The organism is Nocardioides sp. JCM 18998, from assembly GCF_055391535.1.
The window spans coordinates 3,507,321-3,564,488 of record NZ_AP043886.1; the positions used below are offsets into that span (position 1 = coordinate 3,507,321).

At 71.1% G+C, this 57,168-nt stretch carries 52 protein-coding genes and 1 riboswitch (2 of these 53 running past the window's edge); of the genes, 23 read left to right on the top strand and 29 right to left on the bottom strand.

Annotated elements, in window-relative coordinates; all coding sequences use genetic code 11:
* Positions 1-171: the start of a CocE/NonD family hydrolase gene (locus ACZ5L9_RS16525; RefSeq protein WP_464529595.1), read on the bottom strand. It extends 2,019 nt beyond the left edge of the window; only the first 171 of its 2,190 coding nucleotides appear in the window; the start codon lies at positions 169-171; the stop codon falls past the left edge of the window.
* 120 nt (positions 172-291) lie between these two features.
* Here ACZ5L9_RS16525 and ACZ5L9_RS16530 point away from each other — a divergent pair, with 120 nt between their 5' ends.
* Positions 292-1,521: a SulP family inorganic anion transporter gene (locus tag ACZ5L9_RS16530; RefSeq protein ID WP_464529597.1), complete on the top strand. Its 1,230-nt coding sequence runs from the start codon at positions 292-294 to the stop codon at positions 1,519-1,521.
* 28 nt (positions 1,522-1,549) lie between these two features.
* Here ACZ5L9_RS16530 and ACZ5L9_RS16535 read toward each other — a convergent pair whose 3' ends face one another.
* Positions 1,550-2,848: an MFS transporter gene (locus ACZ5L9_RS16535; RefSeq protein ID WP_464529599.1), complete on the bottom strand. Its 1,299-nt coding sequence runs from the start codon at positions 2,846-2,848 to the stop codon at positions 1,550-1,552.
* Positions 2,849-2,912: 64 nt separating this feature from the next.
* On the opposite strand from ACZ5L9_RS16535, the gene dtd reads away from it, so the two are divergent.
* The 4 genes from dtd (at position 2,913) to ACZ5L9_RS16555 (ending at position 5,328) form a co-directional block, all read left to right on the top strand.
* Complete coding sequence (dtd, locus tag ACZ5L9_RS16540; protein ID WP_464529601.1) at positions 2,913-3,347, top strand: D-aminoacyl-tRNA deacylase; 435 nt, start codon at positions 2,913-2,915, stop codon at positions 3,345-3,347.
* Positions 3,348-3,414: 67 nt separating this feature from the next.
* Positions 3,415-3,597, top strand: coding sequence for a DUF5302 domain-containing protein (locus ACZ5L9_RS16545; protein ID WP_464529603.1), 183 nt, complete (start codon positions 3,415-3,417; stop codon positions 3,595-3,597).
* A gap of 53 nt (positions 3,598-3,650) precedes the next feature.
* Entirely contained in the window at positions 3,651-4,145 is a 495-nt protein-coding gene (locus ACZ5L9_RS16550; RefSeq protein ID WP_464529605.1) for a GNAT family N-acetyltransferase, read from the top strand.
* 823 nt (positions 4,146-4,968) lie between these two features.
* Positions 4,969-5,328 carry a VOC family protein gene (locus ACZ5L9_RS16555; protein WP_464529607.1) on the top strand — a complete coding sequence of 120 codons (360 nt, stop codon included), beginning with the start codon at positions 4,969-4,971 and terminating at the stop codon, positions 5,326-5,328.
* Between the two features lie 32 nt (positions 5,329-5,360).
* Here the strand turns inward: ACZ5L9_RS16555 and ACZ5L9_RS16560 are convergent, their stop codons facing one another.
* A complete protein-coding gene (locus tag ACZ5L9_RS16560) occupies positions 5,361-5,972 on the bottom strand; it encodes a LysE family translocator (RefSeq protein ID WP_464529609.1) in 612 nt (203 codons plus the stop codon).
* A 90-nt stretch (positions 5,973-6,062) separates the two neighbouring features.
* Positions 6,063-6,128, top strand: a riboswitch (guanidine-III (ykkC-III) riboswitch).
* A 13-nt stretch (positions 6,129-6,141) separates the two neighbouring features.
* Between ACZ5L9_RS16560 and ACZ5L9_RS16565 the strand changes: the two genes are divergently transcribed.
* From ACZ5L9_RS16565 to ACZ5L9_RS16575, 3 genes are all read left to right on the top strand, one after another.
* The gene (locus ACZ5L9_RS16565; protein WP_464529611.1) at positions 6,142-6,393 is read left to right on the top strand and encodes a CBU_0592 family membrane protein; all 252 of its coding nucleotides are present in this window, start codon (positions 6,142-6,144) and stop codon (positions 6,391-6,393) included.
* 120 nt (positions 6,394-6,513) lie between these two features.
* Complete coding sequence (locus ACZ5L9_RS16570) at positions 6,514-6,690, top strand: DUF1059 domain-containing protein (RefSeq protein WP_464529613.1); 177 nt, start codon at positions 6,514-6,516, stop codon at positions 6,688-6,690.
* Complete coding sequence (locus ACZ5L9_RS16575; RefSeq protein WP_464529616.1) at positions 6,687-7,772, top strand: EAL domain-containing protein; 1,086 nt, start codon at positions 6,687-6,689, stop codon at positions 7,770-7,772. The genes ACZ5L9_RS16570 and ACZ5L9_RS16575 overlap by 4 nt, the downstream gene beginning before the upstream one ends.
* A 59-nt stretch (positions 7,773-7,831) precedes the next feature.
* On the opposite strand, the gene ACZ5L9_RS16580 is transcribed toward ACZ5L9_RS16575, so the two are convergent.
* A complete protein-coding gene (locus ACZ5L9_RS16580; RefSeq protein ID WP_464529618.1) occupies positions 7,832-8,158 on the bottom strand; it encodes a DUF4031 domain-containing protein in 327 nt (108 codons plus the stop codon).
* 32 nt (positions 8,159-8,190) lie between these two features.
* Positions 8,191-8,385, bottom strand: a complete 195-nt coding sequence (locus ACZ5L9_RS16585) for a hypothetical protein (RefSeq protein ID WP_464529621.1) — start codon at positions 8,383-8,385, stop codon at positions 8,191-8,193.
* Between the two features lie 120 nt (positions 8,386-8,505).
* Between ACZ5L9_RS16585 and ACZ5L9_RS16590 the strand changes: the two genes are divergently transcribed.
* Positions 8,506-8,769, top strand: coding sequence for a lipopolysaccharide assembly protein LapA domain-containing protein (locus ACZ5L9_RS16590; RefSeq protein ID WP_464529623.1), 264 nt, complete (start codon positions 8,506-8,508; stop codon positions 8,767-8,769).
* A gap of 57 nt (positions 8,770-8,826) precedes the next feature.
* Positions 8,827-9,846, top strand: coding sequence for a lysylphosphatidylglycerol synthase domain-containing protein (locus ACZ5L9_RS16595; RefSeq protein WP_464529625.1), 1,020 nt, complete (start codon positions 8,827-8,829; stop codon positions 9,844-9,846).
* 10 nt (positions 9,847-9,856) lie between these two features.
* Here the strand turns inward: ACZ5L9_RS16595 and ACZ5L9_RS16600 are convergent, their stop codons facing one another.
* Positions 9,857-10,468, bottom strand: a complete 612-nt coding sequence (locus ACZ5L9_RS16600) for a flavin reductase family protein (protein WP_464529627.1) — start codon at positions 10,466-10,468, stop codon at positions 9,857-9,859.
* A gap of 69 nt (positions 10,469-10,537) precedes the next feature.
* Between ACZ5L9_RS16600 and ACZ5L9_RS16605 the strand changes: the two genes are divergently transcribed.
* A complete protein-coding gene (locus tag ACZ5L9_RS16605; protein ID WP_464529629.1) occupies positions 10,538-12,247 on the top strand; it encodes an NAD(P)/FAD-dependent oxidoreductase in 1,710 nt (569 codons plus the stop codon).
* Between the two features lie 134 nt (positions 12,248-12,381).
* Positions 12,382-13,362, top strand: a complete 981-nt coding sequence (locus ACZ5L9_RS16610; protein WP_464529631.1) for a TerC family protein — start codon at positions 12,382-12,384, stop codon at positions 13,360-13,362.
* Here ACZ5L9_RS16610 and ACZ5L9_RS16615 read toward each other — a convergent pair.
* Together ACZ5L9_RS16615 and ACZ5L9_RS16620 are read right to left on the bottom strand one after the other, a co-directional pair.
* On the bottom strand, positions 13,325-15,667 hold the full coding sequence (locus ACZ5L9_RS16615) for an ATP-binding cassette domain-containing protein (protein WP_464529632.1): 2,343 nt from the start codon (positions 15,665-15,667) through the stop codon (positions 13,325-13,327). The two genes, ACZ5L9_RS16610 and ACZ5L9_RS16615, sit on opposite strands and share 38 nt — an antisense overlap.
* 40 nt (positions 15,668-15,707) lie before the next feature.
* Positions 15,708-16,727, bottom strand: a complete 1,020-nt coding sequence (locus ACZ5L9_RS16620) for an LLM class flavin-dependent oxidoreductase (RefSeq protein WP_464529634.1) — start codon at positions 16,725-16,727, stop codon at positions 15,708-15,710.
* A gap of 184 nt (positions 16,728-16,911) precedes the next feature.
* Here ACZ5L9_RS16620 and ACZ5L9_RS16625 point away from each other — a divergent pair, with 184 nt between their 5' ends.
* Both ACZ5L9_RS16625 and ACZ5L9_RS16630 read left to right on the top strand, forming a co-directional pair.
* Positions 16,912-19,002 (top strand): LamG-like jellyroll fold domain-containing protein, encoded by a 2,091-nt coding sequence (locus ACZ5L9_RS16625; protein ID WP_464529636.1) that lies wholly within the window; start codon positions 16,912-16,914, stop codon positions 19,000-19,002.
* A 19-nt stretch (positions 19,003-19,021) separates the two neighbouring features.
* Positions 19,022-20,164, top strand: a complete 1,143-nt coding sequence (locus tag ACZ5L9_RS16630; protein ID WP_464529640.1) for a cellulase family glycosylhydrolase — start codon at positions 19,022-19,024, stop codon at positions 20,162-20,164.
* Here the strand turns inward: ACZ5L9_RS16630 and ACZ5L9_RS16635 are convergent.
* The 6 genes from ACZ5L9_RS16635 to ACZ5L9_RS16660 are packed head-to-tail and all read right to left on the bottom strand — an operon-like array spanning position 20,143 to position 28,810.
* Positions 20,143-22,395, bottom strand: coding sequence for a glycosyltransferase family 4 protein (locus ACZ5L9_RS16635; protein ID WP_464529643.1), 2,253 nt, complete (start codon positions 22,393-22,395; stop codon positions 20,143-20,145). The two genes, ACZ5L9_RS16630 and ACZ5L9_RS16635, sit on opposite strands and share 22 nt — an antisense overlap.
* Positions 22,392-23,708, bottom strand: a complete 1,317-nt coding sequence (locus tag ACZ5L9_RS16640) for a lipopolysaccharide biosynthesis protein (RefSeq protein WP_464529645.1) — start codon at positions 23,706-23,708, stop codon at positions 22,392-22,394. The genes ACZ5L9_RS16635 and ACZ5L9_RS16640 overlap by 4 nt, the downstream gene beginning before the upstream one ends.
* Positions 23,705-26,056 carry a hypothetical protein gene (locus ACZ5L9_RS16645; protein ID WP_464529649.1) on the bottom strand — a complete coding sequence of 784 codons (2,352 nt, stop codon included), beginning with the start codon at positions 26,054-26,056 and terminating at the stop codon, positions 23,705-23,707. The genes ACZ5L9_RS16640 and ACZ5L9_RS16645 overlap by 4 nt, the downstream gene beginning before the upstream one ends.
* Positions 26,056-27,282 (bottom strand): hypothetical protein, encoded by a 1,227-nt coding sequence (locus tag ACZ5L9_RS16650; RefSeq protein ID WP_464529651.1) that lies wholly within the window; start codon positions 27,280-27,282, stop codon positions 26,056-26,058. The genes ACZ5L9_RS16645 and ACZ5L9_RS16650 overlap by 1 nt, the downstream gene beginning before the upstream one ends.
* Positions 27,279-27,731: a hypothetical protein gene (locus tag ACZ5L9_RS16655; RefSeq protein WP_464529653.1), complete on the bottom strand. Its 453-nt coding sequence runs from the start codon at positions 27,729-27,731 to the stop codon at positions 27,279-27,281. Before ACZ5L9_RS16655 ends, ACZ5L9_RS16650 begins: the two co-directional genes overlap by 4 nt.
* A complete protein-coding gene (locus ACZ5L9_RS16660; RefSeq protein ID WP_464529655.1) occupies positions 27,728-28,810 on the bottom strand; it encodes a glycosyltransferase in 1,083 nt (360 codons plus the stop codon). Before ACZ5L9_RS16660 ends, ACZ5L9_RS16655 begins: the two co-directional genes overlap by 4 nt.
* A 197-nt stretch (positions 28,811-29,007) precedes the next feature.
* On the opposite strand from ACZ5L9_RS16660, the gene ACZ5L9_RS16665 reads away from it, so the two are divergent.
* Both ACZ5L9_RS16665 and ACZ5L9_RS16670 read left to right on the top strand, forming a co-directional pair.
* Positions 29,008-30,075 carry an NAD-dependent epimerase/dehydratase family protein gene (locus tag ACZ5L9_RS16665; RefSeq protein ID WP_464529657.1) on the top strand — a complete coding sequence of 356 codons (1,068 nt, stop codon included), beginning with the start codon at positions 29,008-29,010 and terminating at the stop codon, positions 30,073-30,075.
* Between the two features lie 18 nt (positions 30,076-30,093).
* Positions 30,094-30,603, top strand: a complete 510-nt coding sequence (locus ACZ5L9_RS16670) for a gamma carbonic anhydrase family protein (RefSeq protein WP_464529660.1) — start codon at positions 30,094-30,096, stop codon at positions 30,601-30,603.
* 33 nt (positions 30,604-30,636) lie between these two features.
* Here the strand turns inward: ACZ5L9_RS16670 and ACZ5L9_RS16675 are convergent, their stop codons facing one another.
* Entirely contained in the window at positions 30,637-32,217 is a 1,581-nt protein-coding gene (locus ACZ5L9_RS16675; RefSeq protein WP_464529662.1) for a chitinase, read from the bottom strand.
* 118 nt (positions 32,218-32,335) lie between these two features.
* On the opposite strand from ACZ5L9_RS16675, the gene ACZ5L9_RS16680 reads away from it, so the two are divergent.
* The gene (locus tag ACZ5L9_RS16680; RefSeq protein WP_464529664.1) at positions 32,336-34,708 is read left to right on the top strand and encodes a glycosyltransferase family 2 protein; all 2,373 of its coding nucleotides are present in this window, start codon (positions 32,336-32,338) and stop codon (positions 34,706-34,708) included.
* Between the two features lie 38 nt (positions 34,709-34,746).
* Here the strand turns inward: ACZ5L9_RS16680 and ACZ5L9_RS16685 are convergent, their stop codons facing one another.
* Positions 34,747-35,769, bottom strand: coding sequence for a zinc-dependent alcohol dehydrogenase family protein (locus ACZ5L9_RS16685; RefSeq protein ID WP_464529668.1), 1,023 nt, complete (start codon positions 35,767-35,769; stop codon positions 34,747-34,749).
* A gap of 78 nt (positions 35,770-35,847) precedes the next feature.
* Between ACZ5L9_RS16685 and ACZ5L9_RS16690 the strand changes: the two genes are divergently transcribed.
* Both ACZ5L9_RS16690 and ACZ5L9_RS16695 read left to right on the top strand, forming a co-directional pair.
* A complete protein-coding gene (locus ACZ5L9_RS16690; protein WP_464529672.1) occupies positions 35,848-37,374 on the top strand; it encodes a helix-turn-helix domain-containing protein in 1,527 nt (508 codons plus the stop codon).
* 138 nt (positions 37,375-37,512) lie between these two features.
* The gene (locus ACZ5L9_RS16695) at positions 37,513-38,937 is read left to right on the top strand and encodes a phytoene desaturase family protein (RefSeq protein ID WP_464529676.1); all 1,425 of its coding nucleotides are present in this window, start codon (positions 37,513-37,515) and stop codon (positions 38,935-38,937) included.
* 15 nt (positions 38,938-38,952) lie between these two features.
* On the opposite strand, the gene ACZ5L9_RS16700 is transcribed toward ACZ5L9_RS16695, so the two are convergent.
* Positions 38,953-39,720: a hypothetical protein gene (locus ACZ5L9_RS16700; protein ID WP_464529679.1), complete on the bottom strand. Its 768-nt coding sequence runs from the start codon at positions 39,718-39,720 to the stop codon at positions 38,953-38,955.
* A 108-nt stretch (positions 39,721-39,828) separates the two neighbouring features.
* Here ACZ5L9_RS16700 and ACZ5L9_RS16705 point away from each other — a divergent pair, with 108 nt between their 5' ends.
* From ACZ5L9_RS16705 to ACZ5L9_RS16715, 3 genes are all read left to right on the top strand, one after another.
* Entirely contained in the window at positions 39,829-40,629 is an 801-nt protein-coding gene (locus ACZ5L9_RS16705; RefSeq protein WP_464529682.1) for a glycerophosphodiester phosphodiesterase, read from the top strand.
* Positions 40,626-42,017 carry an MFS transporter gene (locus ACZ5L9_RS16710; RefSeq protein ID WP_464529685.1) on the top strand — a complete coding sequence of 464 codons (1,392 nt, stop codon included), beginning with the start codon at positions 40,626-40,628 and terminating at the stop codon, positions 42,015-42,017. Before ACZ5L9_RS16705 ends, ACZ5L9_RS16710 begins: the two co-directional genes overlap by 4 nt.
* 179 nt (positions 42,018-42,196) lie before the next feature.
* Positions 42,197-42,577, top strand: coding sequence for an RNA polymerase-binding protein RbpA (locus ACZ5L9_RS16715; RefSeq protein WP_464529687.1), 381 nt, complete (start codon positions 42,197-42,199; stop codon positions 42,575-42,577).
* 8 nt (positions 42,578-42,585) lie between these two features.
* Here the strand turns inward: ACZ5L9_RS16715 and ACZ5L9_RS16720 are convergent, their stop codons facing one another.
* From ACZ5L9_RS16720 to lnt, 3 genes are read right to left on the bottom strand one after another with little or no spacing between them, the layout of a single operon-like run.
* A complete protein-coding gene (locus ACZ5L9_RS16720) occupies positions 42,586-43,074 on the bottom strand; it encodes an FxsA family protein (protein ID WP_464529689.1) in 489 nt (162 codons plus the stop codon).
* Positions 43,071-43,793 (bottom strand): polyprenol monophosphomannose synthase, encoded by a 723-nt coding sequence (locus ACZ5L9_RS16725; RefSeq protein WP_464536900.1) that lies wholly within the window; start codon positions 43,791-43,793, stop codon positions 43,071-43,073. Before ACZ5L9_RS16725 ends, ACZ5L9_RS16720 begins: the two co-directional genes overlap by 4 nt.
* A 25-nt stretch (positions 43,794-43,818) precedes the next feature.
* Positions 43,819-45,318, bottom strand: coding sequence for an apolipoprotein N-acyltransferase (gene lnt, locus ACZ5L9_RS16730; RefSeq protein ID WP_464529691.1), 1,500 nt, complete (start codon positions 45,316-45,318; stop codon positions 43,819-43,821).
* Between the two features lie 365 nt (positions 45,319-45,683).
* On the opposite strand from lnt, the gene ACZ5L9_RS16735 reads away from it, so the two are divergent.
* Positions 45,684-46,604: a 5'-3' exonuclease gene (locus tag ACZ5L9_RS16735; protein ID WP_464536902.1), complete on the top strand. Its 921-nt coding sequence runs from the start codon at positions 45,684-45,686 to the stop codon at positions 46,602-46,604.
* Positions 46,605-46,652: 48 nt separating this feature from the next.
* Here ACZ5L9_RS16735 and ACZ5L9_RS16740 read toward each other — a convergent pair whose 3' ends face one another.
* The 9 genes from ACZ5L9_RS16740 to pafA all read right to left on the bottom strand — a co-directional run.
* Positions 46,653-49,445, bottom strand: coding sequence for a DEAD/DEAH box helicase (locus ACZ5L9_RS16740; protein WP_464529694.1), 2,793 nt, complete (start codon positions 49,443-49,445; stop codon positions 46,653-46,655).
* 25 nt (positions 49,446-49,470) lie between these two features.
* The gene (locus tag ACZ5L9_RS16745; RefSeq protein WP_464529696.1) at positions 49,471-50,358 is read right to left on the bottom strand and encodes a diacylglycerol/lipid kinase family protein; all 888 of its coding nucleotides are present in this window, start codon (positions 50,356-50,358) and stop codon (positions 49,471-49,473) included.
* Positions 50,359-50,376: 18 nt separating this feature from the next.
* Positions 50,377-51,216, bottom strand: a complete 840-nt coding sequence (tatC, locus tag ACZ5L9_RS16750) for a twin-arginine translocase subunit TatC (protein ID WP_464529699.1) — start codon at positions 51,214-51,216, stop codon at positions 50,377-50,379.
* Between the two features lie 14 nt (positions 51,217-51,230).
* Complete coding sequence (gene tatA, locus ACZ5L9_RS16755; RefSeq protein ID WP_464529701.1) at positions 51,231-51,557, bottom strand: Sec-independent protein translocase subunit TatA; 327 nt, start codon at positions 51,555-51,557, stop codon at positions 51,231-51,233.
* A 67-nt stretch (positions 51,558-51,624) separates the two neighbouring features.
* Positions 51,625-52,629, bottom strand: a complete 1,005-nt coding sequence (locus tag ACZ5L9_RS16760; RefSeq protein WP_464529703.1) for a helix-turn-helix transcriptional regulator — start codon at positions 52,627-52,629, stop codon at positions 51,625-51,627.
* The gene (locus ACZ5L9_RS16765; RefSeq protein ID WP_464529706.1) at positions 52,626-53,594 is read right to left on the bottom strand and encodes a helix-turn-helix transcriptional regulator; all 969 of its coding nucleotides are present in this window, start codon (positions 53,592-53,594) and stop codon (positions 52,626-52,628) included. The genes ACZ5L9_RS16760 and ACZ5L9_RS16765 overlap by 4 nt, the downstream gene beginning before the upstream one ends.
* A 100-nt stretch (positions 53,595-53,694) precedes the next feature.
* Positions 53,695-54,675, bottom strand: a complete 981-nt coding sequence (locus ACZ5L9_RS16770) for an FKBP-type peptidyl-prolyl cis-trans isomerase (protein ID WP_464529710.1) — start codon at positions 54,673-54,675, stop codon at positions 53,695-53,697.
* A gap of 139 nt (positions 54,676-54,814) precedes the next feature.
* Positions 54,815-55,828: an FKBP-type peptidyl-prolyl cis-trans isomerase gene (locus tag ACZ5L9_RS16775; protein WP_464529713.1), complete on the bottom strand. Its 1,014-nt coding sequence runs from the start codon at positions 55,826-55,828 to the stop codon at positions 54,815-54,817.
* A 93-nt stretch (positions 55,829-55,921) separates the two neighbouring features.
* On the bottom strand, positions 55,922-57,168 hold the 3' portion of the coding sequence (gene pafA / locus ACZ5L9_RS16780) for a Pup--protein ligase (RefSeq protein WP_464529715.1). It continues 115 nt past the right edge of the window; only the last 1,247 of its 1,362 coding nucleotides appear in the window; the start codon falls outside the window, past its right edge; the stop codon is at positions 55,922-55,924.

Sequence of the window (57,168 nt, forward strand, 5' to 3'; positions counted from 1 at the left end):
GATCGGCAGGTCGGTGCGGGTGACCGTCTGGGCGTAGTCCGCGGGCCGCGGCGTCCAGGTATCGGAGGCGGTGGCCGTGGACGTGGAGGAGGCGGCGTGCGCCGCACCGCCCAGTGGGGCGGCGAGCAGACCGGTCGGCCCGGCGAGAAGGGCGAGGAGCAGGCTCAGCATGCGACGCATGTCACGTCAACGATCACGCGGCAAGGCGGTTACTGCCAGGTACGGCGAGGCGGTTCCGGGACCGGTCTCCGGTTAAGGTTCGGCGTCCGCGCCGATGATCTGGAGCCTCGCTTGTCCCTCGCCCTGCCCTCGCCGATCGACGTCCGTACGGCGCTGCGCTCACCCCGGCTGCTGCGCATCGAGGCGCTCGGCGGCCTGGTCGTCGCGCTCGCGTTGATCCCGGAGGCGATCTCGTTCTCGGTGATCGCCGGCGTCGACCCGCGGGTCGGGCTGTGGGCCTCGGTGACGATGGCGATCACGATCTCCATCGTCGGGGGACGTCCGGCGATGATCTCGGCGGCGACGGGCGCTGTCGCGCTCGTGGTCGCGCCGGTCGCGCGCGAGCACGGCCTCGACTACCTCGTGGCGACCGTGCTGCTCGGCGGCGCGATCCAGGTGGTGCTCGGGGTGCTCCGGATCGGGCGGCTGATGCGTTTCGTGCCGCGCGCGGTGATGATCGGCTTCGTCAACGCGCTCGGCATCCTGCTGGCCAAGGCGCAGTGGGAGAACCTGCACGACGTGCCGTGGCAGGTCTACCCGCTGGCGGCGGTCGCGATCGCGCTCATCGTGCTGGTGCCCCGCGCGACCAAGGTCGTGCCGGCGCCGCTGGTGGCGATCGTGGTGCTGACGGCGGTGGCGTGGGGGAGTGGTCTGGACGTCCCGACGGTCAGCGACAAGGGCGCCCTGCCGACCAGTCTGCCGCCGTTCGGCCTGCCAGACGTGCCGTGGACGTGGGAGACCCTGCGCATCATCGCGCCGTACGCGCTGGGCCTGGCGGCGGTCGGCCTGATGGAGTCCCTGATGACGGCCAGCTTCGTCGACGAGATCACCGGCACCACCTCCGACAAGGACCGCGAGTCGCGCGGCCAGGGGATCGCGAACCTCGTCACCGGCCTCTTCGGCGGGATGGGCGGCTGCGCGATGATCGGCCAGACCATGATCAACGTGCGCCAGTCGGGTGCACGGACCCGGATCTCAACGTTCCTCGCGGGCGCCTTCCTGCTCGTGCTGCTGGTGGCGCTGCGGGACGTCGTCGGCCGGATCCCGATGGCTGCCCTCGCCGCGGTGATGATCATGGTCGCGGTCGGCACCTTCGACTGGGTCAGCCTGCGCACCCTGCCGCGTACGCCCCGCCTCGAGGCGGTCGTGATGGTGGTGACGGTGGTCGTCGTGGTCGCCACCGGCAACCTCGCGATCGGCGTGGTGGTCGGCTCGGTCCTCTACGCACTGCTCGCGCGTGGCCGTCGCGACGACGACACGATCGTCGAGGACGACCCGCTCGCGGACGTTCTCCCCGTCTGACCCCGGCGCCGCGTGACGCGGCGGCCGTTCACACCAGCTCGGGCTCGGCGAGCGGGTGGTCGCCGGCGTGCACCGGCACCCAGCGGGTGGCGACCAGGGCGAGGCCGATGAGCAGCAGCGCGGCGGTGAGCCAGAACGGATAGGCGCGGTCGATCCCGGAGAGCCAGCCCGAGATCCACCCGAACGGCGCGGCCGCGAGCATGATCACCGTGCGCTGCACCGCCATCACCCGGGAGCGCTCGGCCTCGTCGACGTGGAGCGCGACCAGCGACTCCGAGAGCATGTAGAGGATGCCTGCGCCGAAGCTGTCGAGCACGAGGCAGATCCCCAGCGCGGCGTACGTCTCGGCGGTGGGGCCGCCGTGCACGACCGGGATCGCGACCAGCACGACCTGCCCGGCGAAGTAGACCCCGAAGCCCCACAGCGTGCCGTGCTTGAGGTCGACGCCGGTGCTGAGCCGCGGGATGAGGGTGAAGAGGAAGACCACCGACATCAGCGAGCGGGCCATCGGGAAGAACGGCAGGGCCGGGTCCGGTACGTGCAACCGCTGGCTGATCACGACCTGCCAGAAGGTGCTGTCGATCAGCGTCACCGCGGCGACCAGGCCGGCGATGACCAGCGCCAGCCGGGAGCCGGGGGAGCGGCCCAGGAGGGTGACCGCGTGTCGGTAGCCCTTGAGCAGCTGGACCACCGACTCGTGCTGGGTCTCCTCCATCCGGACACGGCCCTGGCGGGTCTCGGTGGACCAGAGATAGAGCCAGATCGTTTTCGCGGTCATCACGATGGCGGCGTTGACGAACAGGATCCGTACGGCCGGCTCGAGGCCGAGCTGGGAGACCAGGACCGCGGCGATCGGGGCGAAGAGCGCCGAGCAGTCGGCCGCGACCCGTACGAGCGCGTAGATCCGGGTGATCTGCCCGCGCTCCGCGTCCTCGACCATGAGGCAGTCCCAGGAGTTCTGGGTGATCTGGAGGGTGCCGTTGAGGATCGATCCGGCCAGGAAGACCCAGAAGTTCTGGGCCACCGCCCACAGGATGCACGGGATCACCCACGCGGTGATGTCGAACCACGCCGTCGTGGCGCGCCGGCCCATCCGGTCGGTGATGATGCCGCCGGCCAGGCCGAAGAAGACCTGGGAGACCATCCCGAGGCTGGCGATGAGGCCGATCTGGGCGTCGTGCACGCCGAGGGCGAGCATGAAGACCGACATGTACGGCAGCACCAGCGCCATCGACAGCCCCCACAGTGGCTCGGTCCACACGCAGGCGCGCGGGTTGCCACGCAGGTGGATCAGCGTGTGCCAGAGCAGGTTGGGGGTACGAGCCACCGGCGCATTCAACCAGCGCCCGGTGGGACCTGGCGAAGCCATATCGCTGCGTAGGCTGCGCCTCGTGCGTGCAGTCGTGACGAGGGTGTCATCGGCCTCGGTCGAGGTGGCGGGGGAGAAGGTCGGGGAGCTGCCCGGTGCGGGCCTGCTGGTGCTGCTCGGCGTCGGTCACGCCGACGCAGCGGCGGAGGTCGCGTGGATGGCCCGCAAGATCTGGGGTCTGCGGATCCTGGAGGGGGAGCAGTCGGCCTCCGACCTTGACGCCCCGATCCTGGTGATCTCGCAGTTCACGCTGTACGGCGATGCCCGCAAGGGCCGGCGCCCGTCCTGGACCGCCGCGGCGCCGGGAGGTGTCTCCGAGCCCCTCTACGAGGCGTTCTGCTCGGAGCTCGCCTCGCTGGGCGCCCACGTCGAGCGCGGCGTCTTCGGCGCCCACATGCACGTCGCCTCGGTCAACGATGGACCCGTCACGATCCTGCTGGACACCGACGCCGGCTGATCCCGCGTCCGGGAAGGCGGCCGAGAATCCACGTGACCTTTGCGGTGGAACGTGTTTCGCTGGTGGGGTGTCTGACAACGGTTCATCCCAGGATTCGCAGAACGACGACCTGAAGGCCCGGATGCGCGAGGCGCTGGATCGCAAGCAGCCTCACGACCAAGGCGTCGAGCACGGCGGCCACGACCGTGGCCACGCCGAGGCGCACGGCCCGGCGGGTGGGAAGCGGGTGCACCGCCGCAAGTCCGGCTGAGCCCTCGCGGGGCGGCCCGAGTCCCGGCGGATGTAGACGCTAGTTTTCGTGCCGTGAGCATTCGCCTGCGCCCGCTGACCGAGTCGGACCTGCCGCTGTTGACCGGCGCAGACGCGCCGCTGGACAGCTTCGGTCCCCGCCCGCCGCGCACCTCGGTCCCCGGCATCGACCTCAACCAGCCGGGTGGTCTCGGCATCGTGGACGCCTCCGGCGAACTGGTCGGCAACGTGAGCTGGATCTGGCAGCAGTGGGGCCCGAACGCGCCGTCGCGGAACCCGATGATCGGCATCTGGCTCGCCGCGGCTGCACGTGGTCGGGGTGTCGGCACGCAGGCGCAGCGCGAGCTGGTCGACCTGTTCTTCCGGCACACCGCGGTGAACCGGGTGGAGGCCTACACCGACGCAGAGAACCTGCCCGAGCAGCGTGCCCTCGAACGTGCCGGCTTCACCCGCGAGGGCACCATGCGCGGTGCGCAGTGGCGCGACGGCGCCTACCGCGACGGTCACCTCTACGCGATCCTGCGCGCCGACTGGGCACCGACCGCCTGAGACGGTGCCTCGTCCTCGGCGGAGCGATGCGCTTCGTCGGTGGAGTGGTCGGAGAGTGCACAGGCAGGGTCGCTCGACCCAGTAGGCCTTACAGAATGACATAATGTCGCTTATCGGCGGTTAGGCAGGACGAGTCGAGACAGCGTGCGCCCCGGGGTGGATCGGACGACACCGAGGACGATCCCAACGCACCACGGTAGATCGCCGAACCAATGGCCCGTTGCCAAGGTGCCGATAAGGACGGCCACGAGGGCCTGGGCGCGCGCGGCGGAATCCGTTTCAGTGGCTTGCTCCTTCACGGAGCCGAAACGTACCCGGCGCAAAACGATTCAGAGCCACCAGAGGACCCATTGCAGGAAGAACTCGACGCCCTCGGAGACTCGCTCCAGCAGCATCTGCCAACGAGGCAGGTCAGGCGTCGAGTCCATGCGGTGATGTTACGACCGGGTACGAGTAAGCCAACCTCTGTGGATCGGAGTCGGTCGCGGCTGGGCCGAGAAGTCGGACGTGCGCACGGGACCGGCGCCGTGAGGCTCGGGCCGTCACCCTTCGCGACCTCCTCGGCCTCAGCACGCCTGCGACCGATGCGGAGCGTCGCGAGGCGGTGCCGTGGTGGTGGATCGCCGTCGCGTTGGCGGTCGCATCGGTCGTCGAGCGCGTCACCTTGGCCCACGTCCACCACCATCGCGGCGCGGTAGGAGCCGGTGCCTTCGTGCTGGCCGGGGCGCTCGTCATTCCCGGCTGGCTTGTGGTGCTGCGTCTCCGAGGCGGGCGAAACGCCTAGGACGGACACGACCCGGGTCGGCCTCGCTACGCTTTCCACGTGCACATCCTGGGAACCTGCTTCGCCGGCACGTCCACGTCGGAGCGCGCTGACATGACGCGGTTTGTCGGTGATGTGCTCGGTCTGCCGCAGCGTCACGTCGACGGTGTCGAGTCGGATCTGTTCGACCTGCCTGACGGCAGCTCGTTCGCGGTGGCTTCGCCCGGTGGGATGGGTGTGACCACCAGGTCGCTGGGCTTCCTGGTGGCCGACCTGGACGCTGCCGTCGCCGAGCTGAGAGCGGCGGGCATCGTCGCCGGAGAGCCGGGCAGCAATGCGCGTGAGCGCTACGTCCACTTCACGGCACCGGACGGGCAGCTCTACGAGCTGGTCGAGCGTCGCGCGACCAGGCTGACATAACCGTCTCCCCCATGCCGGGACCCGTCGGCGTTCTACCGCGGCTCGACAGCCACCCGCGCGGCGAGGCCGGCGAAGCCGATCGCGAAGAACCTGCGCAGTCCCCGCATCACGGCGGTGCTGCCGAGCACACGGTCACGCAGCGCCGCCGCCGTCACGGCATACGCGGCGAAGACGGCGAAGGTCATGGCCATGAAGACGCCGCTGAGGAGCAGCATGCGTGGCAGGGCGTCTGCCGAGCCGGGCGGCACGAACTGCGGGAGGAACGCGAAGAAGAAGACCGTCAGCTTCGGGTTGAGAAGGTTCACGGTGACCCCGCTCGCCAGCACGCGGCCGACCGAGCGTCGGGCGTCCGAGGGCACCAGCCGCAGCACTCCGGTGTCTCGCCACGTGCCCCAGGCGAGGTAGAGCAGGTAGGCGACGCCCGCGTACCGGAGTGTCGCGAAGGCGACGCCGCTCGCCTGAAGCAGCGCGGCGAGACCGGTGATCGCTGCGAGGAGGTGAGGCACGATCCCGATCGTGCACGCCAGTGCCGCGAGGAGCCCCGCCCGTGTGCCTCTGCCCAAGGCGGCCGCGAGCGTGTAGATCGTTCCCGCCCCGGGAAGCAGGACGACGATGAGGGAGGTCAACAGGAATGTCGGGCCCACGCGAGCATCGTCTCACGCCCAGGGGCCACCCAGCCACGCTCGCAGGACGGGCGCCGATTGTCGGATCGCGACAGGTGTTGCGAGACTGGAGGCGACGTCCCTCCCGACGTCCCGGACGAGCAGCGACGTACCCGGTCAGCGACAAGACGCCGTGCTGAGGAGTCTCGTCATGTACGACGTCGTTCAGATCGCCGGCTCGCTGCTGATCCTGGCCGCCTTCATGGCCGCGCTCGGCGGCCGCCTGCCGCAGTCGTCCTATCTCTACCTCGCGGTCAACGCCATCGGCTCAGGTGCCCTCACCGTGACCGCAGTGGTCGGCCACGAGTGGGGCTTCATCCTGCTCGAGGGAGTGTGGGCGCTGGTCTCGCTCACCTCGATCCTCCGCAAGGCCTCCGGTCGTACGGTCGCCGCATCGCACTGATCGCAACGCGTTCATCGGGGCGCATTGATCGGACGTTTCGGCTCCGACCGTGCGCCCGTCGGCCGAAGAGTCAGAGCAGGAGCGCGAAAAGGGTCGCGCGCCCCAGGAAAGGGAATTCCGTTGAAGCAGTTCGCGTGTGGTGACGTCGTGCCGGGTTGTGACGCCGAGTTCGCCGGTGCCTCCGAAGACGACATCCTGGCCGCGGTCGCCGTCCACGCCGGTCGCGACCACAGCCTGACCTCGATCCCGCCGGAGCTCGTCTCCCAGGTGCGCGCGGCGATGCGCGAGGTGGCGTGAGTCCAGAGGATCTGGACTGGCTTCTGGCCCGCGGGGTCACCTCGCACCTGCAGCCCGTGGTCGACCTCGCTCGAGGCAACATCGTCGGGTACGAGGCACTGGCCCGGTTCCCCGGTGGACCGGGACCGTTCGAGGTGTTCGCCACCGCCCGCCAGTACGGGCGCGGCGTCGAGGCCGAGGCGGCCGCGCTGCGCTCGGCGCTGGCCAGACGCGAGTCGCTGCCGCCGAACACGTTCCTGACCGTCAACGTCGGGCCGGACGTGATCGACGCGCCGCCGGTGCGCGAGGTGTGGCAGACCTACCCGTCGCTGGCCGGTGTCGTCATCGAGCTCACCGAGCAGGTGCGGATCGAGTCGTACGCCGCTCTGGAGCCCGTCCTCGACGAGCTGCGCACGCGCGGCGCGATGTTCGCGGTGGACGACGCGGGCGCCGGGTACGCCGGGCTGCAGCACCTGCTCGCGCTGCGACCCCACTTCATCAAGCTCGACCGCGAGCTCGTCGCCGGTATCGACCGGGACGAGGCCAAGCGTGCGCTGGTCGAGGTGCTGGGCGGCTTCGCCGACCGGATCGACGCCTGGGTCATCGCCGAGGGCATCGAGACCAGCGCCGAGCTGGACGTGCTGCTCGACCTCCGGGTCCCGCTGGCACAGGGCTACCTCCTGGCCCGGCCCGCGCCGGGCACCCAGACGCTCGATCCCGATCTCGCGGTGCGGATCGCGGGGCGCTCCAGCCGTGACCCGCACGTCGGCACCCTGCGCAGCCTGCTCGAGCAGATGCCGGTGGTGAACCGCAGGAGCGCCGGCGACATCCACCGCCACCTGAACGAGGGTGAGATCGCCGTCGTCGTCGACGAGCACGGCCGCCCCGCGGCCACCGTGGACGCGGCCGGTACCGCACACGCGGTCCGGCGTTCGTCCCTGCGGATCAACCTCGACACCCCGACGGCCGAGGCCGCGCAGCGCGCGATCGTGCGGGATCCGGCCGTGCGGTTCCAGCCGTTGGTGTGCACCGACAGCGCGGGACGCTACGTCGGCGTCGTCCGGATGGAGCGGCTCATCGAGGCGCTCGCCCGTACGTCCTGACCCGTGCACGCGTCTGACCCGTACGTCCGGGCGGGCCGCTCCCCCGCGCCTGCTCGGCGTCACACCTGGTGGGCCGGTGCTCGCGGGTAGCGCCGTGGGCGCCGCTCCCCGCTGAACTGCTGGCGGGCCTCGTCCACGACGCGCTTCCACTCCTCGGAACGGCATCTGATCGGGATGGCGCCAAGTCGGATCGCCTCCGCGCGGATGTCGTCGGTGACGTCGAAGTGCACGCCGCTGATCTTGTCCTGCAGCCAGGCCGGCTTGAGGCCGAGGCGTTGCGCGAACTCCAGCAGCTCGTCGCGCGAGTCCGCCATCAGGTGCGACCAGTGCGCGCTGAGGTGGCCGACCTGAGCTTCGATCCGGTAGTCGTCGATATAGGCAGCCACCGGCCCATCCTCCCTGACTCCCGGCTCTCCGTTCACTCCGGGCGTTGCTCCGGCGTGCTCGTCTGGACCGACTCGGCCACCGTGCCATCGGGGTCGTTGGTCCGCTCCTCCGACTCCTGCAGGATCGCCTCGGCCTGCGCCTCGGGATCGTCGCTGCCGGCGTGACGCTCCTCGGCCAGCAGCTCAGCACGCGTATGGATGTGCTCTTCGCTCGGTGTCTCGCTCATCCGCGACCGGTACCCACGACGCGACATGCGTCGGTCCATGACGCCCCCGACCGGCGTCGCCGACCCAGCCGCGAGCCACAGCCGTAGCCAAACGGCGCAGCCGCGACCAAGATGAACCACATGAGCAGCCGGGGGCTGCGGAGATGGGGGTTCGAGATGTCGGGACAGGTGTCGGAGTCGAGGACGGTCAGCGTCCGGGTCGTCGTGGCAGGGGTCCTGGCGGTACTCGCCCTGGTGTTCGTCTTCCAGAACACCGCGTCGCGACAGGTCCACTTCCTGTTCTGGACGGTGTCGATGCCGAGCTGGATCTGGCTCCTCATCATCTTCCTGGCCGGCGCGGTCGTCGGGTCGATGTTCCCCTGGCTGCGCAAGAAGCGCGGCTGAGTTCGTTCGGCCGGCCGGTGAGGTGACGCCCTGAGCGGGCGGGGGCGCGCCTGGCTGGTGCGCGGAGTGCTGGTGGTGGTCGCCGTCGTCGTCACGGTGGTGGCGGTACGGCTGATCGGCCGGGTCGACTGGGGCGAGGTGTGGCGCGCCCTGACCCACCTCTCCTGGTGGCAGGTCCCGCTGCTGATCGGGCTGCTCCTGGTGCGGCAGGTCCTCAACGCGCTGCCGCTCTCGCTCTACATCGAGGGGGTCTCCCCCTACCTGGCGACGCTCAACGACCAGGTCGCGATCCTGATGTCGACGATCGCGCCGCCGCCGAGCGACCTGGCGCTGCGGACGGCGATGTTCGGCTCCTGGGGCGTCTCGATCGCCCGGGGCATGGCGGGCACCCTGATGAACACGCTGACCTTCTACATCGTCCGGTTCAGCGCGCCCGCCGTCGGGCTCCTGATCGTCGTGCTCAAGGGCGACGCGCTCGGGATCCGGCTGATCGACCTGGCCAGCATCGCCGTCGCGGCCGCGATCCTGGTCGTGCTCACGCTGGTGATGCGCAGCGAGGCGCTCGCGGCGACGATCGGGACGCGCGCGGGACAGGTGGCACGACGGTTCCGCGACGTCGACCCGGACGCCTGGTCGGCGGCCTGCACCCGCTTCCGCTCGGATGTGTCGGCCCGCTTCGACTACGGATTCCCGCGCTCGCTGATCGCGCTGAGCGGGATGCTGCTGGTCGACGTCAGCATGCTGATCCTCTGCCTGCGCTTCGTGGGACTGGGCGCCGGCGACGCCCCGGTCGTCGAGGTGCTCGCCGCCTACCTGATCGCCTACCCGCTGACGCTCTTCCCGTTCTCGGGACTCGGACTGGTCGACTCGGTCGTGCTCGCGGCCGTCTGCGCCGTCGGCGGACAGGAGATCGAGGCCACCGCGATCGCCGGACTCATCGTGTGGCGCGTCTTCATCGTCGGCGGACCGCTGGTCCTCGGGACCGCCTCCCTGCTGATCTGGCGCCGCACCACCGCCACCTCGACCGACCTCAAGAGCATCCTTCGCGGCGCCCGGGGCGGCCAGCACATCGGCTGAGGTGGCTGGCTCAGCTCGGTCGGCGCAGGTGGAACAGGTTCGCGGGGTCGATCGTGAAGTAGTCGGTCGGACCGCCGCCGCGCAGGACGGGCTCGGCGTCGGCCGTACGGTAGACGCCGTCGGTGACGAGGTGGGCCGCGATGTGCACGCCGACGACCTCGCCGAGGACGAGCCACGTCGCCAGCTCGGTGCCGCTCGCGGCGCGCAGGCGTACGACATCGCTCAACCGGCACTCGAACGACACCGGCGCCTCCTGCACGCGTGGGACGGAGACGATCCGCGCCTCCCCCGCCGTCAGACCGGCCAGGTCGAACTCGGAGACGTCGGACGCGACCGCCGCCGACGACGCGTTGGCCGCCTCGATCAGCGATCGGGTGGCGAGGTTCCAGCAGAACTCCCCCGTGGCCTCGACGTTGCGGACGGTGTCCTTGTAGCCCACCGACGCGAAGCCGATGATCGGCGGCACGTAGTTGAACGCGTTGAAGAAGCTGTACGGCGCCAGGTTGAGCACCCCTTCCGATGACCGCGATGAGATCCACCCGATGGGGCGTGGCCCGACGATCGAGCCGAACGGGTCGTGCGCCAGACCGTGGCCCTCGCGGGGCTCGTAGAAGTGCGTCATGGGGGAAAGCCTGGCCTGCGCCCGGTCGAGGGGCAGCATCGGATGCCCGGTGCGCGTCATGATGTCCTCATGCCCGAGGCCGACAACCGCCCTGTCATCGCCATCTGCGCACCGGAGCACGCCGACGTCCTGGAGCGTGAGTTCTTCCGATACACGGCCGACTACGACGTGCACCTGCACACCACCTCGGTCGCGATGACGGCTGACCTTGCCACCCTGGTCGCGCAGGAGCGCCCGATCGCGCTGCTCGTCACCGAGTCGGTGCTGCCGGGCGTGCCCTTCTTCGAGACCGCGGGGACGTGGCGCTCGATCGTCCCGACGGCACGGCGGGTGGTCTGCGCCCACGTCGATCACTTCCTGCGCCAGTCCCCCGAGTTCCGTCCCGGCCTGGCACTGGGCAAGTACGACGCGTTCCTGCTCACCCCGCGCGGCGCACGCGACGAGGAGTTCCACACCGCGATCACCGAGCTGCTCAGCGATTGGGGCTCGACCGTCGTCGACCCCGAGGTCGCCTCGGCCAAGATCATCACCGAGGGCAACGACCCGCTCGTGGTCGCGATCCGCGACTACCTCGAGCGGATGGGGATGCCTGCGCACACCTACTCCCCCGACTCCGAGGTCGGTCGCCACATCCTCGACCAGCTCGCCACCGATGGCGGCGACATCACGCTTCCGGTGGTGTGGTCGATGAACCGCCAGTCCGGCCCGGTGAGCAGCGTGCGCGAGGTCGCGACCCGCTTCTACGGTCGCCCCGAGCAGATCGCCGCCGACGGCGACGTGAAGGACCTCGTCGTGGTCGGCGCCGGCCCGGCCGGTCTCGCGGCCGCCGTCTACGGCTCCTCGGAGGGGCTCTCGACGGCGGTGATCGAGGCCGAGGCGATCGGCGGCCAGGCCGGTACCTCGTCCATGATCCGCAACTACCTCGGCTTCCCGCGCGGCATCTCCGGCATGCGGTTGGCGCAGCGCGCCCGCAACCAGGCGATCCGCTTCGGCACCCAGTTCGCCACCGGCTGGCCGGTCACCTCGCTGGTCCCGGGGCGGGACGGCGCACCGCACACGCTCGTCACCGACGGCGGCTCGATCCAGGCCCGCGCGCTCGTCATCGCCACCGGTGTCGAGTACCGACGGCTCGCGGTCGACTCGGTCGAGGAATGGGTCGGCAAGGGCGTCCACTACGGCGCGGCCGCCAGCTCGGCGCGGTCGATGGCCGGACGCGACGTGTACGTCGTCGGCGGGGGAAACTCCGCAGGTCAGGCCGCGATCCACCTGGCCCGGTTCGCCCGCTCGGTCACCATCCTCGTCCGCCGCAGGGGGCTCGAGGAGACGATGTCGGACTACCTGATCCGCGAGATGTCATACAGTCCGCGGATCACGGTCAGACCCTGCTCCGAGGTCGTCGGCGCCGGCGGTGACACCGCCCTCGAGACGATCTCGATCCGCGACGTCGAGACCGGAGCGGTGCAGGACGCCGGGTGCGCGGGGCTCTACCTCCTGCTCGGCGCCCAGCCCAACTGCGACTGGCTGCCCGACGAGATCTGTCTCGACGCCAGCGGCTTCGTGCAGACCGGACGTGACGTGCCGACGGAGTTCTGGTCCGCCGGGCTGCCGCCGGAGAGCCTGGCGACCTGCGTCGCGGGCATCTTCAGCGTCGGCGACATCCGGGCCGGGTCGATGAAGCGGGTCGCGTCGGCCTCCGGCGAGGGCGCCTCCGTCGTGCCCCTCGTCCACCAGTACCTCGCCTCGCTCGTACCGGCCGCCGCGGTTGGGGCGCCTCGCTAGGGTGAAACCGAGGGGAGTACCTCACCAAGCTCTTCCGGTCAGTACGGCGGCTCCACGGTCGCCTCGGAGGACGCCTCGCGACCAGCGCGCGAGGTGAGGAAGACCTCAGACGCATCCGTCTGAGGAGACCAACGATGATCACCAGCATCGCCTCCCCCACGCTGTGGGCGCTCACCATCGCCGGCGTGGTCGCCCTGCTCGCGCTCGACCTCGCCCTCACCCGCCGACCACACGAGGTCACCATGCGCGAGGCGATCGCGTGGTCGGCGTTCTACCTCGCCCTGCCGATCGCGTTCGGCGTCTGGCTCTGGATCAGCCACGGCCAACAGACCGGGACGGAGTTCTACGCCGGCTACCTCGTCGAGAAGTCGCTGAGCGTCGACAACCTCTTCGTCTTCATGCTGCTGCTGGGCGCCTTCGCCGTGCCGAGCGAGCAGCAGCAGAAGGTCCTGCTCTACGGCATCGCCGGCGCCCTGGTGCTGCGCGGTGTCTTCATCGCCGTCGGCGCGGCCGCGCTGGCGCGCTACGACGTGATCTTCCTGCTCTTCGGAGCGGTCCTGGTCGCGACCGGGCTCAAGCTGCTGCGCGACACCGTCCGCGGCGTCTCGCACACGCTCGATCCCGACCGGATGCGGATCGTCCGGCTGGCCCGCCGGATCGGGCTGACCCCGTTCGCTGTGGTCGTGGTCGCCGTCCTGGCGACCGACTTCGTGTTCGCCGTCGACTCGGTCCCCGCGGTCTACGGCATCACCGGCGACCCGTACCTCGTCTTCGTCACCAACGCCTTCGCGCTGCTCGGCCTGCGGGCGCTCTACTTCGTGCTCCGCGGCGCGCTCTCCCGACTCGCCCACCTCGGCTACGGGCTGGCGATGATCCTGATCCTCATCGGCGCCAAGCTCGCCCTGCACTGGGCGCACGGGCGCTGGCACGGTGTGCCGGAGATCCCCACCATGGCCTCGCTGGGCGTGATCGTCGCGATCCTGGCCGTCACGGTCGTGACGAGCCTGCTGGCCGGGCGCAACGCGGCTCCTGCGGATCCGGTCCACGCGCCGGAGCCGGTCGAGCCCGTCGAGGCGGTCAGGCCCCGACGTACTGCGCCAGGTGCTGACCGGTGAGCGTCGATCGCTCGGCGACCAGCTCCGCGGCTGTGCCCTCGAAGACGATCCGGCCGCCGTCGTGGCCGGCTCCGGGGCCGAGATCGATGATCCAGTCGGCGTGCGCCATCACCGCCTGGTGGTGCTCGATCACGATCACCGACCTCCCGTCGTCGACGAGCCGGTCGAGCAGGCCGAGAAGGTTGTCGACGTCGGCCAGGTGCAACCCGGTGGTCGGCTCGTCGAGCACGATCACCTCGGCGTCCGCGGAGCCGAGGTGGGCGGCGAGCTTGATCCGCTGGCGCTCCCCGCCGGACAGCGTGGTCAGCGGTTGACCCAGCTTGATGTAGCCGAGCCCCACGTCCACCAGGGTCGCCAGGATCTTCGACGCTGCGGGTGTCCTCGCCTCGCCGTCGGCGAAGAACGCCGCAGCGTCGGCGACCGAGAGGTCGAGCACCTCGGCGATGTTGAGCCCACCGAGCCGGTACTCCAGTACGGCGGCCTGGAAGCGCTTGCCGCCGCAGTCCTCGCACGGGCTGGCCACCGTCTCCATGAAGCCGAGCTCGGTGTAGATCATCCCGTTGCCGTTGCAGGTCGGGCAGGCGCCCTCGGAGTTGGCCGAGAAGAGCGCCGGCTTCACCCCGTTGGCCTTCGCGAACGCCTTGCGGATCGGCTCGAGCAGGCCGGTGTACGTGGCCGGGTTGGAGCGACGGGAGCCCTTGATCGCGCCCTGGTCCACCGTGATCACCGACCCGGTCGGCAGGTGGCCGTGGATGAGCGACGACTTGCCGGAGCCGGCGACGCCGGTGACGACGCAGAGCACACCCGTAGGGATGTCGACGTCGACCGCGCGCAGGTTGTGGGTGTCGGCGCCACGGATCTCGAGCCGTCCCGACGGCGTCCGTACGGCCTCCTTCAGCCGCGCCCGGTGATCGAGGTAGCGATCGGTCAGCGTCCCCGAGGACCGCAGCCCCTCGACGGTGCCCTCTAAGCAGACAGTGCCGCCCGCCGCGCCGGCTCCGGGACCGAGGTCGACGACCCGGTCGGCGATCGCGATCGTCTCCGGCTTGTGCTCGACGACGAGCACGGTGTTGCCCTTGTCGCGCAGGTCGAGCAGGAGCTTGTTCATCCGCTCGATGTCGTGCGGGTGCAGTCCGACGGAGGGCTCGTCGAAGACGTACGTCACGTCGGTCAGCGCCGAGCCGAGGTGGCGGACCATCTTGGTCCGCTGGGCCTCTCCCCCGCTCAGCGTCCCCGACGGGCGGTCCAGCGAGAGGTACCCGAGCCCGATCTCGGTGAAGGCGTCGAGGAGCCGCAGGATCGTCGCGACCAGCGGCGCCACGCCCGGATCGTCGACCGTGCGCAGCCAGTCGCCGGCGTCGGTGATCTGCATGGCGCAGACGTCGGCGATGGAGCGCCCGCCGATCAGCGAGGAGCGGGCCGGGTCGTTGAGCCGCGTCCCGTCGCACGAGGGACAGGTCTTGAACACCGCGGCCCGCTCGACGAACGCCCGGATGTGCGGCTGCAGCGCGTCGACGTCCTTGGCGAACATCGACTTGCGGATCTTCGGGATCAGGCCGTCGTAGGTGACGTTGATGCCCTTCGCCTTGATCTTCGTCGTCTGCTTGTAGAGCAGGTCGTGGCGCTCCTTGTCGGAGTAGTCGCGGATCGCCTTGTCCGGGTCGACGAAGCCGGACTCGATGAAGGTCGCCACCATCCAGCCGTCGGCGGTGTAGCCAGGGACCAGGATGGCCCCCTCGCGCAGCGACTTCGACTCGTCGATGATCACCGACAGATCGAGGTCGGAGATGGTGCCGCGACCCTCGCACTCGGCGCACATGCCGCCGAGGTAGACCGCGTCCTTGACGATCTTCTTCTCGCCGTTCGGTCCGGTCATCACCCCGCTGGCCCGCGTGGTGGGGATGTTGAACGAGAAGGCGGTCGGACCGCCGATGTACGGATCCCCGAGCCTGCTGAAGAGCGAGCGCAGCATGGCGTTCGCGTCGGTCACGGTGCCCAGCGTGGAGCGCGGGTTCGCGCCGAGCCGCTCCTGGTCGACGATGATCGCGGTGGTCAGGCCCTCGAGCGCGTCCACCTCAGGGCGGGGCAGATTCGGCATGAAGCCCTGCACGAACGTCGAGTACGTCTCGTCGATCAGCCGTCGTGACTCGGCCGCGATGGTGCCGAACACCAGCGACGACTTGCCCGACCCGGAGACACCGGTGAACACCGAGAGCCGCCGCTTCGGGATCTCGATGCTCAGATCCCTGAGGTTGTTCTCCCGCGCACCCTGCACCCGGATGACGTCATGGCTGTCGGCTCGCACGGGGCGAGCCTAGCCAGCCCTCCGGGTGCGGGGCGGGGCGTCAGCGCCAGCCGAGGGCGGGCGCGACGTGCTCGAGGATGTTGCCCAGCAGCTTGGCGTTGTAGTCGACGCCGAGCTGGTTGGGCACGGTCAGCAGCAGGGTGTCGGCAGCGGCGATCGCCTCGTCGTCCTTGAGCTGCTCGACGAGCTTGTCCGGCGAAGCCGCGTACGTGCGGCCGAAGACCGCCCGCATGTTGTCGAGCTGCCCGACCTGGTCGCGGCTCTCGCCCTCTCCGCCGAAGTACATGTCGTCGATGTCGTCGACGATCGGCATGATGGAGCGGCTCACCGAGACCCGGGGCGTCCCGACGTGCCCGGCCTCCGCCCAGGCCTCCCGGTAGCCCTCGATCTGCTTGCGCTGCTGGACGTGGAACGGCTCGCCGGACTCGTCCTCCTTGAGCGTCGAGGACTGGAGGTTCATGCCGAGTCTCCCGGCCCAGCGGGCGGTCGAGTCGGAGCCGGCGCCCCACCAGATCCGCTGGCGCAGCGTCTCCGAGTGCGGCTCGAGCCGCAGCAGGCCCGGCGGGTTGGCGAACATCGGGCGTGGGTTCGGCTGGGCGAACCCCTCCCCCGTGAGCATCTGCAGGAAGACCTCGGTGTGCCGGCGAGCCATGTCGGCATCCGTCTCGCCCTCGGCGGGCTGGTAGCCGAAGTAGCGGTAGCCGTCGATGACCTGCTCCGGGCTCCCCCGCGAGATGCCGAGCTGCAGCCGGTGCCCGGCGATCAGGTCAGCGGAGCTGGCGTCCTCGAGCATGTAGAGCGGGTTCTCGTAGCGCATGTCGATGACGCCGGTGCCGATCTCGATGCGCGAGGTCCTGGCCCCGATCGCGGCGAGCAGCGGGAACGGCGAGGAGAGCTGGCGGGCGAAGTGGTGCACCCGGAAGTACGCGCCGTCGGCGCCCACCTCCTCGGCCGCGACGGCCAGGTCGATCGACTGGAGCAGGACGTCGGAGGCCGACCGCGTCGCCGACTGCGGCGACGGCGACCAGTGCCCGAAGGAGAGGAAACCGATCTTCTTCACAACTGATTAAACCATCAACCATCCTGGGAATTCCCGGCCGATCATGCTTCATATCGCCGATATGGGGCATGACACAGAGAGGGACTCCGGGCGCGAAGGTCCCGGGACCCCTCAGATTTCCCGTCTCCAGGTCGATCCGACCGTCATCCGCAGATCGCCACCGAAGCACCAGCCGAGGCCCGTCATGCAGATCAACCGTCACCGCGACCGTGCGCTCGGCCGCCCCGTCGCGCTCCTCGCCGCCGCCGCGGTCGGCGTCAGCCTGACCGTTGCCGGCGCCGCTGCCGCGAGCGCGGCCGACGACCCGACCCTGGGCACGCAGACCGCCGTCGCGACGCCGGCTGTCGTCTCCGCCCAGCAGCTGATCGACTCGGTCGGCGTCAACGTGCACATGTCCTACGACGACACCAGCTATGCCGACCCGGGCCGGGTGCTGACCCTGCTGAGGAACCTCGGCGTACGGCACGTCCGCGACGGCCTGGTGGCGAACCGACCCGACCAGGTGACGGCGCTGCGACGGCTCGGTGCCGCGGGCATCGGCTCCGAGCTGATCCTCAGCGGCACCACCGGATCGGGCGGCCCCCAGGTCGACCCCGACCAGCTCTCCGAGCTCACCCAGCTCGCGACGAGCACCGAGGCGGTCGAGCCGACCAACGAGTACGACTGCTCCGGCGACTCGGCCTGGTCCGCCCACCTCCACACCTACGCCGGGCAGCTGCTCCAGGCGATGCGGTCGACGCCCGCCCTCTCCCCGCTCGGGCTGTTGGCCCCGGCCTTCTGCCGACCCGACTCGGTGGACCAGTACGGAGCCGCGACGAGCGCGGCCAGCGTCAGCAACGCGCACGAGTACCCCGGCGGGCAGACCCCCGAGCTCGCCGCCGAGGGCCGGCTCCCGGTCTGGTCCGCGACCCAGGGCCCGCGCATGCCGCAGGTGGTCACCGAGACCGGCTTCAGCGACATCCAGAACAGCGCCTACCCCGCCCTGTCGAGCCAGACCGCGATCGCCGACGACGTGGTCCGCTCCCTGCTCGAGAACAAGCGGCTCGGCGTGGCCCGCACCTATCTCTACGAGCTGCTCGACGAGAAGCCCGACCCCTCCCAGACCGACCCGGAGCAGCACTTCGGGCTGGTCGCGAACGACGGCACCCCGAAGCCCGCCTACACCGCGGTGCAGAGCCTGCTGCGCGACATCGGGCGTACGAGCGACGCCGACACGGTCGCACCGGGCAGCGGCACCGCGCCGTATGCCGTCTCGCTCGCCGGCGGCGGCAGCCTGCTGCGCTCGCTCGTCACCGTCGACCCGAACGGCGGCGGCCAGACCGTCGCGCTGTGGCTCGCCGCTCCGTCCGGCACCGCGGCCACCTCGGTCCGTGTCTCCCTCTCCGCGCCCGTGACCGCCACCGCCCAGCGTCCCTCACGCGGCAACACGGCGACACCGCTGGGCAGCGGCAGCAGCTTCGACGTGCCGGTCGACGGCGCCGTGACCCTCGTCCACGTCGGTCCTGGCACGAGTGGCACCGCGTCGACCTGCATGAGCAATGCCGGCTACGCCGCCACGGCAGCCACGCTGGGTGCCACCGTGGTGAGCCCGCTGAGCGCCTCGGCCTGGGCCGGTGCCCCGTCGCCATCCTCCGACCTTCCCGCCTGGCTGCCCGCCGGCGGCGCCACCATCGGCTCGCGCGGCCAGCAGATCCACGTCCCCGTGCCCGGCTCGCCCACGACTTGGACCGTGGGGGTGTGGGCCAAGGTCGCCCGCGGCTCGGCGGCCGGCGTGCCGTTCCTGCACGCCATCGGCGTGTCCGGCGCTCTGCTGCGCACCTACGACCTCACCCACGACGTGCCCTCGCACGTCCAGATCAGCGCGTACGGTCCCGCGGGCGGTGGCGCGCCGGGTGCGGAGACGTTCGGCCAGCTCGTGCCCGGGTCCTGGCACTTCCTCACCCTTGCCGCGGGAGTGAGCTCGACGACCCTCTACGTCGACGGCATCGCCGCCGGTACCGTCGCCAGCACCGCCACGGCGCTGACCGGTCTCGAGCTCGGCTCGCTGGACGGATCCATCGGAGGAGGGTTCCGCGGCGACCTGGCCGCCCTGACGGTCTTCCCGAGCGCGCTCCCGGCCACCTCGGTGTCGGCGCTCGCGACGGCCGCCGCCCGACCGTGCGACACGGCGCCGGCTCACACCGCGCTCGTCACCCGCGCATCGTCGCAGCACCGGAAGCGCCACCACCCGAAGGCGGGTCACCGACACCGCCATCACGCCCACAAGCGCGCCTGATCCCTGGCATGCTGACGCCGTGCGCACGGGGAGCTCGGATCCGCAGCAGCACGATGAGCGGGCGCGCCGCCGCGGCTGGCTGTTGCTCGTGGTGGTGGTGATCGCGATCGCGGTGCTCAGCACGGTGCCGATCTGGCGGGACCACGACGGCCGCGCCGAGAGCGACGCGGTCCGGCCGGCACTTCCCGTCGGCCTCAACCTCGGGCGCCAGCTGGTCGGCGCGAACGAGCGCGAGGTCGATGCCGCGATGGATGACGTCGTCAGCATGGGGGCCGGCTGGGTCCGGGTCGACTTCGCGTGGACCGACCTCGAGCCCCGCCGTGGCACGTACGCGTGGTCGACCACCGACCGGATCGTCGCCGCGGCCACCGCCCGGCACCTCCAGGTGCTCGCGTTGCTCACCTACACGCCGGCCTGGGCGCGGGCGAGCGGCTGCGAGCGGTTCGCCTGCCCGCCGGCGTCGGCCGCCGCGTTCGCGGACTTCGCGTCCGACACGGTCGCCCGCTACGCACCACGCGGCGTGACCAGCTACCAGCTCTGGAACGAGCCGAACATCGATCTCTTCTGGCCTCACCCCGACGCGGCTGCGTACGGACGGCTGCTGGCCGCCGCCGTCCCGGCGATGCGCGCCCAGCACGCGCCGCTGCGCATCCTCTTCGGCGGTCTCGCGTACACGACGGCCGACGGCGACGGGATCGCGCCGGCGACCTTCGCCGCCCGGGCCTGTGCCGACCACGCATGCGACGTCGACGGCGTCGGCTACGACCCGTACACCTATCCGGACGCGCCCACCGCGACGGGCGACGCCACCACGCCGTGGAGCCTGTTGGAGCCCGGCGGCGCGCTGCGCGACGGCGTGGACCGGGCGATCGGGAGCGACGTGCCGATCTGGGTGACCGAGTTCGGTGCGCCGGTCCTGCTGCCCGGTGAGCCCGCGGGCCGCGCGGTCACCGAGCAGCAGCAGGCGGCGATCGTCGGCGCCGGCCTCACCCTCGCGCGCCAGGACCCGCTCGTCGGCGGCTTCTTCCTCAACGCCTGGCGCGACGATGCGGGCGCCGACTCCTCCACCGGACGCTTCGGGCTGTGGCGCGCCGACGGCAGCGCGCGTCCGGCCGTCGGCGAGGTGGCCCGGCTGCTCGCTCAGTCGAGCAGCGACCGGTAGGCGGTCGCCGAGCGCGCCGCGATCTCGTCCCACTCGTAGTGCGCGGCCGTCGCGCGGGCGCCGGCGGCGTAGGTGGCCCGGTTCTCGAGGATCAGCTCGGCAGCGTCGGCCACGTCGTGCGGCCGGTTCTCGCACACGACACCGTTGACGCCGTCCTCGACCAGGTGCCGGGCGAAGTTGTCCGGATGGCTCGAGGTCACGACCGGCGTCCCCATCGCGAGCGCCTCCAGCCCCACCATGCCGAACCCCTCGCGCTCGGAGGGGAAGAGCACCACGTCCGCGGCCGCCATCGCGAGCAGCACGTCGCGGTGCTCGGGCAGGAAGTCGATCATCTCGACGGATGACGGTGCCACGCTCGCGGCGTGTGCCCGCAGGGCGTCCGCGGCCGGACCGGCGCCGATCACCCGGAGCCGCACGTCGTGCCCCCTGGCCACCAGCTCGGCACAGGCGTCGATCGCCACGTCGACGCGCTTGTGATCCAGGAGCCGGCCCGCGCAGAGCAGCTCGATGCACTCCCCCGGCGCGTACGCCGGCGCGTCGGGCAGGCTGGCGATCTCGATGCCGGGCGTGATCAGCGAGACGCTGGTCCCGCCTGCGGCCCGGACCCGTTCGGCGGTGCCCGCCGAGACCGCGACGACGTGGTCGGGCAGCAGCGCGGCGGTCCGCTCGACCGCTGCCGCGAGGTGTCCGGCGAGGCCGAGGTAGCGCACCCAGTAGTCACGACCCCAGAACTCGTGCCACGTCACCGCCATCGGGCGCCGGCGCACCCAGGCGACGAGCCGGGCCGGGAAGAGCTGGAGGAACGGGATCGCGTCCACCTCGAGGACGTCGAAGCGGCGGGTGAGCATCCGGAAGGTGGCCAGCGCGAACATCACCGCCTGCAGGACCGAGCGACGACCGCCGGCGTAGAGCGGCACCAGCGGCATCAGGGCGTGGAACGTGACACCGTCGCGCACGATCGTCCGCGGACCCTCCCACCACTGCATCGTGTGGACGTGGACGTCGACGTCGTGGTCTCCGGCCAGCCGGCTCCAGAGCTCGGCCTGCCGCTGCTCCTTGCCGCCGGTGTGCCACGGCGCCACCGCGTCGGTCACCACGGCCAGTCGCAGCCGGCGGACGGGTCGCGCCAGGAGCGCGAGGGTACGGGCGCGCTGGTGGGCCCACGACCAGCTGTGCTCGGCCGCGGCGCGTCCCTGCGTGCCGAGCCGCGCCGCGAACGGCGGGTCGTTGAGCACCGCGCGCAGCGCGGTGGCCAGCGCGAGCGGGTCTCCGGGCGGCACCAGGAGCCCGTCGACGCCGTCACGCACGACGTGCGGGATGCCCCCGACCGCCGAGGCGACGACGGGCGTGCCACAGGCCATCGCCTCGACCAGCACCATCCCGAAGGACTCCGCGTCGGTGAGCGAGGGCAGGGCGAGCACGCCGACGCCGGACAGCACCGAGGCGACGTCGCAGGGGTCGAGCTCGCCGTGCCAGGTGATGCGTCCGGCGATGCCGAGCCGGTCGGCCTGCGCCTGCAGCGCCGGGACGAGATCGCCGCCGCCGACGATCTCGAGCCGGGCGTCCGGGACCTGGGCGAGCGCTTCCAGCAGGACGTGCACGCCCTTCCAGCGCGAGCTCTCCTTGAGCACCCCGACGTACCCGATCGTGCGCGGACGCAGGCTGGCGCACGGCCCGCGTCGGAAGGTGGCGAGGTCGACGCCGGGCGTGATCACCTCGGCCCGCGGGTCCCGGGCGACCAGCGCGGACGGCGAGGCGGCCACCAGCGCGCCCGCGCGGGCCATGATGCGGGGCAGCACATGGCGCTCGTACGCCAGCAGGAGGCGGTCGACCGGTCCGCGCCCGCCGCGCTTGGCCATCGAGCCGGCGTGATAAGTCAGCACACTCGGGCGACGGCCCGCCGCGAGGATCGCGAGGTCGGGCAGGCCCGGCACCGGCGCGTGCGCGTTGACCGCGTCGACCCGCAGTCGACGCAACAGCCACCGGAGCTGGAACCACCACAGCGGGTTGATCGGGGTGTTGGAGAGCGTCAGCCAGGTGCCGAGCAGCAGCACCACCACGCCGTCGATGCGCTCGCGCCGGATGCCGCGCCCCGGATGGGTGCTGATCACGACGACGTCGTGGTCCGGCGAGTCGCGCAGCCAGCGCGCCACCTGCCAGGCGTACGCCTGCAGGCCGCCCACCTGCGTCATTCGTGGCGCCACCACGGCGACCTTCCAGGGCCTGCTCATCCGAGCGCCTCCTCCAGCAGCGGCCGGGCCGCCGTACGCGGCATCCGGGTCATCGCCAGCGAGACCGCTCCTCCGGCGGTCTGCCCGATCCACCACCCGAGGGCCACCCCGGCCAGGCCGTGCTGGGCGCCCCAGGCGACGGCGGCCAGGGTGAGGGCCGTCGAGAGGAGCTGTGCCAGCACCATCGTGCGGCCCGAGGCGATCAGCCGCAGCCGCATCGCGACCCAGTAGTTGAGCGCCACGCCGCTGGAGCCGAGGGCGAGCAGGCGGAGCGCCGCCAGGCCGGAGTCCGCGTAGTGCGCGCCGAAGACCGCGAGCAGCACCGGAGCGGCGAGCACCAGCAGGCCGGCGCCGATCACGACCGATGCGGCCATCGTCCGTGCGCCGCGCTGCGCGATCGCCCGATGCGCGGCAGGGTTGCGCTCGGCCTCGGCGTACATCGCGTTGCCCACGGTGTAGACCGCGTGGTTGAGCAGGTTCGCCACCTGGAAGCTGATGAAGAAGACGGCATTGGCGCCCGCGCCCATCGTGTTGATCACGATCAGCGGCAGCACCAGCTGCGGCGCGATCAGCAGCCCGTTGACCACGTAGCCCGACGCCGCCAGTCCGCGGGCGCCTCCGAAGCCGGGTGAGGGTCGCAGCGTCGGCCGATCGGGCAGCCGGCGCAGGATCACCGCAAGGCTCACCGCGGCGGCGAGCACGCTGGTCGCACCGAGCACGCCGAAGATCCGGAACGCGCCCGCCCCGGCGAGGGTGAGGGGCAGTGCCATCCGCACCGCCCCGGTCAGCACGCCGTTCACCCACAGGTTCGCCCGGACCCGGTCGAGGGCCAGGAAGAGGCTGTCGGTGAGCTGGTTGACGGCGGTGGCGGCGACCAGGAGCGCGAAGACCGGAGCCAGTGCCCAGCCGAGCGCGCGGGCCACGTCCGGTGCCAGGGCGGGCACGAGCCCGGCGTACGCCAGCGCGAGCACGAGCCCTGCGACGCCGACCAGGAGGCTGGCGGTGACGGCGTCGCTGGCCGGCCGGGTGCTGCTCGACATCGAGCGCAGCAGGCTCACGTTGAGGCCGAGCTGGGCGAAGAAGGCGAGCGCCTCCGCGGCGGCGACCAGGGTGCTGGCAACACCGACCTCGTCCGGCTGGGCGAGGCGTGCGACGACGATCCAGAAGACCGTTCCGGCCCCGGCCATCAGCAGGGTGGTCAGCACCATCACCAGCGCGTTGCCCACCACCGGGTCCGCGAGGACGGCACGCCCGCGGGCCAGCAGGTCGGGGCGTAGGTCGGGGCGCAGGTCGGGGCGTACGTGTGGACTCATCGATAGATCTCCGCATCGCCGGAGCTGTAGACCAGGTCGAGGCGCCGGTCGAGGACGTCGCGCGGATAGCGGTAGGTCAGCAGATCGCCGGAGAAGAAGACGGTCCCGCGTCCGTGCCGCGCGGTCTGCTTGGTGAGGAAGACGAACTCGCCGCGACGCTGCGCGACCGGGAGGAAGTCGTTGGTGACCACGCTGTCCTGCGGCAGCCGGGTCTGCAGCCGGGTGATCGAGACGATGTCGCTCGCGGCCACGAAGGGCAGGTCGCTGGCGGCGAGCTGGGTGCCGAGCCAACGGGTCGCGGCCACCTCGGGCGAGTCGGCGTAGAGCAGGTCGTAGTAGGGACCCGAGTTGGCCTGTGAGATCACGCCCGGCGTGCCGCCCACGGTCGCCGCGACGGCACCCGTGAGGCTCACGCCGAGCAGCACGAGGACCCCGGCGGTGCCGGCGTACGCGTGCCGTGCCCGGACGAAGAGCGTCATCAGGCCGACGCCGACGAGCGGCGCCGCCATCAGCAGCGCCTGCTGGAAGGCGCGGAGCACGCCGTAGTCGGCGGAGAGGCCGGGGACCGCCACGATCACGCCGACGGCTCCGAGGCTGCCGAGCACCAGCCACACCTGCTCGTCCCAGACCCGGCCCGAGGCGCGCACCTTGATCCACAGTGCCACCAGCCCGACGACCAGCAGCAGCTCCAGCGCGAGTCCGGCGGCTGCCCGCAGCGCGAGGCTGCCGTGCGCGACCGGGATGCCGATCGCGTCGAGGGCGCGGCCCAGGGCGGTGAGCTCGGTCGGGGGCACCTCGGTCAGCGGGGGCTGCGCGGCGTCCGGCGCGGTCACGGCCGGGACGACGTACTGCCCCGGCGAGGCGGCGCGCGCCTGCAGCAGACCGTCGTAGTAGTCGTCGAACCGGTCCTGCGCGCTCGGCCCTCCCCCGCCGATGAACTTCAGGTCCGAGGAGCCGACGACCGACTTGCCCTCGATCAGGCTGGTGGTGAGATCGGTGATCGTGTCGGCGAGGTGACCCCCGGAGTGGGTGACCGGCGTGCTCCAGGTCCAGGCGGCAGCGGCCAGCACCGCAACCACGCCGGGTGCCAGCAGGGTGAACGTCACCCGGCCGCCGCGGGGGCGGTGGCGGCCGACGGAGCCCGGCCGACGCTGCCGCCACGTCCGGGCCAGCCACGGCAGCACCCGCGAGCCGATCAGGCTGAGCACCAGCGTCGCGATCAGCATGTACGTCGTCGAGTAGTGCGAGAGCACCACCCCGACGCCGAAGACCAGCGTCAGGCACTGGCGCACGGGGGTCGGGTACGTGCTGGCGCCGGCCGCCAGCAGGGCGAGCGCGACGAACAGGAACGCCGTCTCCTGACGGGTCAGGTAGGGCATGTCGGTGAGGAACGTCGGGAAGACGACGAAGAACGCCGCCCCGAGCAGTGCCGCCAGCGGCGTGACGATCCGCCTGCCGGCCGCGTACACGACGACCGGGACGAGCGCGAAGATCAGCTGGTCGACGACCTTGAAGACGACCACGCCGCTGACGCCCATCACCTGGCCGAGGACGGTCGGCAGGATGTTCACGCTGAGGCAGGCGTGGTAGGCCGACTCGTACTGGTCCATCGACCAGTGCCGGGCCTCGAAGGTGCGGGTGTAGGAGAGGTACTCGTTCTGGATGTCGTGCCCGACGATGTACCAGCCGCGCAGCGAGGTGCCGAGCAGCAGCGCCAAGCCGCTGAGATAGATCGTCGCGACCGTACGGCGCGGCGCGATCCCCACCAGCACGGCGGCGGCGAGGGCGGCGATCGCCAACACGTGTGCCACCACCGCAACCGCACCGGAGTAGCCGTTGTTGAGCCGGATCGCCCCGCCGATCGCCAGCACCAGCGCGATCACGGCCAGCGCCACCTCGGGGGCGATCCGCGAGCGCCATGCTGCGGCCGCAGCGCTCGAGACCTGCCGGCGCCACCGCGAGGGCCGGACGAGCGTGACCCGGGTCGAGGCGGCGAGCACGAGCAGTACGTCGGCGATGCCGGAGGCGAGCAGCAGGGTGCGCTCCTCGAGCGGCCGGTCGTCGCCCCACCACGGCAGCGCCGTGTTGAGCGCCAGCGCTACCACGATCACGCCGAGCAGCGTCAGGCCGAAGGCGAACAGCCGCGCGACCAGCCGATCCTCCATCGCCCGGAAGAGCCACGCCGACAGGACGTACGTCGGCACGCCGAGCAGCACGGCCGCGCCGAGGAGCGGTCGCAGCACCGGCACCGACATGCCGGCGAGGAGCACGCCCGTACCGGCCAGCACCAGCAGCAGCGGCAGTACCGCCCGGGCGAGCCAGCGGCCGGCGGTGCCCACGCCGCGCATCACGTCGTCCGGCGGGCAGCGGGCGAGGCCAGCACGCGCTGGGGCATGGCGAGGAAGTCGCGCAGCGCCTCGTCGACGTGCTTGCGCGGCCACACGTCGGGGTTGAACGCCGCGCTGATCGCCAGGCGTCCGCCGAGCTCGACGGCCTGGAGCACGATCGAGTCCGGGCCGTTGGGGTGGCTGAAGGTCGCGATGAAGCTCTCGCCCGGCCGCGCCCCGGGGACCATCGAGACGGTGTGCTCGCCGAAGTAGGAGACGGTCAGTCGCGGAGCGCCGGTCGCGGCCGCGGTGGGGCCGTGGGTGTCGGTGCGGTGGCGCCCGCGGCCGCGCAGGGAGGCGAGCGAGTAGCTCGGCAGGCCCCGGCGGCGGACCTCGGTCATCGCCGCCGAGATCGCCACCGGGTCGTGATCGTCGGACGGCCGGACGTAGATGCCGGCCGACCAGTTGCCCCAGAGCGGCGCGCCCTCGCGCTGGGCGCGGCTGTTGTAGAGGCATTCGAAGCCCGGCCGGGCCTCGCTCAGGCAGCGGGCCAGGCCCGCCCGGATCCCGGCGACCACCATCGCGGCCATGCTGGCGCCCGGGTAGAGCCGGGTGCGCAGGTCGCGCACGGCGGCGGTGAAGCGCAGGTCGCTGACCGCCACGACCGTCGTCGGGGTGCGCTCGACGTCGTCGAGTGCGTACGCGCCGCCGGCCAGCGCGCGCCGGTGGCGCAGGACGTACGGCAGCGACGGCAGGCTCCGCGCGACGCCCGCGGCGATGTCCCGGTCCCGCTCCCACGCCGTCGCCACCCGCCAGGGCAGGGGCAGCATGCGCACCTCGTCGGCCTGGCGCAGCAGATGACCGTTGAAGGTGTCGACGGTCAGCCCGTCGCCGAACTCGTGGTCGGCGGTGAACAGCATCCAGTCGTCGCCGACCATCACCGAGAACCGCTGCCTCGGGGACAGGTGCGGCGGCAGCGTGAACCCGAGCTCCGGCGTGATCCGGGGAAGGTCGCTGGCGATGACGTGCAGGTCGAGCCAGGCGTCGAGCTCGTGCGGCCGCACTGGGCGCCAGCGCCCGTCCGGATGGCACCAGCGGCCCACCTGGGGCGAGCGCAGCGCGATCTGACCCAGCGCCCGGCGCACCTGGGCGGCCGGCGGGATGTCCATCCGCATGTAGCCGCGGATGTAGCCCGTGCCGCGCCAGGCCAGGTCGACCGGGTCGCCGTTGCGCCACAGCGCGCTCACGTTCCTGCCCCTGCCCCTGCTCCGTGGCAGTGCAGCACCAGCCGTTCGGGGCGACCGGTGAGGGTGATGGTGATGGTCCGCGGCGCGGTGCCACGCGGCAGCCGAACGCCGAAGATGCCGCGAGTGCCCGGCGCGACGCTGAGCGAGCCGTGCTCGGTGCCGGAGGTCCAGTCGAAGGCAGTGGTGCGATCCAGGTGGCTGGTCAGCGCGACCTGGACGCCCTGGGCGTTCACGTCGCGCGAGCAGGTACGGGCCGCGGTGGGTGAGGCGAAGGCGAGCTCGACGTACGGGGTGGCGAGGCGGTGCGTCGAGACGTACGCCTGGTGGCGCAGCCCCGGGGAGGCGAGGACGCCGGCGGCGACGAGGAGGGCGGCGAGGGCCAGGACGGGCGCGGCTCGAGGAGCCCACGGGCCGCCCGGGCGGCCGGTGGGTGTTGGCGCAGTGGTCATCGAAGAGCCGCGACCGCCGGCATCTCACGCTCCGGGCTGGCGAGCGTGACCACCGCCGCGGTGGCCGCCGCGGGCACGGCGGGATGGTGCATGTAGACCAGGTGGCTCTGGCTGTGGCGCGAGCGCGTGATCACGTCGACGACCAGGCCGATCGCCACGAGGACCGACACCGTGACCACACCCGCGAACTGCGCCTCGACGGTGAGGCCGATGTCGGTCCCGAAGAGGTGCCCGACGTAGGCGAGCAGCACGAAGAGCAGGGCGGTGACGGCGACGAGGCCGGCGTAGAACGGCAGCGGGCGCTCGTAGCGGAACAGCGAGAAGGCCGTGTGCAGGATGCGGCGGCCGTCGCGGAAGGTGTGCAGCTTGGACTCGCTGCCGTCGTGACGGGCGCGGAACCCGACCGGCACCGAGGTACAGGGCACTCGCAGCGTCAGGCAGTGCACGGTCAGCTCGGTCTCGATCTCGAAGCCGCGCGAGGTGGCCGGGAAGCTCTTCACGAACCGCCGGCTGAAGACGCGGTAGCCGCTCAGCATGTCGCGCGCGTTCTGCCCGAACAGTCGGGCCACGACGCCGTTGAGCAGCCGGTTGCCCCACTCGTGGCCGCCCCGATAGGCCTCCTGCGCATCCTCCGGGGTGCGGACGCCGAGGACGTGGTCGTACGGCCCGTCCATCAGCGCCCGGATCATCTGGGGCGCGTGCGCGGCCTCGTAGGTGTCGTCGCCGTCGATCAGGAGATAGATGTCGGCGTCGATGTCGGCGAAGGCACGCCGGACGACGTTGCCCTTGCCGGCGCGGTGCTCCGTACGGACGATCGCACCGGCCCGGCGCGCGATCTCGGCGGTCCCGTCGGTGCTGTTGTTGTCGTAGACGTAGACGTCGATGCCCGGCACGGCGTCCTTGAGGCCCGTGACGACGTGGGCGATCGCCTCGGCCTCGTTGAGGCAGGGCACGATCGCGGCGATCCGGTAGCCGGGGAACATCGGCGCGCTCGGGCGCAGGTTGCGGATCCGTCGCGGAGTCGGCGTCACGGCGCGCTCAGGGCGCGTGATCTCGAACCAACGTGTCAACTCGCTCACGGGGAGGGCTCCGTTCGACGCATGGGTGGCGGGGATCCGAGAGTGACCACTACCTGGAGGACCTGGAGGACCTGGCGCGATCGACCCGTCCAACGAGGACCGCTCCGGTCGGGTGACGGGCCTGCGCGAAACCGGATCGGGTGGGCTAGACCGGTGCTCGGCGTCAGGAGGGGCGGCGCCGTGGGTACCTCCGTCGTATGCGGATCGCGATCACCGGGGCCAGCGGCAACGCCGGGACGGCGCTGCTACGCACGCTGAGCGCGCACGGTCACGAGGTGGTGGGCATCGCCCGGCGACCGCCCGGTCCGGACAGCCCGTATGCCGCGGCCCTCTGGCACGCCCTCGATCTGACCGGGCCCGACGCCGAGCAGCGCCTGACCGAGGCGTTCGCGGACGTCCATGCCGTCGTCCACCTGGCCTGGGCCTTCCAGCCCACCCACGACCGGGCCTACACCGAGCGGCTCGACGTCGGGGGCACCCGTGCGGTGACCGGGGCGGTTCTCGCCGCAGGGGTGCGGCACCTGGTCCATCAGTCCTCCCTGGGGGTCTACTCCCCCGCTCCGGACGACGACCGCCCGGTGGCGGAGACCTGGGCGCGGGAGGGCATCGTGACCTCGCCGTACAGCCGGCACAAGGTCGCCGTGGAGCGCCACCTCGACGAGATGACGATCCAGCACCCCGAGGTCGTCATCGCCCGCACCCGGCCCGTGCTGATCGGCCAGCGCACGATGGGCTCGGGGCTGCTGCGCTACGCCGTCCCGGCGCTCCTCCCGGCGGCGGCCCTCAAGCGGGTGCCTCTCCTGCCGGTCGACGGGCGGCTACGACTGCAGTTCGTGCATGCCGACGATGTGGCGAGCGCGATCCGGCTGATCGTCGAGCAGCAGCGCGCCGGTGCCTTCAACCTCGCCGGCGACGGCGTCGCGCGAGTCGAGGAGCTCGCCCGGGCGCTGGGTGGGCGCCACGTCCAGGTCCCGCTGCCGGTCCTGCGCGCCGCTGCGGACCTCACCTGGAGGGCGCACCTGCAGCAGGTCGACGTCGGCTGGCTCGACATGGCCTACCAGGCGCCCCTGCTGGACAGCACCCGCGCGCGGGTCGAGCTGGGCTGGACCCCGCGCCACACCACGACCGACGTCCTTACCGAGGTTCTCGCCGGGATGCGCGAGGCCGCCCACGACGACACCCCGATCCTGCGACCTCGCCGGGTCCGCGACGGCCTCGTCCAGGCGCTGCACGGCGCCCCGGTGGCGCGTCGGCACCAGCCCTGACCCGGGCAGGATGTCCTCATGACCCTGCTGCCACTCCCCCATGCCCGGCCCACCGTCCACGAGACCGCGTACGTCGCTCCGGGAGCCTTCGTGATCGGCGCCGCGACGGTGGAGGCCGAGGCCAGCATCTGGTTCAACGCGGTGGTCCGCGCCGACGCGGAGGCGATCTCGATCGGCGCCGGCAGCAACCTGCAGGACCTGGTCGCGGGACACGCCGACCCCGGCGTGCCGCTCACGGTCGGTGCGAACGTGTCGGTCGGGCACAGCGCTGTGCTGCACGGCTGCACGATCGAGGACGATGTCCTGGTCGGGATGAACGCCACCGTCCTCAACGGTGCGGTCATCGGCGCCGGCTCGATCGTCGCCGCCGGCGCGCTGGTACCCGAGGGGATGGCCGTGCCGCCCCGCTCCCTGGTGGCCGGCGTACCGGCACGGATCCGACGCGAGCTCTCCGACGACGACGTCGCCCTGATCCGGCTCAACGCCGAGCACTACCGCCAGCTCGCGCTCGGGTATCGCAGCGCCTGACGCCGCGATACCCGACCTCCGGGCCGATCCGGCCTACGGCTCCTGCTGGGCCGGCGCCGAGGGCGACGCGGTGCCGTGCAGGGCGGCGTTGATCTCCTGCTCGGTGAGGGGGCGCCACGGCGACGGCGCGTTCAGCGTCCCCGGTGTGGCGGGGCTGTCGCCCTGGGTCCACCACTGCGCGACGTACGGCACGCCGTCGAGGAGGACCCGGTCGCCGGCGTGGTACGTCTTGTCGATCCGCCAGGTCGGGTAGTAGTCGGCCGGCAGGGTCGGCGTCGGGCGCGGCGACTCGCCGGGCAGCACCGGACCGATCAGGGTCCAGGGCGTGGCGTCGCCGTTCTCGAGCGGGTCGTCGGGCACGTCACCGGAGGTCCACCACTTGGCGACGTAGACGTTGCGGTGCCACACCACCCGGGTGCCCTCGAGGTACACCTGGTCCGGCTGCCAGATCTGGTACGGGCTGGTCGCCGGGTCGTCCGACGGCACCACCGTGGGGTTGCTCGACGGGCCGTTGCTCGCGGCCTCCGTCGCGACGGACGACTCGTCGAGGTGACCGGTGCCGCCCAGGGTGCTGGCGAACTCGCCCGCGTCCTGCTTCACGCCGCTGCAGGCGTCGGAGACGATCGTGACGTCGGGATAGTTCGCGCCGCACGCCCGGTCGCGGTTGAGCGACCACATCGAGAGCCGGCCGAGCTTGTGAGCGACGGCGAAGGAGCGCAGCCGCTGGGCGTCGAGCAGCCCGAAGACCTGGCCCGCGGTGTCGTTCTGCCCGATCATCGCGGTGGCGCCGAGCCGCTGCCAGGCGCCCACCGAGGTGAGGGCGTCGCCGGCGCTCGCGTAGAGCGTGCGCAGCTGGTCGTGCGTCGCGGTGAGCGACTCCTGGGCGGCCTCGCCGATGGTCTCGTTGCTCGGCAGGTCGTTGCCGTAGTCCATCGTCATCACGTTGACGCCGGCCAGCTTGACGCCGGCGCTCAGCATCGCCGAGACCGCGGCCTGACCCGTCTGCACCAGTCCGCTGCGGGCCACCGGCACCGTCAGCCACACCTGCACGTGGGTGCTCGCCTGCAGCTGGGCGATCGCCTTCGCGCGGCGTTGCGCGGCGGCGGTGTCGTCGAGCGCGGCGCCCTCGAGATCGAGGTCGATCGTGCGGAGGTGGTAGCGGCTCACCACCTCCTTGTACGCGTCGTACAGGTCGGTCTCGGACGTGCACGCCACGGCGAGCTCGGTGTTGGCCTGACCGCCGAAGGAGACGATGGCGGAGCCACCGCGCTGCTGCAGGCGCGCGATCCGGCGGTCGAGGTCGAGCTGCTCGCCCGCCTCGTCCAGCGAGTACGCCGCGCCCCAGGACGGGGAGCACGAGCTCTGCGGATCGGCGACCACGAACGCGAGCACGGCATCGCGCGAGGCGGCGTTCTGCGGGTCCTCGAACGACAGCTGCGGGGTCGCGGTGACATCGACGTACCCGGCGAACCCGGGGCCCGCGGCCTGGTCGAGCGCGCGGCTCTCCTGGAACCAGTTCCAGCCCCGCAGCGAGGCGAACACCGCTGCGAGGAGAACCACGACCAAGATCCCGGTCCGCTGCAGCGACAACCGGCGACCTTCGAACTGACCCACGGGATCCTCCCCCATATTCTTTGTGCCAGGTGCTCAGATTCGCGAGAGCGCTGCCGAACTCTTCCTATCGGTAGCAAATGCGCGATCCGAAGAGAATCGGGAAAATACGATGAGCGGCGTGATCGACCGGCCGGCTGTTGAGCAGTCGACCGCACAGACCTCGACAGGACCTCGGCGGCAGTGGGGTGCGGAGCGGCGCTCCGAGCCCATGCCGATCGTGCACCTGCAGCCGAGCATCGCCAAACTGGCGTGGGGCCGGGTCGCGATCGTGGTGACGATCCTGTGCTGGATCGGCTACGTCGTCTCGACGGTGGTGCGCCGTTTCCTCGACGACGGTGGCGGCTTCCGGTTCACCATGGAGGCGATCGGCTACCTCGCGGTGGTCACGTTCCTGACCTGGTCCGCGCTGATGTACCTCGTGGCCCGCCAGGGCGCCCTGCGCCGCTTCCGGGACCACCGTCGTGTTCCCCGGGGCCTGCTCGACGCCCACTTCACCGACGAGCACGACGCGCTGACCGTACTGGTGCCGTCCTACGCGGAGGAGCCGGACGTGGTGCGGCTGACGCTGTGGAGCGCGGCGCTGCAGGAGTTCCCCGACCTCCGGGTGGTGCTGCTCCTGGACGACCCGCCGTTCCCGACCGACCCCGAGACCCTCGAGCGTCTCAACGTCACGCGTGCCCTGGCGGCCGAGATCGCCGATGCCCTGGCCACCCCGCACGGACGCGCGATGCGGGCCTACGAGCATGCCCGCGCCCAGCTGGCCAAGCAGCTCCCGCAGGCCGACCTCGCGGAGGATCACGAGGAGGGCCTGGAGTACGCCGTCGCGCCGCTCGCCCTCGTCCGCCGGCTGGCCGAGTCCTACACCGCGGCCGCCGAGTGGCTCGAGGAGATGGGCGTCTCCGAGACGGTCGCCGACCACGTCAGCGAGTTCTTCGTCGACCAGGTGCTGATGGGGCTCGCGAGCGAGCTGCGGCTGACCCTGCTCGCGCTCGAGTCGATGCTGCGCGAGCGCGACGCCGAGCTGCCCGCCGCGCGCCTGCTCGAGCTGCACCGCCGCCTGATCTGGATCTTCGGCGCCCGTCTCGACACCTTCGAGCGCAAGCGCTACGCCTCGCTGTCGCAGGAGGCCAACAAGGCGATGAACATCAACGCCTACCTCGGCCTGATGGGCGAGCGCTGGCGCCAGACCCGGACGGCCGCCGGCATCGAGCTGCGCAAGGTCGCACCGGACGCCCCGGCCCAGACGGACGACATCGACATCGAGAACACCACCTACGTGCTCACCCTCGATGCCGACTCGCAGCTGCTGCGCGACTACTGCCTGCGGCTCGTCTACTTCCTCGAGCAGCCGGAGAACGACCGGGTCGCCATCGTGCAGACGCCGTACTCGTCGTTCCGCGGTGCCCCCACCCGCATCGAGCGGATCGCGGGTGCCACCACCGACATCCAGCACATCCTGCACCAGGGCATGACCGCGTACGACGCGACGTTCTGGGTGGGCGCCAACGCGGTGATCCGGCGTGAGGCGCTGGAGGACATCGTCGAGGTCGACACCGTCGGCGGCCACGAGATCCGGACCTACATCCAGGACCGGACCGTCATCGAGGACACCGAGTCCAGCGTCGACATCGCGGCCGCCGGCTGGCGGCTGATCAACTACCCCGAGCGGCTCAGCTACAGCGCCACCCCGCCGGACTTCGGCTCGCTGGTCGTGCAGCGCCGCCGCTGGGCCAACGGCGGCCTGCTGATCCTGCCCAAGTTCCTCCAGACGCGCCGCCGGCGCGCGGAGGTGGGGCGCCCGCTCAAGCACCTCGAGGTCGCGCTGCGGGTGAACTACATGGCGTCGCTCGCGTGGGCGAGCGTCGGGCTGATCTTCCTGCTGTTCTACCCGTACGACGGGCGTCTGCTCAGTCCGCTGGTGGTCGGTGCGGCACTGCCCTACTTCATCGCGATGTCGAGCGATCTCAACCTGTGCGGGCACCGCTACCTGGACGTCTTCCGCATCTACGGCTTCAACCTGGTGCTGCTGCCGGTCAACGTGGCCGGCGTGCTCAAGTCGATCCAGCAGGCGTTCACCGGGGAGAAGATCCCCTTCGCCCGTACGCCCAAGGTGCGCAACCGGACCGCCTCGCCGGGCCTGTACGTGGTCGTCCCCTACCTGGTCGTCATCTACTCCGTACTCACGGCGTGGCGCGACTACCACCACCACAACTGGGGCAACTTCGCCTTCGCCGTCTTCAACGCCGTCCTCGCCTTCGGCGCCATCCGCGCCTACATCGGGATCGGGAACTCGCTGATCGACATGGCGATGGGCGTGGCCAACTGGCTGATGGTGCCGAAGCGCAAGCCGGCCCCGGCGCCCGCCGTCGCCGGCGTGGCCGGTGCTGACGGGGTCGACTGGGCCTCGATCCTCTACCACGGCGACCGTCGCCTCGGCCGCGACCTGCGCCGCCGCGACGACCGTCGCCGTCGGCTGACGAGCCGCCGCTGAGCGGGCGCCGTCAGGACACCGGCGTCAGGACACCGGCGTCAGGACACCGGCGTGAGGGCGACCTTGATCGCGCGGCGCTGGTCCATGGCCTCATACCCCTCGGCGACGCGGTCCATCGGCAGGGTCAGATCGAAGACCTTCCCGGGGTCGATCCGGTGCTCCAGCACCAGGTCGAGCAGCTCGGGCAGGTAGCGGCGCACCGGTGCCATCCCGCCCGCGAGACCGATGTTCTTGACGAACATCCGGCGCACCGGGAGCTCGACGCCGTGCGGCGCCCCGACGAACCCGACGGTCGAGCCCGCGCGGGCGACCTGGAAGGCGGTGTCCATCGACTGCCCGGTGCCCACGCACTCCAGCACCGCGTCGGCGCCGATGCCGACGGTGAGCTCGTGGATCGCCGCCACCCCCTCCTCGCCGCGCTGCGGGACGATGTGGGTGGCGCCGAAGGCGGTGGCGATCCGCTGCCGGCTCTCGTGGCGCGACATCGCGATCACCCGTTCGGCGCCCATCACCGACGCCGCGAGCACACCGCACAGACCCACCGCGCCGTCGCCGATGACGACGACGGTGCCGCCTGCTCGCACACCGGCCGAGACGGCCGCGTGCCAGCCGGTCGGCATGACGTCGGTGAGCGCGAGCAACGAGGGGATCAGCGCGGGATCGGGTGCGCCGTCGAGCTTGACCAGGCTGCCGTCGGCCTGGGCGACCCGGGCGAGCTCGCCCTGACCGCTGAGCGTGAAGCCACCGTGCGGGCACGCGGACTGGGCGCCGGCCAGGCAGTCGGGGCAGGTGTTGTCGCAGTGGCAGAAGGGCACCACGACGTGGTCCCCGACCCTGACGGTCGTGACGTCGGACCCGACGGCGACGACCTCGCCGAGGCACTCGTGGCCGATGGTCATGCCGGGCGTGATCTGGTTCTCGCCGCGGTAGTTCCACAGGTCGGATCCGCACACGCATCCGGCCGTGACCTTGACGATGGCGTCGGTCGGCGCGGTGATCTCGGGGTCGGGGACCTCGGTGTAGCGGATGTCGAACGGGCCCTGCAGCGTGGTGGCGAGCATGGGTCTCATCCTCGCAGGGATGCGCCACGCCGCATCGCTGGCGTTGCGATATCTCATATGTGAGTTACCTTGGTGCGCATGACGGATGACTACAAGGGCCGCATCGGCAACCTCGTCCGGGACGCTCGCAAGCACCGCGGGCTGACCCAGGCGCAGCTGGCGGAGCGCCTGGCCACGAGTCAGAGCGCGATCAACCGGATCGAGAAGGGCCAGCAGAACCTCTCCCTCGAGATGATCGCCCGGATCGGCAGCGCCCTCGAGTCCGAGATCGTCGCCCTGGGCGCCGGCCCGACGCACCTGCGCGTCACCGGCCCGACCACCCTCGAGGGCGAGATCGAGGTCAAGACCTCGAAGAACGCCGGGGTCGCGCTGCTGTGCGCGACGCTGCTCAACAAGGGCCGGACGACGCTGCGCAAGGTCGCCCGGATCGAGGAGGTCAACCGCCTCCTCGAGGTGCTCAACTCCCTCGGCGTGCACACCCGCTGGCTCAACGAGGACAACGACCTCGAGATCATCCCGCCCAAGCAGCTGCGTCTGGACGCCATCGACGAGGTCGCCGCGCGCCGTACCCGCTCGGTGATCATGTTCCTCGGTCCGCTGCTGCACCGCAGCGACACCTTCCAGCTCCCCTACGCCGGGGGCTGCAACCTCGGCGAGCGCACCGTCGAGCCGCACATGGCGGCGCTGCGCCCCTTCGGCCTGCAGGTCAAGGCGACCGACGGCTCCTACCACGCCAGCGTGGACGCGGGCGTGCAGCCGGTGCGCCCGATCGTGCTCACCGAGCGCGGCGATACCGTCACCGAGAACGCGCTGATGGCCGCCGCCCTCCACCCCGGCACCACCGTGATCCGCAACGCCTCGTCCAACTACATGGTCCAGGACCTGTGCTTCTACCTGCAGAAGCTCGGCGTCGCCGTCGACGGCATCGGCACCACCACCCTCACCGTCACCGGCGTGGCCGAGATCGACGTCGACATCGACTACGCGCCGTCCGAGGACCCGATCGAGGCGATGTCGCTGCTCGCCGCGGCGATCGTGACCAGCTCCGAGATCACCATCCGCCGGGTGCCGATCGAGTTCATGGAGATCGAGCTCGCGACGCTCGAGGAGATGGGCTTCGTCTACGAGCGCAGCGAGGAGTACGCCGCCCGCAACGGCAAGACCCGGCTGGTCGACATCGCCACCAAGCGGTCCCTGCTCCGGGCGCCGCTCGACAAGATCCACCCGATGCCGTTCCCCGGGCTCAACATCGACAACCTGCCGTTCTTCGCCGTGATCGCGGCGGTCGCCCAGGGCCAGACGCTGCTGCACGACTGGGTGTACGAGAACCGCGCGATCTACCTGACCGAGCTCAACAAGCTCGGCGGCCAGGTCAAGCTGCTCGACCCGCACCGCGTGATGATCGAGGGTCCGACGCACTTCTCCGGCACCGAGATCGTCTGCCCGCCGGCCCTGCGACCGGCCGTGGTCATCCTGCTGGCGATGCTGGCCGCCAAGGGCACCTCGGTGCTGCGCTCCACCTACGTCATCGCGCGCGGCTACGAGGACCTCGCCGAGCGGCTCAACCAGCTCGGCGCCAACATCGAGCCCTTCCGCGACATCTGACGGCCCCGGAGGCCGAGCCCTCCGGAGGTCGAGCCCCCGGAGGTTGAGCCACCGGAGGTCGAGCCTGTCGAGACCGGTCGAGCCCCGGGGTGATGCGGTCTCGACGGGCTCGACGTTCGGGGCCGATATCGTTCGGCTATGACGACTGCCGCGGTCGTGGGCAGTGGGCCCAATGGGCTCGCTGCCGCCATCAGGCTCGCCCAGGGCGGGCTGTCGGTCACGGTCCTCGAGGCGGCCGACCGTGTCGGTGGGGGCACGCGCACGAGCGAGCGCACCCTGCCGGGCTTGCTGCACGACGAGTGCGCCGCCTTCCACCCGATGGGCGTCGCCTCGCCGTACCTCTCCTCCCTCGACCTGGAGCGGCACGGCCTGCGCTGGCTCTGGCCCGAGCTCGACCTGGCCCACCCGCTCGACGACGGCCGGGCCGCCGTCGCGACGCGCTCACGAGAGCGCACGCTCGGCTCGCTCGGCGAGGACGCCGAGCGGTGGGCACGGCTGCTCGACCCGGCGGTCGACGACTTCGACGCCCTGATGGACGACGTTCTCGGACCGGTGCTGCACCTGCCCCGCCACCCCGTCACGCTCGGCCGATTCGGGATGCGCGCTCTCCCGCCGGCCACCGCGACCGTACGACGCTTCCGTGACGAGCCAGCCCGTGCGCTCTTCACCGGCATGGCCGCCCACGCCTTCGGCCGGCTCGACCTGCCTCTGACCAGCTCGGTCGGCCTGGTCCTGGCGGCCTCCGCCCAAGCGGTCGGCTGGCCGGTCGCCGAGGGCGGCAGCGGTGCGATCGCGGCCGCGCTCGTCGCCGAGCTGGAGGCCCACGGCGGGCGCGTCGTCACCGGCGCGCGCGTGGACTCGCTCGACCGGATCCGCGAGATGCTGGGCGCCGCTCCCGACGTCGTCATGCTCGACACGGCACCCCGTGGCGCCGTGGACATCCTCGGCGACCTGTTGCCGACACGGGTGCGGCACGCGCTCGAGCGGTTCAGGTACGGGCCGGGTGCGTTCAAGCTCGACCTCGCCGTCGAGGGGGCGATCCCGTGGACCAACCCCGACTGCGGCCGGGCCGGCACGGTCCATCTCGGGGGAAGCGCCGCACAGGTCGCCGAGGCCGAGGCCCGGACGGTGCGGGGCAGGCTCGCCGAACGGCCCTTCGTGCTGCTCGGCCAGCAGTGGCTCGCCGACCCGGGCCGCTCGCGCGACGGCCTCAATCCGGTCTATGCCTACGCCCACGTGCCGCAGGGCTATACGGGCGATGCCACCGAGGCGATCCTCGCCCAGATCGAGCGGTTCGCCCCCGGCTTCCGCGATCGGGTCCGCGCCGTCGCCGGTCGTGGCCCCGCCGAGCTCGAGCGGTACAACGCCAACTACGTCGGTGGCGACATCAGCGCCGGCGCCAACACCGCGCGGCAGATCGTCGCGCGACCGCGGCTCGCCGCGGACCCGTACGCGCTGGGCGTGCCGGGGGTCTACCTGTGCTCCTCCGCGACACCACCTGGTGGCGGGGTGCACGGCATGGCAGGCTTCCACGCTGCCGAGGCCGCGCTGCGACGCATCTGACCGCCCGCTCTCCGCTCACACGTGCGGCGAGGGACGGGCCGACCGCCCCCGGGCGGCACGCTCGGCGGCGCTGTGAATCTCCACGACGGCCCGCTCCTCGGCGACCAGGCGCTCGGTGGCGATCCGCGCCTGCGCGGCTCTGAGGACGTCGAGCGCGTGCCGCTCGGCGGCGATGAAGTGCCAGTAGGTGACCTGGACGGCACACAGTGCGATCACGAAAGCGGTGTGCATCAGGACCCACGGGAGCGGGTTGCCGCTCACACGAGGATCGGAGTAGACAGCGTCCGGCATCCAGATCCCGGTGACCAGGTGATGGGCCGCCACCAGGATCACGGCGACAGCGAACGAGCCCGCGCTCTGGAGGAGACCCACGGCCGCGAGCACGACGAAGAAGTCGAAGTGCAGGTCGGTCAGGCCTCCGCCGGCGCGGACGAGCGCCGCTGCACCGAAGACGAGGCCGACGGTGACCGCATAGGTCTGGACCGTTCGTCGGTGGCTCATCGACGCGAGTGCGGCGGACGCGACGCTCACGGCCAGTACGAGGTACAGCATCACGCGGTGGCTCGCCGCCATCCCGCTGGTCGGCATCGTCATGCCGAGCATCACCCCGGAGTGAGCGGGCTCGGAGGACCAGGCGCCCTTCACCTCGCCGACGACGAGGACCATTGGGATGTGCAGCCACAGGACGGTGAGCAGCACCCGGAAGCGCTGGGCGAAGGCATCGTCGGCGACCTCGACGCGCGGCACGATCCTCTCGAGCGCGGTGGGAACGAAGGACGCCACAGCAGGACGGTAGGGCCGCCGCCGCTGGCGATCCATCGAAATCCGGCAGATCAGGACCAGGCCCGGGACCTCCTCCCGCTCCGGGTCGCTGCCCGTAAAGTGCGCGCTGTGTCTGCCCCCGTCCTCGCCTTCGCCCATCGCGGCGGGGCCTACCACCCCGAGATCGAGGGGCTGGAGAACACGCTCGCGGCGTTCGAGCACGCCGTCGGGCTCGGCTACACCCACCTCGAGACCGACGTCCACGTCACCCGCGACGGGGAGCTGCTGGCGTTCCACGACGCGGTCCTGGATCGGGTCACCGATCAGAAGGGCGCCATCGCGGAGCTGACCCTGGCCGAGGTACGGGCCGCCCGGATCGGGGGCCGCCACCAGGTCCCCACCCTCGCCGAGCTCTTCGACTCCTTCCCGGACGCGACCTTCAACATCGACCTCAAGGCGCAGGGGGCGGTGCCGGCCCTTGCCGCGTTCCTCGACGCTCGCAATGCTCACCGGAGGGTGATGGTCGGCTCCTTCGGGGTCGCCCGCCTGCGGGCGTTCCGGCGGCTCACCGACGGGCGTGTCCCGACGAGTGCCCACCCCGTCGAGGTCGCCGCCTACCTGCTCTCGCCGAGCCTCGGGCTGGCGCGCCGCCTCGCCGGCGACGACTTCGCCGCGTTCCAGGTGCCGCACGATCGGCGCATCGCGGGTCGCACCCTTCCGATCGTGACCGCCGCATTCGTCGAGCGGGCCCACCGGGCCGGCAAGCAGGTGCACGTATGGACGATCGACGACCCCACCGAGATGAGCGCGCTCCTCGACCTCGGGGTGGACGGCCTGATGACCGATCGCACCGATCTGCTGAAGGAGGTGCTGGTCGCCCGCGGCCAGTGGCCGGCGGACGGCCGGGACGCGACGCAGGACCGCGCATGAGCACGATGCAGGACACACCGGGCGGCCTGGGCGACTTCGCTGCCGTACGTCGGCGCCAGCAGCAGAACGCCTGGAACTGGTACGACTGGGCCAACTCGGCGTTCTACACGACCGTTCTCACGGTGATCTTCGGCCCGCTGATGATCACCGTCGCCGGCCGCGCCGCCGGCTGTGGCGAGAGCCCGGACGACACCTGCTCCAAGACCGTCGACGTCCTCGGGCTGCACCTCGCCGCCGGCTCGCTCCCGTCGTACCTGACCAGCTTCGCGACCATCGCGAGCGCCTTCGTGCTGCCGGTCGTCGGGGCGGTGGTCGACCGCAGCGGCCGCAAGAAGGAGCACATGGCGTGGTTCGCCTGGTCCGGTGCCTTCTTCGCCTCGCTGCTGTTCTTCCTGCGCGGCGATCACTGGCAGCTGGCCTCGGTCGCGGTGGTGGTGAGTTCGATCCTGGCCGGCTGCTCGCTGGTCTCCTACTACGCGATGCTGGTCGACATCTCCACCGCCGACGAGCGGGATGCGGCCTCCTCGCGTGCCTGGGCGTTCGGCTACCTCGGCGGTGGCGTGCTGCTGCTGCTCAACCTGATCCTGGTGCAGCTGCACGCCGCCTTCGGACTGGAGAAGGAGATGGCCGCTCGGCTCTCGCTGCTCTCCGCCGCCGTCTGGTGGGCCGGCTTCACCATCATCCCGATCTCCCGGCTCACCAACGTGCCGCCGACCCACGTCGTACCGGAGGAGGGCGGGCTGGTCCGGCGCAGCTTCGGGCAGCTGTGGACGACGCTCAAGGAGGTCCGGGGCTTCCCGATGACGATGACCTTCCTGCTCGCCTACCTCTTCTACAACGACGGCATCCAGACGGTCATCTACAGCGCCTCCATCTTCGGCTCCAAGCAGCTGCACTTCGGTGACTCGGTGCTGATCGCCGCGATCCTGCTGATCCAGTTCGTCGCCTTCGGCGGCGCCCTCTTCTTCGGCCGGTGGGCGGATCGGCACGGCGCATACAAGTGCCTCCTGTACGGCACCTTCGCCTGGATGGCGATCGTCGTGGGCGCGATGTTCCTGCCGGCGCGCAACGTCATCCTGTTCCTGGTCGTCGGCGTCGCGATCGGCATCGTCATGGGCGGCACCCAGGCCCTCTCCCGATCGTTCTACAGCCTCCTCATCCCCCGCGGCCGCGAGGGCGAGTACTTCGCGCTCTACAACGCCTGCGAGCGGGGCACGTCGTGGTTCGGCACGCTGCTGTTCGGCGTGGTCTTCCAGATCACCGGCTCGTACCGTCCCGCGATCGTCTCGCTGCTGGTCTTCTTCGTCCTCGGCGCGCTCCTCCTGCTACGGCTCGATCCGCGGCGCGGCATCGAGGAGGCGGGCAACGCCGTTCCGGTCTCCCTCTGATCACCCGGCGACGACCCGGCGAGACAAGACTTTTTGTGACTCATTCGACGTCATGGACGGAATCTTCGGCCCGCGGTTACCGTTGAAAGGGTCGAAGGGTTCGGAACCAGGTCCCTCCGTCATGGGGGTTCGCCTGAGCCGCCCATTGATCTCTCGGGGGAAAACAAAGGAGGTGGCCCATGGCAGAGCGCACACTGCGCGGTGCCCGGCTCGGCGGTCAGAGCTTCGAGGACGAGCGCGGCATCGAGTTCGCCGCACGCCAGCAGGTCGGCTACAAGTGCCGGCACGGGCACCAGTTCGAGATCACCATGTCCGACGAGGCCGAGGTGCCCGCGACGTGGGAGTGCCCGCGCTGCGGCGCCGAGGCGCTCAACGTCTCCGGCGCGCTGCCGGAGGAGAAGAACGAGAAGCCGGCCCGTACGCACTGGGACATGCTGCTCGAGCGCCGCTCCGAGAAGGAGCTCGAGGAGATCCTGAAGGAGCGCCTCGACCTGCTCCGTGGCGGCGAGATCGGTCCCGCGCACCTGCACCGCCCGAGCAAGAAGCGGGCCAGCGTCTAGGCCAGCGCCTAGTCGTCGTCGACCACCTCGCCCTGGACGACCGGTCCCTGCGGACCGGCTCCGGGGCGAGCGCCATTTCCGGGGTAGGCGCCGCCCGGCATGCCCGGGCCGACCACGACCAGCCGCCGCGCGACGATCGCGGTGAGGATGCGGCGCGCGAGCGGGCGGGTGAACGGCAGGATCAGCGCGAAGCCGGCGATGTCGGAGACGAAGCCGGGGCTGATCATGAGCGTGCCGCCGACCAGCACGAGGACCCCGTCGGCGAGCTCCTTGGCGGGCATCCGCCCGGCGGTGATCGCCTCACGGAGCGCTGCCCACGCGCGCGCCCCCTCGTGCTTGACCAGCCAGCTGCCGAAGACGGCGTCGGCGACGAGCAGCACGATCGTCCACCAGGCGCCGATGACCTGGCCGACCTGGATGATGACGTAGATCTCCAGGACCGGCATCACCACGAAGGCGAGCAGGAGCAGCCACGGCCAGCGCCGGCGCCGGCTCATCGCTTGTCCAGCGCGTGCCGCAGCTGCGCCTTGCGCTCCTGGATCCCCCAGCGGGTGACGAGCTTCAGCGACTCGGAGGCGACGGCGCCGCTCATCTTGGAGGCGCCGCGTACGCGCTCCACGAACTCGATCGGCACCTCCTTGACGACGAGACCTGCGCGGACCGTGCGGGTGGCCAGGTCAGTCTGGAAGACGTAGCCGGCCGACTCCACCGAGCCGAGGTCGACCTTCTCCAAGGTCTCGCGACGGAACAGCCGGAAGCCGGCGGTGGCGTCCTTGATCCCGATGCCGAGCAGCATCCGGACGTAGAAGTTGCCGCCGCGCGACAGCGCCTGGCGGGAGAGCGGCCAGTTGACGACCGAGCCGCCACGGACGTAGCGCGAGCCGATGACCAGGTCGGCGCTCTTCAACGCCTCCAGGAGGCGGTGCAGCTCCTCGGGCTGGTGGGAACCGTCGGCGTCCATCTCCCCGATCACGTCGTAGCCCTGGTCGAGGGCCCACGCGAAGCCCTCGAGGTAGGCGGCGCCGAGACCGTTCTTCACGGTGCGGTGCAGGACGTGCAGCTGGCTGTCGGCCTCGGCCATCTCGTCGGCGAGCTCGCCGGTGCCGTCCGGTGAGCTGTCGTCGACGATGAGGACGTCGACGCCGGGCTCGGCGCGGCGCAGACGCTCGACGATCCAGCCGAGGTTCGCGGCCTCGTTGTAGGTCGGGATCACCATGATCACCCGCCCGAGGCCCTGCAGGTCAGTACTCACGTTCCGTCTTCCGCCTTGTCCTACTGATGATCAGGAGTGCTACCAGCCTAGCCAGCACCAACCCGGCAGCCACCTGACCGGGTGCCGAGCCCAGCCACATCGCCGGCGAGGTGCCGCTGATGAGCCGCACCTCGTGGTCCAGGACGGCCTTGGTACGGATCGGGGCGGTGGTCACGACGTGTCCGTCCGGGGCGATGATGCCGCTCAGCCCGTTGAGGGAGGCGACGACCGCGTAGCGCCCTGCGGCCATCGCCTGGACACGGGTGATCGCGAACTGCTGGGCCACCTGATCGGTGCCGATGAAGCTCGCGTTGCTGGTCTGCACGGTGAGCAGCTGGCCGCCGTTGCGGGTCTGCGGGTCGACCACGCTGTCGAAGGCGATGTCGAAGCAGATCGCGTCGCTCACCGGCACCCCGGCGACGCGCAGCGGCGTCTGCCGGGTGCCCGCCACCATGTCGTACGAGAGCTGGCTCAGGCCGCCGAAGTTGCGGGCGCCGAGCAGGCCCCGCATCGGGAGGTACTCGCCGAACGGCACCGGCTTGTGCTTGGTGTACCGGTCGCCGGGCCCGGTGACCGGATCCCAGACGATGCCTTGGTTGAGCACGTGGGTCTTGTCGGGCGCGTCGGGCAGGCCGCCGACCACGACCGGGACGTCGATGGCCCGTACCGCTGCCCAGATGCCGTCGTTGGTCTCGGTGTCGGTCATCGGGTCTGTGGCGGTGGAGTTCTCCGGCCAGAGCACGAAGGCGGGCCTGGCCCGCGTGCCGGCGGTCACGTCGCGGGCCAGCTGCTCGGTCAGCGCGACGTGGTTGGCGGTGACCGCGCGGTGGTTGTCGAGGACGTCGCCGTCACCGGGGACGTTGCCCTGGACCAGCGCGACCTGGAGCGTGCCCTCGTCGTGGCCGTGCCACGGGTGCCAGATCGGGACGCTCAGCACCGCGCACAGCGCGATGATGGTGCCGACCGCCCGCCGGCGGGCGGTCGCGTCGATCGCGAGCCAGGCGACCAGGGCGCCCAGGAGGGCAAGGACCAGGCTCACTCCCCCGGTGCCCAGGTAGGGCAGCGCGGGGGCCAGCGGGGTGTCGGCGACGGCGAAGGAGAGCCGGCCCCAGGGCATGCCACCGAACGGGTACGACCCGCGGGCCCACTCGATGCCGATCCACGACAGCGCGGTCCACAGCGGCCAGGCGCGGTGGCGCAACAGGACGGCGTCGACCGCGCCGAGGAGCATGAGGAACAGGGCCATGGCGGCGCTCAGACCGAACCAGGCGCCGATGCCGATCGACTCCCGCATCCACCAGATGTGCACACCGGCGAAGGCGGCCCCGAAGGCCAGTCCCGGCAGCAGCGCCGCGCGGGCCGAGAGCCCGCGCAGGCAGAGCAGCCGGGCCGCGATGACGAACGGGATCACCCAGGGCAGTGTGAGCGGCTCGAAGGCCGCCGCGAGCACCGCACCCGCGAGCAGGGCGATCAACAGGCGGCGGCGCACCGCCACAGGTTAGTGGCGAGGAGGCCCGGGTACTGACGCGCAACGCCCCTCGCCCGCTTCGGGCCGAGCCTGCTCGCGACTGGATGCCGGGCGAGGTCTCGTTGTCTACAGCGGAGAGGGGCATTGCGGATGTCCGGACGAACTGCCTCAGATTCGCGTGTTGTTCACGCCCCGTCAACCCGCCCCTGACCTGCGCGTTTTCATGTTTCCGCAGGTCAGCGCGTGTTCCAGATCACAAAATTTGACGATCGTTCTGCTTTATCGCGGCGTGTTGCCCACGACACGCCGTGCCCGCGCGGGACGTACGTCCTGCGTGGTTGGATTCTCCCGTGCCTGAGACGCTGCCCGCCCCTTCCGCCCGGCTCATGCTCCTCGACTCGGCCTCGATGTACTTCCGTGCCTTCTTCGGCGTCCCGGAGATCAAGGCGGCCGACGGCACGCCGGTCAACGCGGTGCGTGGCTTCCTGGACTTCATCGCCCGCCTGGTCGAGCAGTACCGCCCGAGCGACATGATCTGCTGCTGGGACGACGACTGGCGCCCGCAGTGGCGCGTCGACCTGATCCCCTCCTACAAGGCGCAGCGCGTCGTCGTCGAGAACGTGGTGGGCCCGGACGTCGAGGAGGTGCCCGACCCGCTCCAGGTGCAGGTGCCGATCATCGTCGACGTCCTGGCCGCCCTCGGGCTGCCGGTGCGCGGCGCGGCCGGCTATGAGGCCGACGACATCATCGGCACGCTCGCCACGGGGGCGGGTCTGCCCGTCGACGTCGTCACCGGCGACCGGGACCTCTTCCAGGTCGTCGACGACGCCGCCGGCGTGCGGGTGCTCTACATCGCCAAGGGCGTCGGCAACCACGAGCGGGTCGACAACGCCTGGGTGCAGGAGAAGTACGGCGTCTCGGCGGCCCAGTACGCCGACTTCGCCACCATGCGCGGCGACGCCTCCGACGGCCTGCCCGGCGTGAAGGGCATCGGCGAGAAGGGTGCGGCCGGCCTGCTCGCCTCGTACGGCGATCTGGCGGGCATCCGCGCCGCGGCGCGCGACCCGGCCGCCAAGCTGACGCCCGGGCTACGGGCCAAGATCCTCGCCGGCGAGCCCTACCTCGACGTGGCGCCGCAGGTCGTCGCGGTGGCCCGCGACGTCGACCTGGACCGGACCGGCACCGCGCTCCCCCACTCCCCGCTCGACCCGGATCGGCTGGCGGAGCTGGCCGAGCGCTACAACCTGGCCTCCTCCGTCGGGCGCGTCACCGCTGCGCTGGCGGGTGGCTCCGAGGCTCCCCGCTAGCGCTCGCCGCGCCCCGACGACCGGTACTCGGCGCGCGACCCCCCCCCGTCACTCGACGACGGACGAGTACGCCACCACGCCGCGCTTGAGCCGGGCGACGACCTCCCGGGCGGTCTTGCGGACCGGCGAGTCGCCGGCCGCGTCGGCGACCTGACCGGCCAGGTCGACCAGCTGCTTCATCCACCGGACGAAGTCGCCGGCGGCGAGGTCGACCACGCCGAGCACGTCGTCGAGGTCGTCGCCCTCGGCCCAGCGGAACGCCGCCCAGGCGAAGCCCAGGTCGGGCTGGCGCAGGAAGTCGAGCCGGTGGTCGCGCTCGAGCGCGTCAAGATCCGCCCAGACCCGCACCATCTGCGCGATGACGTCGTTGAGCCGCCCGCCGGGCAGTCGCGCCGGCGGGGCGTCGTCCGCGCGTCGGGCCTCGTAGACCAGCACGGACAACGCTGCCGCGAGCTCGGAGGGGGTGAGCTCGTCCCACAGCCCCACGCGCAGCGACTCCGCGGCGACGAGGTCCATCTCGGAGTACAGCCGCATCAGGTGTCGGCCGCGGTCGGTGACCTCCCAGTGGTCCGCGTCGGGGCCGTCGAGGTAGCCCAGCGCGTGCAGCAGGTCGCAGACGCGGTCGAACTGCCGGGCGACGGTGTTGGTGCGGTTCTCCACCCGGCGCCGCAGAGTGTCGGTGTCGCGCTGCAGCTTGAACCAGCGCTCGGCCCAGCGGGCATGGTCCTCGCGGTCGGGACAGTCGTGGCAGGGGTGGCGGCGCATCTGGTCACGCAGCGCGGCGACCTGGTCGTCGGCCTCCGAGCTCCTGTTGCCCGTACGCCGGCTGGGGGCCGCCACCGGGCGCAGGTCGCGGGTCTTCTCACGCAGGTGTGCGGCCAGGTCGCGACGCATCTGCGGGTTGCGGCCGTTGAAGGTCTTCGGCACCCGCATCCGGGTCTGCGCCACGATCGGCTGGTTGAAGTCGATCATCGCCAGCCGCCGGGCCTGGCGGTCGAGCGTGACGACGTACGGGCGCGGGTTGTCGGTGTCGTACCCGGGGTCGATGACGACCGCGTAGCCGGCGAACTTGCCGGTCGGCACGTCGATCACGTCGCCGGGCTTGAGCTCACCGAGGGAGGCGACGATCTCCTCACGCCGATCCGAGCGGCGCTCGCGATGAGCGGCCTTCTCCACCTGGTTGATCTGGTTGCGCAACCCGGCGTACTGCATGAAGTCGCCCTTGTCGCAGGCGGCGGCCTCGGCGTAGCCGGCCAGCGCCTCCTCGGCCTTGTGCAACTGGCGGGCCAGCCCGACGACGGCCTTGTCGGCCTGGAACTGCGCGAACGACTGCTCGAGCAGCTCGCGGGAGCGGGCCTTGCCGAACTGGTGGACCAGGTTGACCGCCATGTTGTACGACGGCCGGAAGCTGGAGCGGAGCGGGTAGGTGCGGGTCGAGGCCAGGCCGGCCAGCTCCTTGGGGTTCATCCCCGCCTGCCACAGCACCACGCCGTGGCCCTCGACGTCGAGGCCGCGGCGCCCGGCGCGGCCGACCAGCTGGGTGTACTCCCCCGGCGACAGGTCGGCGTGGGTCTCGCCGTTCCACTTGGTGAGCTTCTCGATGACGACCGTACGGGCCGGCATGTTGATGCCCAGGGCGAGGGTCTCGGTGGCGAAGACGACCTTGACCAGGCCGCGCAGGAAGAGCTCCTCGACGACCTGCTTGAACGCGGGCAGCATGCCGGCATGGTGGGCAGCGACGCCGCGGGTCAGCCCGTCGAGCCAGTCGTGGTAGCCGAGGACGTGGCGGTCCTCGTTGGGCAGGTCTCGGCAGGCCTCCTCGACGTACTCGAAGACCTCGTCGCGCTCCTCGGAGCTGGTGAGCCGGAGGTTGGCGGCCAGGCACTGGGTCACCGCGGCATCGCAGCCGATCCGGCTGAAGACGAAGACGATCGCGGGCAGCATCCGGGCACGCTCGAGGGAGGTGACGACCTCGGGGCGCGAGGCGATCCAGACGCGTCGGCCGTTGCCGACATCGCGTCGGCCGCTTCCCTTGGTCGCGCCGCGGGGCGATCGCCGATCCTTGATCTTGGTGGCCGCCCAGTCGTCGCGGGCGATCTTCATCAGCTCGCCGTTGACCGGGGCGCCCTCCTTGACGAAACCGGCGGCCGCGTCGACGTCGGAGGAGGCGAAGAGGTCGAGGATCCGGCGCCCGACCATGACGTGCTGGTAGAGCGGGACCGGGCGCCGCTCCTCGATGATCGTGGTGGTCTCGCCGCGGACGGTGGTCAGCCACTCGCCGAACTCCTCGGCGTTGGAGACGGTCGCCGACAGGGAGATCACCGATACCGACTCGGGCAGGTGGATGATGACCTCCTCCCACACGGCGCCGCGCGAGCGGTCGGCGAGGTAGTGGACCTCGTCCATCACCACGAAGCCCAGACCGAGGAGGGTGGTGGAGCCGGCGTACAGCATGTTGCGCAGCACCTCGGTGGTCATCACCACGATCGGCGCCTCGCCGTTGACGACGTTGTCGCCGGTGAGCAGGCCGACCTGGTCGGCGCCGTACCGCTTCACCAGATCGCTGTACTTCTGGTTGGAGAGCGCCTTGATCGGCGTGGTGTAGAACGCCTTGCGCCCGGTGCTCAGCGCGAGGTGGATCGCGAACTCTCCGACGATCGTCTTGCCCGAGCCGGTCGGCGCCGCGACCAGGACGCCCTTGCCGTCCTCGATCTCCCGGCACGCACGCTGCTGGAAGTCGTCGAGGGGGAACGTGTAGAGGTCCGAGAAGTCCTTGAAGACGGGATACGCCTTGTCACGCTGGGACTTCGCGTAGCGCTCGGACGGGGACAGCTCGGTCATGGCTCAAAAGTACTGGGCAGGACCTTCAGTGCAGAACGGACAGGGCTCCCGGCACGCACTCGACCGTCAGCGGAACCTCGCCGAAACGCTCCCCGTCGGCATACGACGTGATCGGCGGAGTGATCGCGATGCTCACCGTCCTGGCCCGGATCCGCTCGTACGCCGGGTTGTGGATGTGCTGGCCGCTGTTCACCGTCGGGAAGAAGCGGACGAGCTGGAGACGCGAGAGCGGCTTGACGACGATCACGTCCAGCAGCCCGTCGTCGAAGCTCGCGCCGAGCCCGATCTTCATGCCACCGCCGAAGTGGTCCAGGTTGGCGATCGAGACCAGCATCGCGTCGAAGGTGCGCTCCCGGCCGTCGAGGGAGAGCGTGTAGCGCAGCGGCTTGAACCGGGGCAGCTCGGCGGCGACGGCGAAGGTGTAGCGCAGCGGACCCTTGGGCCAGCGCATCTCGCCGCCGCGCTTGGCGACCAGGGCGTCGAAGCCGGTGGCCAGGACGGTCAGGAACCAGCGGTCGCCGGAGCGCCCCAGGTCGATCGGGCGGCGGCGGTCGCGGAGGATGACCTCGACGGCCGCGTCCGGGTCGTCGAGCGGGATGCCCAGGGCGCGCGCGGCGTCGTTGCCGGTGCCGGCCGGGACGATCCCCAGCGCCACGGCCGTGCCGGCCAGAGCCTGCACGGCGAGGTGGATGAGGCCGTCGCCGCCGCTGACGATGACGGTGTCGACGCCGTCCACGATCGCCTTGCGGATGAGCGTCAGCGACTCCTCGGGATCGCGACCGACGACGTCGGTCACCTCGGCACCGCCCGCGCGCAGGCGACGGATCACCAGGTCGCGGCCGGTGTGGCCGTCGCCCGCCCCGGAGGCTGGGCTGGAGAGGAACGCGATGCGACGGCCTGCGGTGTTGCTCACGGCCGCATCATGCCAGCACTACGGCAGCGGCGAGGGCTCATCCGGGTCGAGTCCGGCGTACGGACTGGTGTCCTTCTTGTGCCGGTCGTGGATGCGGGCGATGACCTCGGCGACGCCGTAGAGGATGCACATCGGGATCGCCATCATGCACATCGTGAACGGGTCGGTCGACGGCGTGGCCGCAGCGGCGAAGACGAAGATGCCCAAGATGATCCAGGGCCGGAAGGACTTCAGCGCCCGGGCGGGAAGCACCCCCACCCTGTTCAACATCACCACGAACACCGGGATCTCGAAGGCCACGCCGAACATCAGGAGGGTGTGGATGAAGAACGACAGATAGTCGTTGAACTCGACCAGGTTCAGCACGCCGTCGTGGTTGAAGCTGATCAGGATCTCGACGCCCTTGGGCAGCGTGACGTAGCCGATCACGACGCCGATGATGAACAGCGGCCCGGCGAAGGCGACGAAGATCGCCGACCAGCGCTTCTCCCGCGGCAGCAGGGCCGGGAGGATGAAGGCCCAGATCTGGTAGAGCCAGAACGGGGACGTCGCGATGACCGAGGCGAGTCCCGAGAGCTTGAAGTAGAGCAGGAAGCCGGCACCGACGCCCTCGGTCACCCCCCGCGTCCGATCGCCGCCGAGTGCCTTCTTGGCGTCGAGGTAGGGGTTGTAGACCAGGTTGAAGAGCTGATCGTAGAAGACCAGGGCGACCACGAAGCCGACGGCGAGGATCAGGGCGATCTTGATGACGCGGGCGCGGAGCTCACGGAGGTGATCCGAGAGCGCCATCCGGCCGTCGGCGCCGACGGGATGGACGGGCCGGCCGCTGAGCAGGCCGGCGACGCCCGAAAGGGACAACGCGGTGTCCTGGGTCAGGCGTCGGGCTGCTGCAGGCGCGCGCGCTCGGCGTCGAGCTCGGCCTGGCGGCGCTCGAGGTCGAGCTGGGCCTGGCGGCGCTCGAGGTCGGCGATCTTGGTCTCGGGCGTCGCCTCGATCTGCTCGGCCGTCAGGGTCGGCTGCGCGGGGCTGTCGTCCTTGTCGTCGTCACGCAGGCCCTTGGTCTCGGCCTTGAAGATCCGCAGCGCCTGGCCGGTGCCACGTGCGAGCTCGGGCAGCTTGGCCGCACCGAAGACGAGGATCACGATCACCAGGATGATGAGCCATTCCCATCCACCGGGCATGTCGATCAGGGGAAACATGTGAAGCACCTCGTCGTATTTCGTAGTGGAGACAGAGCAATCGTACGCGGCTCAGATGTACGGATGGTTAAGCGTCAGGAGCATAGAGCCTGAGAGTCGCCGCGGCCGCCGTGTGCAGGTCGGTCGCGAGGTCGACGGGAGTCACGACCGAGGCGTACGGCGCGAGCCGCAGCAGCAGTCGGCGCAGCCAGCGACGGTCCGCGACCCGCAGGTCGACGTCCAGGCTGCCGTCCTCGTGCTGGCGGACGTCCTCGACCGGGTAGTACTCGGTGACCCAGCGGGCCTCCGGCTCGAGGCGCAGGGTCACGGTGAGGAGGTCCTCGCCCGCGGCGAAGAGACCGTCGGCCAGGCTGCGCGGCGAGGCCGGCTCGGTGGCGATCGGGCTCTCGAGGAGCACGGCCTGACGGATCCGGTCGAGCCGGAACAGGCGCGGAGCTTCCGCGCTGTGGCAGTAGGCGTCGAGGTAGTCGACGCCCTGATGAGCGACGACGCCGCGCGGGTCGACGACCCGGGTCGACTCCTCGTCGCGGGCGGGTACGAAGTAGGCGAGCTCGACCTGGCGTCGCTCCGCCACCGCACGTTGCAGCAGTGCCTTGCGGGCCGCGTACTCGCGCTCGTCGGGCTCGACGGGGACCTCCACCGGCACGGTGGCACCGGCAGCGGCCTGTTCGAGCTTGGCCAAGGCGCGGTCGACGACCTCGGAGGCCTCCTCGGTGATCGCACCGCCCCGCAGCGCGCGCAGCGCCACGATGAGGGCGGTCGCCTCGTTGGTCGACAGCCGGAGCGGTCGGGACAGGTAGTCGGCGTTGGAGACCCGGATCACCCGGTCGCCGTCCTGCTCGGTGAGCGACTCCAGGTCGACGTCGATGAGGTCGTCCGGGAGGCCCTCCGGAAGGCCGCACATGAAGAGCACCTTGAGGTCCTTGACCAACTGCTTCTCCGGGACGCCGAGAGCAGCGGCCGCCTCGTCGAGGCGCACTCCCCCGCGGGCGTGCAGGAACGGCACCAGCGTCAGCAGCCGTCCCACCTGCTCCTTGGCCCCGCTGGCGGTGGCCGGGCCGCGGTCGCTCATGCGAGCACCTCCTGAAGACGCGCGATCACTGTCGCTCGCAGGTCGGCGGGGGCCTCGACCACGACGTCGGCGCCGTGCGCGAGCACCTCGCCCGCGAGGTCGGAGGGCGGAGTGGGCAGGTGGAGTCGCTCCCACGAGCCCTCGCCGGGCGCCTCGTCGGCGCTCAAGGGTGTGGTCGAGGCGGCATGACGGCGCAGGCTGTGGCCCGCGCCGGTCCGGACGAGCAGCGTGGCCGGCGCGGCGGGACGGTCGGGGCGCAGCGCGGCCTGGGCGATCGCGCGTACGTCCACGCCCGCGGGGATCGCGTAGCTCTCGGCCTGGCCGGCCAGGCGGGCCGTGCCGACGACCCGGGAGAGGCGGAAGATCCGCTCGGCGTCCTTGTCGACGTCGTGGCCGACGACGTACCAGCGTCCGGAGGAGCGCACCACGCCCCACGGCTGGACGTGCCGGGCAACCGCGTCAAGGCCGCCCGAGGTGCGGTAGTCGAAGCGGACCGGGATGCGGTGGTTGACCGCCTCGAGGAAGACGTCGAAGGACGGCTCGTCGACCGCGAGGCTCGGCGAGACCAGGTCGAGGGCGGTGACGTCGATCTCCGCCCCGGCCGCGGTGAGCTTGCGGACGGCCTCGGTGGTCGCCTCGGCGAGGCGCGCGTGCTCCCAGACCTTGGTGGCCAGCCCGACGACGGCGGCCTCGTCGGCGGTGAGCTCGATCGGGGGCAGCGCGAAGCGGTCCGCGCTGATCCGGTAGCCGGCCTCGTCGTCGAAGAGCGGGTCGAAGGAGCCCGTCTCGATCGGGACGCCGAGGCTGCGCAGCTCCTCCTTGTCCCGCTCGAACATCCGCTCGAAGGCCTCGTCGCTGGAGTCCTTGTAGAGCAGCTCCCGGATCCGTTCGCGGCCCACGTAGCCACGCTGGACCAGCAGCATGATGAGCAGATTCATCAGGCGCTCGGTCTTGGCGGCTGCCACGGGGCTCCCTCCGGTTGTCGTACCCGGGGAGGAGCCTAGCGCTGGCGGCTCACTCCCCGGGTACGGCATCGCCGGAACGTCGCGCGTCCCGGCGTGGACGCTACTTGGCCTTGACGACGTCGATCACGAAGTAGAGCGTCGCGTTGCCCGGGATCGTGTCGCCGCTGCCCTCGGCGCCGTAGCCGTACGCAGGCGGGATCTCCAGCAGGACGCGGCTGCCGACGGTGACGCCGTCGAGGCCGATGGCCCAGCCCTTGACCAGCTGGCTGAGCGAGCTGGTGAACGCCTGCTTGGAGTAGCTCTCGTCGAACGGCTTCTTCGCGCCGTACGTCTCGCCCAGGTAGTTGACCGTCACGGTGTCGGTCGACTTCACCTTGGCGCCGGTGCCCTTGGTGAGGATCACCCGCTGGACCGGCGTGGTCGGGTCGGGCTTGTCGATGCCGGTCCAGTCGAGACCGGTCGGCTTGCCGTCGCTGCCCTGCTTGACGGCCGGCATCATGCTCGCCGAGACGTCGTGGGTCTTGTCGTCGGTCGGGGTCGGCGAGGTCGGCGCCTTCTTCACCAGGTCGGCGACGACGACGAGGCTGTCGTCCTTGCCGAGTCCGAGCTGGGTGGCGGCGTCCGCCGTGCCGAGCAGATCCTCCGGCGTGGTCACGGCGACCACGCGGGAGCCGTACGTCTGACCGGCGAAGAGCTTGTCGAAGACGGCGCCGAGCTGGCCGTTGTTGGGCAGGCTCTCGGCCTTGCCGTTGTCGTAGTCGCTGAAGGTCTGCTTCTTCGTCGTGCCGTCGCCGATCCACAGGTAGGCGCTGACCGAGTCGTTGGCCGCGATGGCGTCGCCGGAGCCCTTGACCAGGGTGGTGACGGTGGTGCTGGTCGGCTTGGCGACGGTGGACTTCCAGGTCGCGGTGATCTCCTTGCCGACGTCGCCGCTGAACGACACCTGGCTCAGGCCCTGCCCGGTGCTGACGGCGTCAGCGGCCTTGTCGCCGGAGTTGTCGGAGCTGCCGCAGGCCGCCAGGGAGGGGACCAGCAGCACCGGAAGCAGTGCGAGGGCGGAACGGTGAAGACGTCGAGACACGTGAAAGGACCTTCGCTTCGGTTGGGTGCAGGGCCTGGCCAGGTTAGAGGGAGAGTCTGAGTCGTCCCTGAATGCGGCGGAGCGCCGGGCGCACGTCCGGCGACGGCGCACGGCGCTCCGATCGGCGCGGGGTGCTCGCTCAGCTGGCGCCGAGGACGTCGAGCACGAAGTAGAGCGTCGAGTTGGCCGGGATGCCGCTCTGCGCGGTGGCGCCGTAGCCCATCGACGGCGGGATCTGCAGGAAGACGCGGCTGCCGACCCGCACGCCGACGAGGCCCTTCTGCCAGCCCTGGACCAGGTTGCTCAGCGGCATCGAGAGCGGGGTCTTGGAGTAGCTCTCGTCGAACGGGGTCTTCGCGCCGTACACCATGCCGTAGTAGTTGGCGGTGATCGTGTCGGTCGCCTTGACCTTCTTGCCGGTGCCCTCGATCAGGACGGCCTTCTTGAGCGGGCCGTTGGCCTTCGCCTTGGCGATGCCCTTGAAGCTCATGCCGGTCGGGTCGCCGGTGGCGCCGCCCTTGGTGGAGAGCTTCGGCATCCAGGCCGGGGCCGCGACGACCTTGCCCTTCGGGCCCGTGAGGGCGGGCGTGGCAGCGGCGGTCGGGCTGGCCGATGCGCTGGCCGACGGGCTCGCGCTCGGCGCCGGGGTGGTCTTCTCGATCAGGTCGACGATGACCAGCAGGCTGTCCTTGGTGCCGATGCCCATGGTCGGGTTGCCGGTGGCGCCGAGGAGCTTGTCGGAGGCGACCACGGCCGCGATCCGGTCGCCGTAGTGGGCGTCCTTGAGGATCGTCTTCCACTCGTCGCCGAGTTTCGAGACGGTGAGGGTCTCGGGCTGACCCTGGGCGTAGTCGCTGTACGCCTGGAGCTTGGTGGTGCCGTCGCCGATCCAGATGTTGGCGCTGACGCTGTCACCCGAGGCGACGGCGGCACCGGTGCCCTTGACGAGGGTCTTCACCTCGGTCTTCGAGGGGTAGGCGATCTCGCTCTTCCACGTCACGTCGGGGGCCTTGCCCTGGTCCCCGGAGATGGTGACGCCGTCGAAGCCGGCGGTGGTGGCATCGCCGTAGCCGACCTTGGTGCTGCCGCAGGCCACGAGGGCGGGCAGCAGGAGGGCGGGTACGAGAAGAGACGCGGAGCGACGCAGACGCACGATGTGACCTTCGGTTGGCGATAGGAGCAGCCAAACCTTAACGGCTGCCCCTAAGCCGCGCCTGAATCGCCCCGCCATCGGGGCTGGTGCCGGTCACATGCCGTCGATGAGCCGCTGCACCCGGTCGTCGTGGGAGCGGAACGGGTCCTTGCACAGGACCGTGCGCTGGGCCTGGTCGTTGAGCTTGAGGTGGACCCAGTCGACGGTGAAGTCGCGGCGCTTCTCCTGGGCCTTCTTGATGAACTCGCCGCGCAACCGTGCCCGGGTGTGCTGCGGGGGCACCGACTTGGCCTCGTACGTCTTGAGGTCGGTGGTCACCCGCGCGACCGCGCCCTTCTTCTCGAGCAGGTAGTAGAGGCCGCGGTTGCGGTGGATGTCGTGGTAGGCGAGGTCGAGCTGGGCGATCCGGGGGTGGCCCAGCGGGAGGTCGTGCTTGGCGCGATAGCGCTCGATCAGCTTCCACTTGATCACCCAGTCGATCTCGCGGTCGACGAGGCTGAGATCACCGGACTCGATGGCCTTCAGGCCGCGCTCCCACAGGTCGAGGGCGCGCTCGATGGTCGGGGTGGAGATCTGGCGGCGGTCGACGAAGTCGCGGGCCTTGGTGAGGTACTCGGCCTGGATGTCGAGGGCGCTGGCCTCGCGGCCGTTGGCGAGCCGGATCTTGCGCTGGCCCGTCATGTCGTGGGCGATCTCGCGGATGGCCCGGATCGGGTTCTCCATGGTGAGGTCGCGCATCACCACGCCCTCCTCGATCATCCGCAGGACCAGGTCGCAGCTGGCGATCTTGAGCATCGTGGTGGTCTCGGACATGTTCGAGTCGCCGACGATGACGTGGAGGCGGCGGTACTTCTCGGCGTCGGCGTGCGGCTCGTCGCGGGTGTTGATGATGGGACGGCTGCGCGTGGTGGCGCTCGAGACGCCCTCCCAGATGTGCTCGGCGCGCTGGGAGACGGAGTAGGAGGCGCCGCGCGGGGTCTGGGTGACCTTGCCGGCGCCGACGATGAGCTGGCGGGTGACCAGGAACGGGATCAGGACGTCGGCGAGTCGGCTGAACTCACCCTGGCGGCTGACCAGGTAGTTCTCGTGGCAGCCGTAGGAGTTGCCGGCCGAGTCGGTGTTGTTCTTGAAGAGGTAGATCTCGCCGGCGATCCCCTCGTCGTGGAGGCGCTGCTCGGCGTCGAGCAGGAGTCCCTCGAGGATGCGCTCCCCCGCCTTGTCGTGGGTGACGACCTCGGTGACCTCGTCGCACTCCGGCGTTGCGTACTCCGGGTGGCTGCCGACATCCAGGTAGAGCCGCGCGCCGTTCTTGAGGAACACGTTGCTGCTGCGTCCCCAGC

Excerpts from the sequence above, each read along its gene's own strand:
- ACZ5L9_RS16565 (WP_464529611.1), top strand. The coding sequence starts at position 6,142 with ATGTACGACGTCGTTCAGATCGCCGGCTCGCTGCTGATCCTGGCCGCC.
- ACZ5L9_RS16585 (WP_464529621.1), bottom strand. The coding sequence starts at position 8,385 with ATGAGCGAGACACCGAGCGAAGAGCACATCCATACGCGTGCTGAGCTG.
- ACZ5L9_RS16590 (WP_464529623.1), top strand. The coding sequence starts at position 8,506 with ATGAGCAGCCGGGGGCTGCGGAGATGGGGGTTCGAGATGTCGGGACAG.
- ACZ5L9_RS16600 (WP_464529627.1), bottom strand. The coding sequence starts at position 10,468 with ATGACGCACTTCTACGAGCCCCGCGAGGGCCACGGTCTGGCGCACGAC.
- ACZ5L9_RS16605 (WP_464529629.1), top strand. The coding sequence starts at position 10,538 with ATGCCCGAGGCCGACAACCGCCCTGTCATCGCCATCTGCGCACCGGAG.
- ACZ5L9_RS16610 (WP_464529631.1), top strand. The coding sequence starts at position 12,382 with ATGATCACCAGCATCGCCTCCCCCACGCTGTGGGCGCTCACCATCGCC.
- ACZ5L9_RS16625 (WP_464529636.1), top strand. The coding sequence starts at position 16,912 with ATGCAGATCAACCGTCACCGCGACCGTGCGCTCGGCCGCCCCGTCGCG.
- ACZ5L9_RS16635 (WP_464529643.1), bottom strand. The coding sequence starts at position 22,395 with ATGAGCAGGCCCTGGAAGGTCGCCGTGGTGGCGCCACGAATGACGCAG.
- ACZ5L9_RS16640 (WP_464529645.1), bottom strand. The coding sequence starts at position 23,708 with ATGAGTCCACACGTACGCCCCGACCTGCGCCCCGACCTACGCCCCGAC.
- ACZ5L9_RS16645 (WP_464529649.1), bottom strand. The coding sequence starts at position 26,056 with ATGCGCGGCGTGGGCACCGCCGGCCGCTGGCTCGCCCGGGCGGTACTG.
- ACZ5L9_RS16655 (WP_464529653.1), bottom strand. The coding sequence starts at position 27,731 with ATGACCACTGCGCCAACACCCACCGGCCGCCCGGGCGGCCCGTGGGCT.
- ACZ5L9_RS16665 (WP_464529657.1), top strand. The coding sequence starts at position 29,008 with ATGCGGATCGCGATCACCGGGGCCAGCGGCAACGCCGGGACGGCGCTG.
- ACZ5L9_RS16670 (WP_464529660.1), top strand. The coding sequence starts at position 30,094 with ATGACCCTGCTGCCACTCCCCCATGCCCGGCCCACCGTCCACGAGACC.
- ACZ5L9_RS16685 (WP_464529668.1), bottom strand. The coding sequence starts at position 35,769 with ATGCTCGCCACCACGCTGCAGGGCCCGTTCGACATCCGCTACACCGAG.
- ACZ5L9_RS16690 (WP_464529672.1), top strand. The coding sequence starts at position 35,848 with ATGACGGATGACTACAAGGGCCGCATCGGCAACCTCGTCCGGGACGCT.
- ACZ5L9_RS16695 (WP_464529676.1), top strand. The coding sequence starts at position 37,513 with ATGACGACTGCCGCGGTCGTGGGCAGTGGGCCCAATGGGCTCGCTGCC.
- ACZ5L9_RS16710 (WP_464529685.1), top strand. The coding sequence starts at position 40,626 with ATGAGCACGATGCAGGACACACCGGGCGGCCTGGGCGACTTCGCTGCC.
- ACZ5L9_RS16715 (WP_464529687.1), top strand. The coding sequence starts at position 42,197 with ATGGCAGAGCGCACACTGCGCGGTGCCCGGCTCGGCGGTCAGAGCTTC.
- ACZ5L9_RS16720 (WP_464529689.1), bottom strand. The coding sequence starts at position 43,074 with ATGAGCCGGCGCCGGCGCTGGCCGTGGCTGCTCCTGCTCGCCTTCGTG.
- ACZ5L9_RS16725 (WP_464536900.1), bottom strand. The coding sequence starts at position 43,793 with ATGGTGATCCCGACCTACAACGAGGCCGCGAACCTCGGCTGGATCGTC.
- ACZ5L9_RS16735 (WP_464536902.1), top strand. The coding sequence starts at position 45,684 with ATGCTCCTCGACTCGGCCTCGATGTACTTCCGTGCCTTCTTCGGCGTC.
- ACZ5L9_RS16740 (WP_464529694.1), bottom strand. The coding sequence starts at position 49,445 with ATGACCGAGCTGTCCCCGTCCGAGCGCTACGCGAAGTCCCAGCGTGAC.
- tatA (WP_464529701.1), bottom strand. The coding sequence starts at position 51,557 with ATGTTTCCCCTGATCGACATGCCCGGTGGATGGGAATGGCTCATCATC.
- ACZ5L9_RS16760 (WP_464529703.1), bottom strand. The coding sequence starts at position 52,629 with ATGAGCGACCGCGGCCCGGCCACCGCCAGCGGGGCCAAGGAGCAGGTG.